At 58.7% G+C, this 56,326-nt stretch carries 52 protein-coding genes and 1 tRNA gene (2 of these 53 only partly in view); 34 read left to right on the forward strand and 19 right to left on the reverse strand.

Annotated elements, in window-relative coordinates; translation table 11 throughout:
- From MARLIPOL_RS11180 to MARLIPOL_RS11195, 4 genes are all read right to left on the reverse strand, one after another.
- Window positions 1-855, reverse strand: the 5' portion of a protein-coding gene (locus MARLIPOL_RS11180) for an AraC family transcriptional regulator (protein WP_012138222.1). The gene continues 213 nt to the left of window position 1, outside the view; the window shows 855 of its 1,068 coding nt (coding positions 1-855); it begins with the start codon at window positions 853-855; the stop codon falls past the left edge of the window.
- A gap of 122 nt (window positions 856-977) precedes the next feature.
- Window positions 978-1,865: an alpha/beta fold hydrolase gene (locus tag MARLIPOL_RS11185; protein ID WP_012138223.1), complete on the reverse strand. Its 888-nt coding sequence runs from the start codon at window positions 1,863-1,865 to the stop codon at window positions 978-980.
- Between the two features lie 109 nt (window positions 1,866-1,974).
- Entirely contained in the window at window positions 1,975-3,741 is a 1,767-nt protein-coding gene (locus MARLIPOL_RS11190; RefSeq protein ID WP_012138224.1) for an ExeM/NucH family extracellular endonuclease, read from the reverse strand.
- Between the two features lie 9 nt (window positions 3,742-3,750).
- Window positions 3,751-4,656, reverse strand: coding sequence for a helix-turn-helix transcriptional regulator (locus MARLIPOL_RS11195; protein WP_012138225.1), 906 nt, complete (start codon window positions 4,654-4,656; stop codon window positions 3,751-3,753).
- Between the two features lie 283 nt (window positions 4,657-4,939).
- Here MARLIPOL_RS11195 and MARLIPOL_RS11200 point away from each other — a divergent pair, with 283 nt between their 5' ends.
- The 7 genes from MARLIPOL_RS11200 (at window position 4,940) to MARLIPOL_RS11230 (ending at window position 12,354) form a co-directional block, all read left to right on the forward strand.
- On the forward strand, window positions 4,940-6,229 hold the full coding sequence (locus tag MARLIPOL_RS11200; protein WP_012138226.1) for an MFS transporter: 1,290 nt from the start codon (window positions 4,940-4,942) through the stop codon (window positions 6,227-6,229).
- A gap of 151 nt (window positions 6,230-6,380) precedes the next feature.
- Window positions 6,381-6,806 carry a MarR family transcriptional regulator gene (locus tag MARLIPOL_RS11205; RefSeq protein ID WP_012138227.1) on the forward strand — a complete coding sequence of 142 codons (426 nt, stop codon included), beginning with the start codon at window positions 6,381-6,383 and terminating at the stop codon, window positions 6,804-6,806.
- Window positions 6,807-6,839: 33 nt separating this feature from the next.
- Window positions 6,840-8,231: a DHA2 family efflux MFS transporter permease subunit gene (locus tag MARLIPOL_RS11210; RefSeq protein WP_036191469.1), complete on the forward strand. Its 1,392-nt coding sequence runs from the start codon at window positions 6,840-6,842 to the stop codon at window positions 8,229-8,231.
- A gap of 23 nt (window positions 8,232-8,254) precedes the next feature.
- A complete protein-coding gene (locus MARLIPOL_RS11215; protein ID WP_012138230.1) occupies window positions 8,255-8,824 on the forward strand; it encodes a TMEM165/GDT1 family protein in 570 nt (189 codons plus the stop codon).
- Window positions 8,825-8,866: 42 nt separating this feature from the next.
- Window positions 8,867-9,916, forward strand: coding sequence for a L,D-transpeptidase family protein (locus MARLIPOL_RS11220; RefSeq protein WP_036191311.1), 1,050 nt, complete (start codon window positions 8,867-8,869; stop codon window positions 9,914-9,916).
- Window positions 9,917-10,077: 161 nt separating this feature from the next.
- Entirely contained in the window at window positions 10,078-11,538 is a 1,461-nt protein-coding gene (locus MARLIPOL_RS11225) for an NfeD family protein (RefSeq protein ID WP_012138232.1), read from the forward strand.
- Window positions 11,539-11,556: 18 nt separating this feature from the next.
- Window positions 11,557-12,354: a slipin family protein gene (locus MARLIPOL_RS11230; RefSeq protein WP_012138233.1), complete on the forward strand. Its 798-nt coding sequence runs from the start codon at window positions 11,557-11,559 to the stop codon at window positions 12,352-12,354.
- A gap of 62 nt (window positions 12,355-12,416) precedes the next feature.
- Here the strand turns inward: MARLIPOL_RS11230 and MARLIPOL_RS11235 are convergent, their stop codons facing one another.
- From MARLIPOL_RS11235 to MARLIPOL_RS11245, 3 genes are all read right to left on the reverse strand, one after another.
- A complete protein-coding gene (locus MARLIPOL_RS11235; protein WP_012138234.1) occupies window positions 12,417-12,695 on the reverse strand; it encodes an Lpp/OprI family alanine-zipper lipoprotein in 279 nt (92 codons plus the stop codon).
- Between the two features lie 223 nt (window positions 12,696-12,918).
- The gene (locus MARLIPOL_RS11240) at window positions 12,919-13,452 is read right to left on the reverse strand and encodes a L,D-transpeptidase family protein (protein ID WP_407638086.1); all 534 of its coding nucleotides are present in this window, start codon (window positions 13,450-13,452) and stop codon (window positions 12,919-12,921) included.
- Window positions 13,453-13,581: 129 nt separating this feature from the next.
- Complete coding sequence (locus MARLIPOL_RS11245) at window positions 13,582-15,315, reverse strand: potassium/proton antiporter (RefSeq protein WP_012138236.1); 1,734 nt, start codon at window positions 15,313-15,315, stop codon at window positions 13,582-13,584.
- Window positions 15,316-15,442: 127 nt separating this feature from the next.
- On the opposite strand from MARLIPOL_RS11245, the gene MARLIPOL_RS11250 reads away from it, so the two are divergent.
- The 14 genes from MARLIPOL_RS11250 (at window position 15,443) to nuoN (ending at window position 30,531) form a co-directional block, all read left to right on the forward strand.
- Window positions 15,443-15,516, forward strand: a tRNA-Gly gene (locus MARLIPOL_RS11250).
- A 117-nt stretch (window positions 15,517-15,633) separates the two neighbouring features.
- Window positions 15,634-16,044, forward strand: a complete 411-nt coding sequence (gene ndhC / locus MARLIPOL_RS11255; protein ID WP_012138237.1) for an NADH-quinone oxidoreductase subunit A — start codon at window positions 15,634-15,636, stop codon at window positions 16,042-16,044.
- 75 nt (window positions 16,045-16,119) lie between these two features.
- On the forward strand, window positions 16,120-16,797 hold the full coding sequence (locus tag MARLIPOL_RS11260; protein ID WP_012138238.1) for a NuoB/complex I 20 kDa subunit family protein: 678 nt from the start codon (window positions 16,120-16,122) through the stop codon (window positions 16,795-16,797).
- A gap of 49 nt (window positions 16,798-16,846) precedes the next feature.
- Window positions 16,847-18,607, forward strand: coding sequence for an NADH-quinone oxidoreductase subunit C/D (gene nuoC, locus MARLIPOL_RS11265; protein WP_012138239.1), 1,761 nt, complete (start codon window positions 16,847-16,849; stop codon window positions 18,605-18,607).
- Window positions 18,607-19,119 (forward strand): NADH-quinone oxidoreductase subunit NuoE, encoded by a 513-nt coding sequence (nuoE, locus tag MARLIPOL_RS11270; protein WP_012138240.1) that lies wholly within the window; start codon window positions 18,607-18,609, stop codon window positions 19,117-19,119. Before nuoC ends, nuoE begins: the two co-directional genes overlap by 1 nt.
- On the forward strand, window positions 19,116-20,486 hold the full coding sequence (nuoF, locus tag MARLIPOL_RS11275; RefSeq protein ID WP_012138241.1) for an NADH-quinone oxidoreductase subunit NuoF: 1,371 nt from the start codon (window positions 19,116-19,118) through the stop codon (window positions 20,484-20,486). The genes nuoE and nuoF overlap by 4 nt, the downstream gene beginning before the upstream one ends.
- Window positions 20,487-20,524: 38 nt before the next feature.
- Window positions 20,525-23,293 carry an NADH-quinone oxidoreductase subunit NuoG gene (nuoG, locus tag MARLIPOL_RS11280; protein ID WP_012138242.1) on the forward strand — a complete coding sequence of 923 codons (2,769 nt, stop codon included), beginning with the start codon at window positions 20,525-20,527 and terminating at the stop codon, window positions 23,291-23,293.
- Window positions 23,290-24,273 carry an NADH-quinone oxidoreductase subunit NuoH gene (gene nuoH, locus MARLIPOL_RS11285; RefSeq protein WP_012138243.1) on the forward strand — a complete coding sequence of 328 codons (984 nt, stop codon included), beginning with the start codon at window positions 23,290-23,292 and terminating at the stop codon, window positions 24,271-24,273. Before nuoG ends, nuoH begins: the two co-directional genes overlap by 4 nt.
- Before the next feature lie 13 nt (window positions 24,274-24,286).
- Complete coding sequence (gene nuoI, locus MARLIPOL_RS11290; RefSeq protein WP_012138244.1) at window positions 24,287-24,856, forward strand: NADH-quinone oxidoreductase subunit NuoI; 570 nt, start codon at window positions 24,287-24,289, stop codon at window positions 24,854-24,856.
- 18 nt (window positions 24,857-24,874) lie between these two features.
- Window positions 24,875-25,387 (forward strand): NADH-quinone oxidoreductase subunit J, encoded by a 513-nt coding sequence (nuoJ, locus tag MARLIPOL_RS11295; RefSeq protein WP_012138245.1) that lies wholly within the window; start codon window positions 24,875-24,877, stop codon window positions 25,385-25,387.
- Window positions 25,387-25,695 carry an NADH-quinone oxidoreductase subunit NuoK gene (gene nuoK / locus MARLIPOL_RS11300; RefSeq protein ID WP_012138246.1) on the forward strand — a complete coding sequence of 103 codons (309 nt, stop codon included), beginning with the start codon at window positions 25,387-25,389 and terminating at the stop codon, window positions 25,693-25,695. Before nuoJ ends, nuoK begins: the two co-directional genes overlap by 1 nt.
- Window positions 25,692-27,566 carry an NADH-quinone oxidoreductase subunit L gene (nuoL, locus tag MARLIPOL_RS11305; protein WP_012138247.1) on the forward strand — a complete coding sequence of 625 codons (1,875 nt, stop codon included), beginning with the start codon at window positions 25,692-25,694 and terminating at the stop codon, window positions 27,564-27,566. Before nuoK ends, nuoL begins: the two co-directional genes overlap by 4 nt.
- Complete coding sequence (gene nuoM, locus MARLIPOL_RS11310; RefSeq protein ID WP_012138248.1) at window positions 27,563-29,092, forward strand: NADH-quinone oxidoreductase subunit M; 1,530 nt, start codon at window positions 27,563-27,565, stop codon at window positions 29,090-29,092. The genes nuoL and nuoM overlap by 4 nt, the downstream gene beginning before the upstream one ends.
- Window positions 29,089-30,531, forward strand: coding sequence for an NADH-quinone oxidoreductase subunit NuoN (gene nuoN, locus MARLIPOL_RS11315; RefSeq protein ID WP_228677618.1), 1,443 nt, complete (start codon window positions 29,089-29,091; stop codon window positions 30,529-30,531). The genes nuoM and nuoN overlap by 4 nt, the downstream gene beginning before the upstream one ends.
- Window position 30,532: 1 nt before the next feature.
- Here nuoN and MARLIPOL_RS11320 read toward each other — a convergent pair whose 3' ends face one another.
- Both MARLIPOL_RS11320 and MARLIPOL_RS11325 read right to left on the reverse strand, forming a co-directional pair.
- Entirely contained in the window at window positions 30,533-31,843 is a 1,311-nt protein-coding gene (locus MARLIPOL_RS11320; protein WP_012138250.1) for an NAD(P)/FAD-dependent oxidoreductase, read from the reverse strand.
- A 179-nt stretch (window positions 31,844-32,022) separates the two neighbouring features.
- Window positions 32,023-34,131: a NosR/NirI family protein gene (locus MARLIPOL_RS11325; RefSeq protein WP_012138251.1), complete on the reverse strand. Its 2,109-nt coding sequence runs from the start codon at window positions 34,129-34,131 to the stop codon at window positions 32,023-32,025.
- A 107-nt stretch (window positions 34,132-34,238) separates the two neighbouring features.
- Between MARLIPOL_RS11325 and MARLIPOL_RS11330 the strand changes: the two genes are divergently transcribed.
- Window positions 34,239-34,799, forward strand: a complete 561-nt coding sequence (locus MARLIPOL_RS11330) for an LOG family protein (protein ID WP_012138253.1) — start codon at window positions 34,239-34,241, stop codon at window positions 34,797-34,799.
- 9 nt (window positions 34,800-34,808) lie between these two features.
- Here the strand turns inward: MARLIPOL_RS11330 and MARLIPOL_RS11335 are convergent, their stop codons facing one another.
- On the reverse strand, window positions 34,809-35,549 hold the full coding sequence (locus MARLIPOL_RS11335) for a spermidine synthase (protein ID WP_012138254.1): 741 nt from the start codon (window positions 35,547-35,549) through the stop codon (window positions 34,809-34,811).
- A gap of 150 nt (window positions 35,550-35,699) precedes the next feature.
- On the opposite strand from MARLIPOL_RS11335, the gene MARLIPOL_RS11340 reads away from it, so the two are divergent.
- The 3 genes from MARLIPOL_RS11340 (at window position 35,700) to MARLIPOL_RS11350 (ending at window position 38,315) form a co-directional block, all read left to right on the forward strand.
- On the forward strand, window positions 35,700-36,323 hold the full coding sequence (locus MARLIPOL_RS11340; RefSeq protein ID WP_012138255.1) for a YbhB/YbcL family Raf kinase inhibitor-like protein: 624 nt from the start codon (window positions 35,700-35,702) through the stop codon (window positions 36,321-36,323).
- Window positions 36,324-36,455: 132 nt separating this feature from the next.
- Window positions 36,456-37,307 carry a UDP-2,3-diacylglucosamine diphosphatase gene (locus MARLIPOL_RS11345; protein WP_012138256.1) on the forward strand — a complete coding sequence of 284 codons (852 nt, stop codon included), beginning with the start codon at window positions 36,456-36,458 and terminating at the stop codon, window positions 37,305-37,307.
- A gap of 75 nt (window positions 37,308-37,382) precedes the next feature.
- Entirely contained in the window at window positions 37,383-38,315 is a 933-nt protein-coding gene (locus tag MARLIPOL_RS11350) for a sucrase ferredoxin (RefSeq protein ID WP_012138258.1), read from the forward strand.
- On the opposite strand, the gene MARLIPOL_RS11355 is transcribed toward MARLIPOL_RS11350, so the two are convergent.
- The 4 genes from MARLIPOL_RS11355 to MARLIPOL_RS11370 are packed head-to-tail and all read right to left on the reverse strand — an operon-like array spanning window position 38,305 to window position 41,742.
- Window positions 38,305-39,513 carry an ADP-ribosylglycohydrolase family protein gene (locus tag MARLIPOL_RS11355; RefSeq protein WP_012138259.1) on the reverse strand — a complete coding sequence of 403 codons (1,209 nt, stop codon included), beginning with the start codon at window positions 39,511-39,513 and terminating at the stop codon, window positions 38,305-38,307. The two genes, MARLIPOL_RS11350 and MARLIPOL_RS11355, sit on opposite strands and share 11 nt — an antisense overlap.
- A 30-nt stretch (window positions 39,514-39,543) precedes the next feature.
- On the reverse strand, window positions 39,544-40,290 hold the full coding sequence (locus tag MARLIPOL_RS11360) for an amino acid ABC transporter ATP-binding protein (protein ID WP_012138260.1): 747 nt from the start codon (window positions 40,288-40,290) through the stop codon (window positions 39,544-39,546).
- Window positions 40,287-40,961 (reverse strand): amino acid ABC transporter permease, encoded by a 675-nt coding sequence (locus MARLIPOL_RS11365; RefSeq protein ID WP_012138261.1) that lies wholly within the window; start codon window positions 40,959-40,961, stop codon window positions 40,287-40,289. The genes MARLIPOL_RS11360 and MARLIPOL_RS11365 overlap by 4 nt, the downstream gene beginning before the upstream one ends.
- A 25-nt stretch (window positions 40,962-40,986) precedes the next feature.
- A complete protein-coding gene (locus tag MARLIPOL_RS11370; RefSeq protein WP_012138262.1) occupies window positions 40,987-41,742 on the reverse strand; it encodes an amino acid ABC transporter substrate-binding protein in 756 nt (251 codons plus the stop codon).
- Between the two features lie 134 nt (window positions 41,743-41,876).
- Here MARLIPOL_RS11370 and MARLIPOL_RS11375 point away from each other — a divergent pair, with 134 nt between their 5' ends.
- The gene (locus tag MARLIPOL_RS11375) at window positions 41,877-42,941 is read left to right on the forward strand and encodes a methyltransferase domain-containing protein (protein ID WP_012138264.1); all 1,065 of its coding nucleotides are present in this window, start codon (window positions 41,877-41,879) and stop codon (window positions 42,939-42,941) included.
- Here MARLIPOL_RS11375 and MARLIPOL_RS18415 read toward each other — a convergent pair.
- Entirely contained in the window at window positions 42,938-43,279 is a 342-nt protein-coding gene (locus MARLIPOL_RS18415; RefSeq protein WP_082446163.1) for a DUF255 domain-containing protein, read from the reverse strand. The two genes, MARLIPOL_RS11375 and MARLIPOL_RS18415, sit on opposite strands and share 4 nt — an antisense overlap.
- Here MARLIPOL_RS18415 and MARLIPOL_RS11380 point away from each other — a divergent pair.
- The 4 genes from MARLIPOL_RS11380 (at window position 43,216) to MARLIPOL_RS11395 (ending at window position 47,270) form a co-directional block, all read left to right on the forward strand.
- Window positions 43,216-45,639 (forward strand): ATP-grasp domain-containing protein, encoded by a 2,424-nt coding sequence (locus MARLIPOL_RS11380; protein WP_012138265.1) that lies wholly within the window; start codon window positions 43,216-43,218, stop codon window positions 45,637-45,639. The two genes, MARLIPOL_RS18415 and MARLIPOL_RS11380, sit on opposite strands and share 64 nt — an antisense overlap.
- A 58-nt stretch (window positions 45,640-45,697) precedes the next feature.
- Complete coding sequence (locus MARLIPOL_RS11385; protein ID WP_012138266.1) at window positions 45,698-45,895, forward strand: hypothetical protein; 198 nt, start codon at window positions 45,698-45,700, stop codon at window positions 45,893-45,895.
- Between the two features lie 136 nt (window positions 45,896-46,031).
- A complete protein-coding gene (locus tag MARLIPOL_RS11390) occupies window positions 46,032-46,589 on the forward strand; it encodes a DinB family protein (RefSeq protein WP_012138267.1) in 558 nt (185 codons plus the stop codon).
- 42 nt (window positions 46,590-46,631) lie between these two features.
- Window positions 46,632-47,270 carry a c-type cytochrome gene (locus tag MARLIPOL_RS11395; protein ID WP_012138268.1) on the forward strand — a complete coding sequence of 213 codons (639 nt, stop codon included), beginning with the start codon at window positions 46,632-46,634 and terminating at the stop codon, window positions 47,268-47,270.
- Window positions 47,271-47,314: 44 nt separating this feature from the next.
- Here the strand turns inward: MARLIPOL_RS11395 and MARLIPOL_RS11400 are convergent, their stop codons facing one another.
- Window positions 47,315-48,634 (reverse strand): DsbA family protein, encoded by a 1,320-nt coding sequence (locus tag MARLIPOL_RS11400; RefSeq protein WP_012138269.1) that lies wholly within the window; start codon window positions 48,632-48,634, stop codon window positions 47,315-47,317.
- 126 nt (window positions 48,635-48,760) lie between these two features.
- Here MARLIPOL_RS11400 and MARLIPOL_RS11405 point away from each other — a divergent pair, with 126 nt between their 5' ends.
- Complete coding sequence (locus tag MARLIPOL_RS11405) at window positions 48,761-50,911, forward strand: putative bifunctional diguanylate cyclase/phosphodiesterase (RefSeq protein ID WP_012138270.1); 2,151 nt, start codon at window positions 48,761-48,763, stop codon at window positions 50,909-50,911.
- Here MARLIPOL_RS11405 and MARLIPOL_RS11410 read toward each other — a convergent pair.
- Window positions 50,881-51,636 carry a YiiX/YebB-like N1pC/P60 family cysteine hydrolase gene (locus MARLIPOL_RS11410; protein ID WP_012138271.1) on the reverse strand — a complete coding sequence of 252 codons (756 nt, stop codon included), beginning with the start codon at window positions 51,634-51,636 and terminating at the stop codon, window positions 50,881-50,883. The genes MARLIPOL_RS11405 and MARLIPOL_RS11410 overlap by 31 nt on opposite strands.
- Before the next feature lie 233 nt (window positions 51,637-51,869).
- On the opposite strand from MARLIPOL_RS11410, the gene nrtS reads away from it, so the two are divergent.
- Both nrtS and MARLIPOL_RS11420 read left to right on the forward strand, forming a co-directional pair.
- Window positions 51,870-52,193, forward strand: a complete 324-nt coding sequence (gene nrtS / locus MARLIPOL_RS11415) for a nitrate/nitrite transporter NrtS (protein ID WP_012138272.1) — start codon at window positions 51,870-51,872, stop codon at window positions 52,191-52,193.
- Window positions 52,194-52,272: 79 nt separating this feature from the next.
- Complete coding sequence (locus MARLIPOL_RS11420) at window positions 52,273-53,214, forward strand: DUF3179 domain-containing protein (RefSeq protein ID WP_012138273.1); 942 nt, start codon at window positions 52,273-52,275, stop codon at window positions 53,212-53,214.
- A 2-nt stretch (window positions 53,215-53,216) separates the two neighbouring features.
- On the opposite strand, the gene MARLIPOL_RS11425 is transcribed toward MARLIPOL_RS11420, so the two are convergent.
- Window positions 53,217-53,474, reverse strand: a complete 258-nt coding sequence (locus MARLIPOL_RS11425; RefSeq protein WP_012138274.1) for a zf-HC2 domain-containing protein — start codon at window positions 53,472-53,474, stop codon at window positions 53,217-53,219.
- On the reverse strand, window positions 53,468-54,040 hold the full coding sequence (locus MARLIPOL_RS11430; protein ID WP_051123142.1) for an RNA polymerase sigma factor: 573 nt from the start codon (window positions 54,038-54,040) through the stop codon (window positions 53,468-53,470). The genes MARLIPOL_RS11425 and MARLIPOL_RS11430 overlap by 7 nt, the downstream gene beginning before the upstream one ends.
- A 304-nt stretch (window positions 54,041-54,344) precedes the next feature.
- Between MARLIPOL_RS11430 and MARLIPOL_RS11435 the strand changes: the two genes are divergently transcribed.
- Window positions 54,345-56,326, forward strand: partial view of an FAD-dependent oxidoreductase gene (locus MARLIPOL_RS11435; protein WP_012138277.1) — the 5' portion only. It continues 229 nt past the right edge of the window; the window shows 1,982 of its 2,211 coding nt (coding positions 1-1,982); its start codon is at window positions 54,345-54,347; the stop codon falls past the right edge of the window.

Here is a 56,326-nt window from a genome sequence, read left to right on the forward strand (position 1 = left end):
GTTCTGGAAACTGGCGTTCTCTTCCTGCAAGCGTCGTTTCAGAGTGCGTTCAGAAACGAACAGAGTGGCTGCTACCCTGGCCAGCTTGGGCGGGAATGGGTGACTGGTTTCAATCACACGCCGTACCCGGCAGGCAAATCCGGCATCCTCTGTCAGTTGCTTCAGCGCTTCTTCACATTTGGCACGGGAAGATGCGGAAAGCTGGGCATCACTGAAACGCACTGGAAGTTTCAGATTGGCGCGGGGGATGAGTAAGGCATCCTCCCGGGATTCGTAACGCACCGGAACCTGGATGTGCTGGCGAAAGCGATGGAAATAGCCCGGTTCCGGTCCGCGGCGGAGTATGGCAGCGCCGGGTACTGGTGAGCCGGTCAGTTGTGTGCCCATGGACACGCAGCCGAACAGCATGGCATCCATAATGAAACCTTGCAGAGGTCCGAGGTCCATGCTGCAGGATACGTTAAACAGGACGTTGTCACCTTCCTCGCGGCGAGACACCTCCAGGTGGGGCGCGCGCAGGGTCAGATAACGGGTCATCAGTTCCAGGGCTTCGTCCAGCGAACGACTGCTCATGACGGCAGTGCCGAGGGCGCCGTGCAAGGGCAACTTCAACTCCCTGGCCAGCATGATGCCCAGGCCGGGTTCGCCACTTTCAATGATGGCCCGGGTAACAAATTCACTGGCCTGGGCCTGGCTGACTCGCAGGTCCGTGGACTTCAGGCGGGCCGGGTCGAGACCGACACGCAGCAGGAGGGCCCTTTCATCAACACCTATGGTGTTGAGGAGCTCTGCCAACAGGTGCAGGTATATGGCCGGCATGCCCAGATCCTGAACAGTCGATACTGAGGCGCGCATGGTTTTTCCTCGTTTTATGCTGTTTTTGTTATGTAAGGGGACGACATTTAGACCCGATTATGACCGCTACCCTGGCCCAGCCCCATGACTTCAGTGACGGGTCAAGAGGCCATACAGGCCAATCAGTGTTGGTGGCGGTGAACGAAATCGGCCAGCGTGGCTGCCGAGCGCCCGGGGTTTTCCAGCATTGGAAGGTGCCCAACGCCTCGGAACATGTGGATTTCGGCGTCCGGCGTGACGGTGCGAAACCAATCCACGCAACAGGTGGGGGTGATGACATCGCGATCGCCCCACTGGACCTGCAGCGGTGGTGTGTCCGTGCCCAGGTAACGGGCCGGTGCCAGCGCATCGGCCAGCATATCGTCGAATATATGTCGCAGCGCATCACTGCGTTGCAGCAGGTCCGGGCCCAGCAGGCCGGTCATTGCGAGACCCATGGCCGTTGGCTTGCCATTACCGACGCTGTTGAACATGCGATAGACACCGGACCAATCCCTGGGGATCAGTATGTCGTCCCGGTCGGATTCGAACGGCGCATCGATATCCACGTCGGCGTGTTCCGGTATGCCGGCACTGTTGAGCAGTGTCACGGAGCGGGGTGCGGGTTCCATGCGGTGAGCGAGAATAGCGGCAATGGCTCCGCCCATGGAGCTGCCGGCGATGTGAATATTGTCGGAGGGAAAGCTCGACAGCCAGTCGCGCAGTCTTAATGCCTGGGCTTCGTAACGGTAGCTGGCATCGGAGCGATAGTCGCTCTCACCCAGGCCGGGAAGGTCAGGCGCCAATATGTGCCAGTCCCGGGGTAGTTTCTGCAACCAGAATGCCCAGTTCTCTTTCATCGCGGCGAAACCGTGGATCAGCAGCACCGTGGGTTTGTCGGGCGCTGGCGTTCCGCGCTCCAGATAGACCATGCGGTGGCCATCAATCATGACTTCCTTTCGTTTTGCCTGAAGCATCCAGCGTTGGCTGGTGCGTGCGAGGGGCCAGAGATTCGGGGCAGGTACTTTCATTGTTGTATTCCGATGTCATGGGATAAAGCCAGTGTACCGTTATGACAAGGATGGACGATGGCCTTGCCGCCAGATACTGGCGGCAGCCGAGCAATTGTGGAGCAGGGGCTCAGAGAGCGAGATCGGTGATCACCGGGTTGTGATCGGAAGAGCGCCAGGGAGAGGTTTCGGGGACTTGTACGGAACCCTGGTAACCCAGAGCCCCTGGTTCATCGGCATTGGCTGGCCAGTTCCACGCGCCGGTGACTCTTGGTGTCAGGGTTTCCGAGGCCAGTGCGTAATCCAGACTACCGTGGCGGCCCTTATAACGATAAGTGGCCTGTTTGCAGCCTGTGGTGTCACAGGGGTGGAAGTGGTGCACCATGCTGGTGTAGCCCGCGTTCCGAAAGATTGTCAGCGGCTCTTCCCGGGTGTAGCTGTTCAGGTCTCCGGTAATGAGTGTGCCGACCAGGCCGCGGGTGCCGGGCAATTCCTCTGCCCATTGCACCAGTGCCCGGGCTGCGTTGGTCCGACGCTGGTTATAACAACCCTGACCATCGCCCTGGTCACGTTCGGGGCCGCTGGCTCCGTGGCAGGCCTTTGATTTCAGGTGAGAAACAATAATACGCACACTGGCCGCCTGGCCCAGTGGCCGAAAGATCTGGGCCAGCGGGCGGCGCCCCAGCCTGTGATATGGACCGGCACTCAGTCTGTCTGCCCGACCCAACAGTTCCACGCGGTCTGAACGATAAAGTAAACCGGTCTGAATGGCGTCATTGCCCGAGGCATCCCTGGAAACCACGTAGCGCCAGTCGGGGCCCAGAGCCCGTGCCAGTGTTGCTATGGCGCTGTTTTCATCATGCCCGTCGTTTTCCAGTTCGGCGACCGCAACGATATCCGGATCGGGGGCGGTCAGCGTTGCCGCCAGGCGGTGGCTCTGCCGTGCGAACTGTTCGGGTGTCTCGGCGCCGCGTGGCGTGGGGAATCCGCCGTTGTGACCATCACCGTTAAAGTAGTTTTCCAGGTTCAGGGTCACCACTCTCAGGGTGGTTTCCTTTGCCCTTTCAGGGGCCTGCGGTCGGAGGTTGTCCGAGTGGAAGCGGGGCCGGGTAATCGGTTGGAGACGCCAGCCGCCAAAACGGTAATCGAGAACGCCGTCCAGTTGGCTGACGGTATCACCGGCACGAACGGTATTATTCGCCGTCAGGGCCGGAGTCGGCCAGGGGGGTGGATCTGGATGCCGAATACCGTGGTTGTCGTCCAGTAATAGCCGGTGTAACCGCTGGCGTTCGTGCAGCTGGGCCGCTTCGGGACCGGGAGGCAGGCTCTCCGTCGGAATGCTCTGTGGCGTGCTGGCCAGGGTCAGCTCACCGTAGCGGGCGAGGTTGTAATTGTCGATGACAGTGAGCGGCGCCACCACGGCAATGCGCATGTTTTCCAGGTGTTCCGGGGCGTGATCGCCGGGCCAGGGCAGACGAATGGTAATGGGGGCCGGCAGCGTGGCTTTGCCACAGTCTTCCAGCAGCTGAATGTTGGTCAGCTCCGTCAGGCCATGGAATTCCTTGACCCTGCCGCTTACCCGTACCCGATGGCCGACCTGGCCGGTTGTTCGGTTGGTGTAGACAAACAGGGCTTCGGACGTGGTCGGGTCGTCATCTGTTTCCGTATCGGCCTGTTGCAGGTAAAAGCCCTTGAAGCCGCCCTGTTGACGGGAATCCAGGGTGATGATGCCCTCAACAGAAATCTGCTGGCCCTTCAGGGGAGATTGGGCCAGCCGTCCCTGGACCTGAGAGATGGCGGTTGCAGGGGTACCACAGCTATCTGCAGCTGCTGCGGCAGGCAGCCATAGCATCAGGGTGGTTAACAGGGCGGTCAGGCAAGCGGTATGAGAGGTCACCCGCCGATTCTAGCAAAGCCCCGCCACCGCTTTCACGGTTTTTTGCTGGTGTAGGGTGCCCCGGCCCACCTGTTCCGCGTTGGCCAGCTCCAGTTGCTGGACCAGGGGGTCCGGGTGGGGCGTGTCCACCGCTACCCCCAGCCGTGACAGTACATAGGGAGCCAGGGCCGCACGGGTGGTCAGTTCCAGGCGGTGATTGGTCATGCCGTAGTCAGTGGCAATGATATCCTGGCGCTCCTTGCTCAGGCGGCTGTCCGGCGTCAGTACCAGAGTCAGTTCGCGATTCCATTCGTCATCCTGGTGAACCGTGCGGCGAGACCGCAGGCGTACCGCTTCCGGCTCGCCCCGGAATCGGCTCAGGGCAAAATCACTGAATTCCCCGGTGGTTTCGCACCAGGCTCGCAGGTGCCAGTTATGGCCAACGCAGACCAGAGTGTGAGGCTCCAGGGTACGCTGACTGATGCCGGGTTGCGCCAGGGAGGCGTAGCCGGCTCTTAGCTGACGCCCGTGCCGGGTTGCCGTGACAACGGCCCGCATGACATCCGGTTGAACCACCCGATGGGGGCCTTGTACAACTGTACTGTCCGGAAGGCTGATGTTCAGTGTCTCAAAGGTATCACTCAGGTGTTCCTGGCGGGCCAACAGATCCAGGTACTCACTGGCGTGGCCAAGAGTGACGACCGGGCTGAAGTTTTCGGCCGGTACATAGCCTTTCAGGTGTCGGTCATAGACCAGGTTGTCGGGAGCGAGCTCCCGCAAATAGGTGTTAATATCCTTGGAGGCCTGCTGCCGCCCAATGCCAAAGCTGTGACAGATGTGGTTGGTTGTCAGCCGTCCTTCCCACAAGGCAATAATTTCAATCAGGCGGTAGCGAAGCAGCAGATCCCACCGGATGGGCCAGTCCGTTTTTTTCATAACAGGCGCTCACGGGTTTAGTGAATAGCTCGGACAATATTACCCGCTCAAAGCAGGCAGTTCTGTTACGTCACCTTAATGTAAAACAATGTCAAAGGCAGCCATGCTGCGTGTTCGGAGGGTATGGTTGGCCATAATGCCAGACTGTGGAACGATTGCGGGAAATGCTTAGTAGCCACAAAGAATGCGTGCTGGTCTAATTCGCACCGGCAAAAAACGGCCCTTGCTGCTATGTTTTGTCACATCCCATGACCCTTCGCCAGCATTGTCCGGAGCTAGCCTGATGACCCGTATGGTCACGTCCCTCTCTGCGTTGATACTCAGTATTATCCTGCTGGTCAGCGGCAACGCGTTTTTGATGACCTTGCTGGGCATCCGGCTGAGTATTGAATCGGTGGCGCCGAACGTTATTGGCTGGGTCCTGGTCTGCTATTCCATCGGTTTTGTGCTTGGCACCCTCTATGTCCAGAGGGTCATTGCCCGTGTCGGCCACATTCGGACTTTTGCCGTGTTCGCCGCTGTGGCTGCAGTGGCATCATTGATGTATCCCATGGCCATTTCCATGATTTTCTGGGCGATCCTGCGGGTATTGTCAGGGTTCAGCATGGCGGGTGTACTGGTGGTGATCGAGAGCTGGTTCAGCAGTCGTGCCACCAATGCCAACCGGGGGGCCCTGTTTGCGGTTTACCAGTTTGTTTTTTACCTGTCTGCCGCCGGTGGCCAGCTGGTGGTGAACATCGGTGATCCGGCGAACTTCATGCCGTTCTCGCTGGCGGCGGTGTTGCTCGTGCTGGCGCTGGTCCCTCTTTCCCTGACCACAATGGAGGCGCCGGTCATTGAGCAGGTTGAACGAATGTCGTTTTTCAAACTTGCGCGGGAATCCTTCAGTGGTGTTGCCGGGGCCCTGATCTGTGGCGTGCTGATCGGCTCGTTCTATGCGCTTGGCCCGGTATACGCGACCCTGGTGGGGCTGGATGTCGCCCGGACGTCCACCTTTATGGCCAGCGCGATCATTGCGGCAATGCTGCTGGCGTGGCCTCTTGGTCGTGTGTGTGACCGCTTTGACCGGCGTCGGGTGATGTGCTGGGTAGCGTTGACCGCCGCAACGTCAGCGGTTCTGGTTGGTGTGCTGGGGGTGGACAAGTTGTGGTTGCTGACGATACTGGTAGGTCTGTTTACCGGTTTGTCGGCCATGGTATATCCGATTGCGGTGGCGATCACCAATGACCGGATGGACAGTCATCGCATTGTGGCTGCCAGTGCGACCCTATTGCTCAGCTACGGCATTGGTAGCGTGATCGGGCCGATTGTCATGGCGGAGCTTGTCAGCGTGTTGGGGCCGAGGGGGTTGTTCCTCGGCAACGCCGGGTTCCTGGTGTTGCTGGCGGTGGTAACCAGTTACCGGATCAGCCATACCGACGATGTGCCTGTGGAGCAACAGGAGCATTTCGTACCGGCAATGCCGGAAACGTCTGTCGTGCTGACCGAAATAGATCCCCGCAACGAGGAGTTCCACGAGTCGCCCGAGGTCGTGGAGATGCAGGAAGAAGAGCAGCTTCGTCAGACCGGCTGAGTTTGCAAGTACCTGTCCTGGCGGGCCTTCCGGGTCCGCCTTTCGGTTTTCCCCAATACTGTTTCGGTATCCACATCTGTTTTCATTTCAATGGTTAGCTTACTATTGTTAGCATTCCATGATTATTAAGCCCCAACCGGAGTCCCCGACCATGAGAGATCAGTTTCCCTTTGCCGTTGCCCGGGTTACCCGTCGCTGGCGTAAGTTGCTGGATGAGCGCCTGAAAGATCTGGGAGTGACTCAGGCTCGCTGGACCACCATGGTCTACCTCAGGGAAGGCGGCGAAGGTTTGACCCAGCGTGAACTGGCCAGCCTGATGGCCATTGAAAACCCGACCCTGGTTCGCTTGCTGGACAGCCTTGAGCAGCAGGGCCTCATTGAACGCCGGCCCTGTCCCAATGATCGCCGTGCCCGGCGCCTGCACCTGACCGATAACGGTCGCGCCTTTATGGAAGATCTGACCGTGCGTGCCGCGAAGCTGCGGGAAGAAATGCTGGAGGGGATTCCCGACAAGGAAATCGAGTGCGCGATCAAAGTATTCCACAAGATCATGGAAAACGCAGAAAAGCAGAAGTAGAAAACACCGACCCTGTTCTGAGGAGTGTTGGCTCTGGGTGATAATACGGTAGAGGAGCTGAAGGCCCGGTATGGTGAGCGCTGGCGCTGGCTGGCGGTGTTCACGGTAATGCTTGGTACCATGGCGACGGTACTGAGTGCCACGGTGGTCAACGTGGCGCTGCACGATATCATGCTGGAGTTCGGTATTCGCCAGGGTCAGGTCCACTGGTTGGCAACCGGCTTCATTGCCGCCATGACCACTACCATGCTGACTTCCAGCTGGCTGCTTGATCACTTCGGTCTCCGCAAGACCCTGGCAACCGCCATGGCCCTGTTCAGCCTGATTTCTCTGGCAGGCGGATTTGCTTCATCGCCGGAACAATTGATCGCCGCCCGTATTGGCCAGGGTGCCATGGCCGGATTGATGCAGCCCATGGGGATGTATCTGGTGTTCCGTATTTTTCCTCAGGAGCGTCGTGGCCAGGCGATGGGAATTTACGGCATGGGCGTCATCCTGGCACCTGCGCTGGGCCCGGTTCTGGGTGGTTTTCTGGTGGATCAGCTGGACTGGCGCTATGTGATGTTTGCACCTGCGCCGGTGACCCTGCTGGGCGTGTTCATGGCCTGGCGCTTTCTGCCGCTGCCGGTGTCGCGGCCTGCTCCCTATCGTTTTGACTTACCCGGATTGTTATTGCTTGGCTCCACCATTGCGGTGTCCCTGGACGCGCTGAATCGGCTGCAAAGTGCGGCCGAAAGTCGCTATTGGCTAATGCTTGAAGGCCTGGTGGCTGTGACGACTTTGTCACTTTTCGTTTGGCGTGAACGCAGGACCAGCCATCCGCTGCTGAATCTCCGTCTTCTGCGCCAGCCGGTATTCCTCTACGCCAATCTTGGCGCGCTCGCTCTAGGGCTGGCGTTGTTTGGTTCCACCTATCTGGTGCCGCTGTTCGTACAAACTGCCCTGAATTTCTCGGCCACCGAGGCGGGGCTACTGATGCTGCCGGCGGGCATTGCCCTGGGCATGACGTTTCCGCTGGCGGGGCGTCTGGCGGATAAACACAGCGCCCGCGCTCTGGTCGTCTTCGGTATGGCGCTGTTTGCGACATCAGCGGTATTGTTCGCGCTGTCAGATCTGGATCTCGCGTTTGGCTGGCTGGCTTTGTGGACCATTCTCGGGCGGGTTGGCCTGGGTTTCATGTTGCCTGCGTTGTCGACTGGTGCCCTGAATCCGCTTGAGGCTCATGAATTGGGGGCGGGCTCCAGTACCATTAACTTTACCCGGCAACTTGGCGGTGCCTATGGTGTGAACATCGTCGCCCTGACCATTGAGTTCGGGGACCACGCCGGGGGTATCCCCACCATCGGAGCCTTTCATTCGGCCTGGTGGCTGGTGGCAGTGTTCGTCGCGGTGGCCGCCGTACCGGTATGGCGAATGCGAGCGTAAATTCAATTTGATCGGAACTTTTCATGGACGCATTTCTATCTTCGACCCTCGCCGTTGCCATCGCCGAAATTGGTGACAAGACCCAGCTGCTTTCTCTTTTCCTGGTGGCCCGCTACGCTCAGCGATTACCCATTATTCTTGGTATTTTTGTCGCCACGGTTCTGAATCATGCGCTTTCGGCCATGCTGGGAGCCTGGGTCGCCGAATGGATACCAGAGACTTGGCTGCCCTGGATTCTGGCCGTAAGCTTTGTCGCCATTGCTCTGTGGTTGCTGATTCCGGACAAGGATGACAGCGACGATTCGAAGTTCCTTGGCATGGGGGCTTTCATGGCCACCACTGTGATGTTCTTTATTGCCGAGATTGGCGACAAGACCCAGGTGGCAACCGTGGTGCTGGCGGCGCGATTCACAGAAACCGTCTGGGTTATTATCGGTACAACCGTCGGGATGCTGTTGGCGAACATTCCGGTTATTATGGCGGGGAAATGGTTAATGGATCGTCTGCCGTTGGCAACGGCCCGTATTGGTGCCAGTGTTCTGTTTGTTGTCCTGGCGATTGCAACGGTCTGGGCGACTCTGGCTTCGGCCTGAGTGTCCGATCAAGCGGATTTCTTTGTGGTGTGGATAATGGTTATGTGGAGTAAACGAGTTCTGGCATTGATGACCGTCGGCCTTGTTCTGTCCTGTGGTGCCTACGGGGCGGAACAGGACAAGACCCGGATCATTGATGCTGCGGAAGCGCCGGATCGCAGCCCGCGGGTGCCGACGTTTGCCATTGATGGGGATATTGCCGGTTCGCTGTCCGTGTTTACGACAAAATATGAGGACACCTTCGCAGCCATTGGGAATGATCTGAGCCTGGGCTATCTGGAACTGGTGAAAGCCAATCCCGGTGTCGACCCCTGGTTGCCGGGCGACGGTACACGCATCACGCTACCCCGTCAGTACGTCCTGCCCGATGTTGAGCGTAAGGGCATTGTCATCAACCTGGCGGAGTACCGGCTTTATTACTTCACCGACCAGGGCGTACAGGTATACCCGGTCGGGGTGGGCACCGATGACAACCCGTCACCGCTGACCGATGCGGAAGTCACCATGCCGCTGGAATCTCCGGCCTGGTACCCGCCAGCCAGTATTCGGGCCGAATACGCAGCCTCTGGTGACTACCTGCCAAGAATGATCCCCGCTGGCCCCGATAATCCGCTTGGCAGCCATGCCCTGATGCTGAGTGAGGAAGGCTACCTGATCCATGGCACCAACAAGCAGTTCGGGGTGGGTATGCAGGTGAGCCATGGGTGCTTCCGCATGTACAACGAGGACATTTCACGCTTCGTTTATCAGGTCAGCAAAGGCACGCCGGTTCGGGTAATCAAGCAGCCCGTGAAGATTGGCCTGTCCGGTGGTGAAGTCTGGCTGGAAGTGCATCGTCCCCATGAAGAATACAGCGATCAGGACCGGGAGTGGTTGTGGCAGGAGGTCACAGCAGCACTGGACAGCTTCCTCCAGCGCCGACCCGAGGTTGAAATCCAGCGGCGCGCAATAGAACTCGCCGTCGATCAGGCGGATGGCATTCCCACTATGGTGGGTGAGCGGGTCCGGGCCCGTCAGCTTGCATCGGATGACACTAACGTGGAAAAGCCGGCGGCCGCCGACAAGGGAAAAGAGCCGCGGCTCTGGTTCTGAGCTGATGAAACAAAAGTGGCCAACCGGAGTCACAACCTTGTATCCGGGCTATATTCATATTGAGATTAATGAGAAAGTGAAAAAGCGAGTATTGGTGATAGCTCAAATATTCTGACCCATCGCGTTGATCCGGGGAGGAGTTAATGAAGACAGGCCGTCCCATGAGATCACTGTCCTCCAGGGGATTCTCCGCATCCCTGATAGTATTCCTGATCGGTACCCTGCTGGCGCTGGGTTCCCTGACCTATTCCGTGTATGCGCAGGATAAAGCCTCCAATACCGCGCTGGTGCTGACTGTTGAAGGTGCCATTGGGCCGGCAACCATGGATTACGTGGTGCGTGGCATAGAGCGTGCGGAATCTGAAGGCGCCGGACTCGTCATTATCCGGATGGACACTCCCGGAGGGTTGATGGAGTCCATGCGCGGAATCATCAAGAAAATCCTTGGCTCATCCGTGCCGGTTGCTACCTATGTCTCGCCCGAAGGGGCCCGGGCGGCGAGTGCTGGCACCTATATTCTCTATGGCAGTCATATTGCTGCCATGGCGCCGGCGACCAATCTGGGTTCCGCGACGCCGGTCCAGATGGGTGGGGTTCCGGGTATGGATGAACCGCCTGCCGAAGAGTCTGAAAAGAAAACCGAGGACGCCAAAGAAACTGATTCAGACAGTGATTCCGCTAAGGAAGCCGGTGAAAATGACAGCAAACGCCGTGGCGGGACGGCCATGGAACGCAAGGTACTGGAAGACGCTGTCAGTTATATCCGTGGCCTGGCGGAACGTCACGGCCGCAATGCCGACTGGGCGGAAGAAGCTGTGCGCGAGGCGGTGAACCTGGGTTCCACAGAGGCCCTGGAAAGGAACGTGGTGGACGTGGTTGCCAGTACCCTGCCCGACCTGCTGAGACAGATAGATGGCCGCACGGTAAGGATGGCAGGTGGGGATATGGCCCTGGCCACGGCAAACCTCGAGCTGGTCCGTGCAGCGCCAGATTGGCGTACTCGCCTATTGTCAGTCCTTACTAATCCCAACGTCGCTTATTTCCTGATGATCATCGGGTTCTACGGCATTATTTTCGAACTCTCTAATCCAGGTGCCATTTTCCCCGGTGTTATCGGCGCTATCTGTCTGATCCTGGCCCTGTTCGCTTTCCAGGTGCTGTCGGTGAACTATGCCGGTCTGGCGTTGATCATGCTGGGGCTGGCCTTCATCGTCGGCGAGGCTTTCATGCCCAGTTTCGGCATATTGGGTATTGGAGGGATTATTGCCTTTGTTATTGGCTCGGTGATTTTAATGGATGGCAGTCATCGGGATATTTCGCTGCCGATGGTTGGTGGAACCGCGGCCGTTGCCGGCGGGTTTATCCTGTGGACGGCCATGCGGTTAATCGGTCTGCGGAAGCGGCATCCGGTCACTGGCCCGGAACAGATTTCCCACGAGCATGCCCTGGCCCTTGATGATTTCGAGTCCAGGGAAGGTCGCTACCAAGGCCACGTTCGCATGAGCAGCGAACGCTGGAACGCCACCAGCAGTTCACCGGTCAAGACCGGTGATGAGCTGAATGTCACGGCAATGGAAGGGCTGACGGTGGTGGTGGAGCCGGAAGATACGACGAAGCAATAAATAAACGAAGGAGGCAGTATGATATTCGGAGATCTGATTCCTTATCTGGCGCCCACCGTGGTGCTGCTTCTGATCCTTGGGTCAGCGATCAAGATCCTGCCTGAATACCAGCGAGGTGTGGTGTTCTTCCTGGGCCGGTTTCAGGGCGTGAAAGGCCCCGGCCTGATCATCGTTATTCCCGGTATCCAACAGATTATCCGCGTGGATCTTCGGGTCATTACCCTGGATGTGCCGAGCCAGGATGTGATTTCCAAGGACAATGTCACCGTGCGGGTAAACGCCGTACTGTATTTCAGGGTGGTGGACCCCGAACGTTCGATCATCCGCGTGGAGGATTTCGCAGCGGCAACCAGTCAGTTGGCCCAGACAACCCTGCGTTCGGTGCTGGGTAAACACGATCTGGACGAGATGTTATCGGAGCGTGACAAACTCAATAACGATATTCAGGAGATCATTGATACGCAGACCGAGGAGTGGGGCATCAAAGTGGCTAACGTGGAAATCAAGCACGTTGATCTGAATGAGTCCATGATCCGCGCCATTGCCCGTCAGGCAGAGGCAGAGCGTGAACGGCGCGCCAAGGTCATCCATGCCGAAGGTGAATTACAGGCATCGAAAAAACTGGTGGAGGCAGCCGAGGTGATGTCAGCGAACTCAGGTGCAATGCAGCTTCGATATCTGCAGACCCTGGCGGATATGAGCACCAGCAATTCATCAACCATAGTATTCCCGCTGCCTATGGACATGATGAAAACGTTTATGGAGAAACAGAAGCAGGGGCTTAACAAACCGAAGGATCCGGACCCCGGGGAATAATCGCAAAATTGCAGACATAAAAAAGGCCGGATTGCTCCGGCCTTTTTTATGACGTATCAGCCTTACTTCTGGCTTGCACGCTCGAGCATACGCTTGGCACGCTCGTTTGCTTCGTCAGCAGCCTGTTGGGCAGCTTTCGCAGCGGCCAGTGCTTCGTCTGCAGTCTGCTGGGCAGAACGTGCAGCGCTGGAAGCGCTGTTGGCGGTGTTCAGGGCATTTTCAGCAGTCTGCTCGGCGGAGCTTGCGTTTGCATTTGCTTCGTCGATGGCTGCCTGGTTAGAAGCACAACCTGCTGTCAGTGCGGTGGCCAGTGCAAACCCTGCGATCGTCAGTTTACGCATATCTTTTCCCCTTATTGGTCGTTTTATTTCCTGTGATCCAGAAGCCAGTCAGATGACATCCTGTCAAACCAGGCCCGATAGGCTTTGACTACCGGAGTCGTTAAACAGTGTAAAACACTCTACGGGGAAATGTTAACTAAGGATACGTAAAAGTTCTGCCCTTATGACAACAACTTAATAAAAAGGAAAGCTGAATCCAGTGATCAAGGGCATTCCGAACGTGTCACGGAAGGATACTGATCGGGGTGCCATCGGATACCAGGCTCCAGATCTCATCCATTTCCTCGTTGGTGACGGCAATGCAGCCGTTGGTCCAGTCCAGGCCGGTGTAGGCAAACGCCATATCCCCCGCCTCGTTTGGCAAGCCGTGAATCATGATGCTGCCACCCGGATCGAGTCCCCAGGCTTGCGCCAGTTCCTTGTCCCGTTCGTTCGGGTAGGAGATATGAATCGATTTGTAGAAGTCACTGCCGGCATTGCGCCAATCCAGCTGATAGTCTCCCTCGGGAGTGCGCTCGTCCCCTTCGTACAGCTTGTGTCCTTCCGGGTTTTCTCCCAGTGAGATACGGTAGCTGCGCACGACTTCCTGGTCATCCATCAGGTACAAACGGCGTTCGCTCTTACGCACGAGTACTTTATTGATGGCCAGGGCCTGATCCAGTGAGGGCTTATCTTCAGGCATCCGTGTTTCCGCACGTGCCAGCATTTCAGTCGCCGATGCACCGGAAAACGGTGCCACAAGGCAAACGGCAAACATGAACAAAAAAAGCGGCATCCGAACAGTCATGGGCATACGTTACTAATGATTAATATTGGTTTGGCACAGTTTATAGCATAGCCGACCGCAAGATTGTTAAGGGGTTTTGTTAACTTTTTTGGTCAGGCATTAACCGAGCCGCCGGTTTTCCGAGCTGTCCATTTTCAGGCCAACCTTGGTGACTCGGTCGGCGTCGGTCGCGCGGGCAACCAGGGTGACGGGGCCGAGAATCACTTTGTCACCGACAACCGGATGGCCCTTGGTGCGTCGTGCGAAACATTCAGCCAGTGACAGTTCGGGAGGAAGCTCATCGAACTCAATACCGTACACCTGCTCTACGTCTCCCAACAACGCGTCGCCATTGAGGACAAAGTCGCCAAAGAAGGCACGTTCGGCCAGGTGCTTGGGTGCCTGGCGGCCACTGAGCGCCTTGCCAAGTTCCGAGAGGTCCGATGGTGTCGCAAACATAGCGATGACATCGCCGCTGAAAATCTCCATTTCAGGGCTTGGCTGGTAACACTCGCGCTTGCGGAACACACCGGCAATCGCCGTATTGGAGGGAAGGCGGAGCTGCCCCAGGGGACGGGGTGTTTTCCAGCTATCACCCCGTAACGGAAACAACATAAGTTCATGGTCACCGGTTGCAGGCACGTCCAGGGGAAGGCGACGGTATGGATCCTCGCCGGCGGGGACTTCCAACCCCAGTTTGCGAGCCAGAGGCGCCATGGTGGTGCCCTGCACGACCAGTGACACCAGAACAATGAAGAACGCGGCGTGGAAGATCAGTTGCGCGTCGGGCAGACCAGCAATAACTGGAAACAGCGCCAGCACGATTGGAACCGCTCCGCGCAGGCCGACCCAGCTGATAAAACCCAGTTCCCGGCGGTTGAAGCCGAAAGGCCAGAGGGTAACCAACACTGTGAGCGGGCGAATCAGGAGTATGAGCGTCAGTGCCAGGATCAAGCCGGCCCCGGCAAGCTGCCAGAGATCGGACGGCGTGACCAGCAAACCGAGAATCAGGAACAGACTGATCTGCGACAACCAGGCCAGACCATCGTGGACCTGGAGTATCATCGGCATCATCCGCACCGGACGGTTACCGATCACCACGCCGGTCAGATAGATGGCCAGGAAACCGCTGCCGCCAATGGCGTTGGTGCCGGAAAACACGGCGATGCCAGCTGCGGCCACCAGCAGAGGATACAGGGACGGAGTCAAACGGATGCGGTTGGCCAGCTGTACCACCACATGACCACCAATCAGCCCGGCGACGGCACCGATGCCGAACTGCTTGATCAGCATGACAAGCGCTGTCCAGCCGCCGTCGTGACTGTTATTGGCAATCATGGTGACCAGCATCAGGGTCAGGAAAATGGCCATCGGGTCGTTGCTGCCGGACTCAATTTCCAGGGTCGCGCTGACCCGTTCATTGAGGTGCAGCCCCCGGCCCTGGAGTAACGAAAACACGGCGGCCGCATCGGTGGAAGAAATGATCGCGCCAATCAGCAGGGCCGTGAGCCAGTGCAGGTCGAAGACCCACCAGGCCACCAGGCCTGCGCCGCCGGCGGTCAGGAACACACCGAAGGTGGCCAGCATCAACGCCGGCCGCAGACCCACACGGAAGGTTTCCGCCCGGGTGCGCATGCCGCCATCCAGCAGGATGACTCCGAGTGCCAGGTTGGCAATCACAAAGGCGAGTTCGAAATTGTCGAAGCTGATGCCGCCAGGCCCGTCTTCTCCCATCATCATCCCGACGATCAGGAAAATCAGCAGTACAGGCATACCGACCCGGCTTGAAAGCGGGCTCAGTACGATGCTGATAACCAGCATCAGGGCGCCAATCAGGGTAAAGGTGGGGTCCATCAAATCTCCGTCCGTCAGTGTGTAAGCATAGCAGGACCGCCCCGTGGCCTGCGACGGAAAAATACCGTCGCAGGGACTTGCCGGGCCGAGGCAAGTCCGCTTATATTGCCGTAGCGGAAGGTATTCTGCGGGTGTAGTTCAATGGTAGAACGGCAGCTTCCCAAGCTGCATACGAGGGTTCGATTCCCTTCACCCGCTCCACTCCACGCATTCCGCACTCACTTATCCGTCCATGTTTGTGCAATCCCGAGGCTGTTGCTAGGTTTTATAAGAAGTGATTAAAAAACAGCCGCTGTCTGCCAGTTGAGAGGGGAGCACATGTTGGAAAACGTGGTGAATGGCATTGCCGAATACTGGGCCACGGGGTTTTTCATCGTTGCGGTGGCTGGTCTTTGCGCCTTTATGGTGGGGGCGTCGAGTGTTCTTGGCGGGCGCAGCCGCGGCATCAGCAAATCCATTCCGTTTGAGTCCGGTATTGTCGGTGCCGGCAGCGCGCGCCAGCGTTTTTCCGTCAAGTTCTATCTGGTTGCCATGTTGTTTGTGATCTTCGATATCGAAGCGGTATTCCTGTTTGCCTGGGCCATTGTCATCCGCGATGTTGGCTGGACCGGGTTCTGGGGTGCTGCCGTGTTCATCTTTATCTTGCTGGCCGGTCTCGTCTATGACAGCCGCACCGGCGCCCTGGACTGGGCCCCGCAATCCGGGCCGGCAGACAAACCCGGCAATTAGCCACGTATCCGCTGAAGCTCCTGGCCTTTTGGGTGCCAGGTCGTGATGGCGGTGTGAATATTAATGGAGGCATCCATGGCCTATACCCTGACCCGGGCTGAGGATCCGACGGAAGGCAACGCCCGTTACCCGGTTGATCGTCGGGAAAAAACCGAGGATCCAGTGAAACAGCAACTCGAGCGCAATGTGTTTACCGGCAAGCTCAGTGAGGTACTCAACTCAGCGGTGAACTGGGGCAGGAAAAACTCTTTATGGCCCTACAACTTTGGGCTGTCCTGTTGCTATGTGGAGATGACCACCGCGTTTACTTCGCCCCACGATATTGCCCGGTTCGGCTCGGAGGTGATCCGGGCGTCGCCCAGGCAGGCAGACTTCATGGTGATCGCCGGCACCTGCTTCATCAAGATGGCTCCGGTTATCCAGCAGCTCTACGACCAGATGCTTGAGCCGAAATGGGTGATTTCCATGGGCTCCTGCGCCAACTCCGGCGGTATGTATGACATCTACTCGGTGGTGCAGGGGGTGGATAAATTCCTGCCGGTTGATGTGTATGTGCCCGGCTGTCCACCCCGTCCTGAGGCCTTTTTGCAGGGTTTGCAGTTGTTGCAGGACTCCATCCAGGAGGAACGCCGGCCATTGTCCTGGGTGGTGGGTGACCAGGGCGTTTACCGGGCTGAGATGCCATCGCAGCGGGAAAAATGGCGGGACCAGCGAATCCAGGCCACGGAATTGAGGAGCCCCGACAAGCTATAAAGCCACTTGCCGTCGTTTACAGCTGATGATCAGGAGTCAAACCACGAGCATGAGCAATAGCGCAGACAATGCCGATGTTGAGTTGGTCGAAGTCCTGCAACGGGACTTTGGCGAGGGTGTGCTGCACTGCCAGCAGACCCGCACCGGCATGCCTGTGCTCTGGGTGTTGCGGGCGGCACTGACCGATATCCTGGGCTATCTGAAGAGCCTGGATGCACCCTACGATCTGCTGTACGACCTGTCAGCGACCGACGAGCGGCTGCGCGACCACCGCCAGGGCCTGCCGGATTCGGATTTCACGGTGTTCTATCAATTGATGTCGATAACCCGGAACCGCGACATCATGCTCAAGGTGGCCCTGAACGATGAGGATCTGAGTCTGCCCACCGCCACCGGGGTGTTTCCGGCCGCCAATTGGTACGAACGGGAAGTGTGGGACATGTTCGGCATCAGCTTTTCCGGCCATCCGCATCTTGAACGCATCCTGATGCCGCCCACCTGGTCGGGACACCCCCTGCGCAAGGATTACCCCGCCCGGGCGACGGAATTCGATCCCTACACTCTGACGGTGGAGGGCCAGCAGACCGAGCAGGAAGCGCTCCAGTTCGTGCCCGAAGCCTGGGGCATGGCCAGAGAGCGGGACGGCGCGGAGTTCATGTTCCTGAACCTGGGGCCCAATCACCCCTCGGCCCACGGTGCCTTCCGTATTGTCCTGCAACTGGACGGTGAGGAGATCATCGATTGCGTGCCGGACATTGGCTACCACCACCGGGGCGCGGAGAAAATGGCCGAGCGTCAGTCCTGGCACAGCTTCATTCCCTACACCGATCGCATCGATTACACCGGCGGGGGGATGAATAACCTGCCCTATGTGCTGGCGGTGGAGAAGCTGGCCGGCATCGAGGTGCCGGACCGGGTGAAAACCATCCGGGTGATGATGGCGGAAATGTTCCGAATTACCAGCCACCTGCTGTTTCTCGGCACCTACCTGCAGGACCTCGGCGCCATGACACCGGTGTTTTTCACCTTCAGCGACCGTCAGCGTGGCTATAAGGTCATTGAGGGGATTACGGGCTTTCGCATGCACCCGGCCTGGTATCGCATTGGCGGGGTGATGCAGGATCTGCCCCAAGGGTGGGAAAAGCTGGTTCAGGAGTTTCTCGACTGGATGCCGGCCCGGCTGAGGGAATACGAGCGGGCCATGATGGAGAACGCTCTGGTCCGGGACAGGACGCGGAACATAGCGGCGTTTGACACGGCCGAAGCCCTGGCCTGGGGAGTCACCGGCCCCAACCTTCGGGCCACGGGATGCAATTTTGATCTGCGCAAACAGCGCCCCTACTCCGGCTATGACAATTTCGAGTTCGAGGTGCCGTTGGGGCACCGGGGCGACGTTTTTGACCGGGGGCAGCTGCGTATTGAAGAAATGCGACAGAGTTTGCGGATTATCCAGCAATGCGTCGACCACATGCCGTCAGGGGACTTCAAGGCGGACCACCCGCTCACCACACCACCACCCCGGGAGCGGATGCTGGAACATATTGAAACCCTGATTACCCATTTCCTGCAGGTGTCCTGGGGGCCGGTGCTCAAACCCCAGGAATCGATGCAGATGGTGGAGGCCACCAAGGGCATCAACAGCTATTACCTGACCAGTGATGGCAACACCATGAGTTACCGGACCCGGATCCGCACGCCCAGTTTCCCGCACCTTCAGCAGATTCCCAGTGTGATGCGCGGCGGCTTTGTGCCGGACCTGATTGCTCACCTGGGCAGTATCGATTTTGTTATGGCCGATGTGGACCGTTGATGATGGAAACGACTCCGACACCACAGACCATCACCACCGACGGCTTCCGGCTGCACCCGGAAGACGAGGCCGCCATGCGCGCCGAGGCCGGCCACTACGAGCAGCCTCAGGCGGCCTGCATTGAGGCCCTGAAGATAGTCCAGCGCCGCCATGGCTGGGTGCCGGATGACGCGATTCCGGCCATTGCCCGGGTATTGGGTGTGGGGCCGGCCAGTGTTGAAGGCGTCGCCACCTTTTACAGCCTGATTTTCCGGCAGCCGGTGGGTCGCCATGTCATCCTGGTGTGCGACAGCAGTTCCTGTTTCCTGACCGGATTTGAGCAGCTCCGTGAGGCCCTGAGCGAGCGTCTCGGCATCGGCTTCGGCGAGACCACGGCCGATGGCCGTTTCACCCTGTTGCCGGTGTGCTGTCTGGGCGCCTGTGACGGCGGGCCAGCCCTGATGATTGATGATGATGTCTACGGCCCGGTTGGGGCCGAGGACCTTGCAGATTTGTTGGAGGGCTATTCGTGAACAGCCAGCGCCAGTCCCCGATCTACAGAAGCCGTCTGCTGCAGCCGGGTGCCGATCGGTCGCCGGACACCCATCCGCTAACCTGGCGGCTTCGGGATGATGGTCAGGTGGTGGGCCTGAAAGAGTACGAATCGAAAGAAGGCTATCAGGCGGTCTCGCAGGTTCTGAATGGGCGGGATCCCGGCGCAGTCATCGCCACCATGAAGGAGGCCAATGTGCGGGGCCGTGGCGGCGCGGGCTTCTCCGCCGGCGTGAAATGGAGCCTCACCCTGCAGGGGGGTGACATGCCCCGCGGGTACATCGTCTGCAATGCCGATGAGATGGAGCCGGGCACCTTCAAGGATCGCCTGCTGATGGAACAGCAGCCCCATCTGTTGATTGAAGGCATGATTCTGGCGGCTTTCGCCAACAATGCCCGATACGGCTACATCTTTCTGCGCGGGGAGTACGTGGAGTCGGCCCGGGTGCTCAGCGCGGCCCTTGCCGAAGCCCGGGAAGCCGGCTGGCTCGGTCCGGACATCGCCGGCAGCGGTTTTGATTTTGACATTGCCCTGCACACCGGGGCCGGGCGCTACATCTGCGGAGAGGAAACCGCCCTGCTTAACTCCCTGGAAGGCCACCGGGCCAATCCGCGGGCCAAGCCTCCGTTCCCCGGCCAGTCCGGGGCCTGGGGTAAGCCAACGGTGGTGAACAACGTGGAAACCCTGTGCAACGTGCCGGCGGTCATGTTGCGGGGTGCCGACTGGTACCAGGAACTGTCCGGGGATCGCAGCGAGGATGGGGGCACCAAACTGTACGGCGCCTCGGGGTTGGTGAACCGGCCCGGTCTCTGGGAGTTGCCCATTGGCACCACCGGTCGGGAGATCCTGGAACTGGCCAGTGGCCTGCGGGACGATCGACAACTCAAGGCCTGGTTGCCCGGGGGTGCCAGTACCGGATTCCTGTTGCCGGAGCACCTGGACCTGCCGCTGGATTTCGACACCGTAGGCAAGGAAGGCAGTCGCCTCGGCACCGGCCTGATCACCGTGGTGACCGAGGACCAGAGCATGGTTTCGTTGATGCGCAACCTGGAGGAGTTCTTTGCCCGGGAGTCCTGCGGCTGGTGCACGCCCTGCCGCGAGGGCCTGCCCTGGACCGTGAAGTTGTTGCTGGCCCTGGAACGTGGTGAAGGCGAGGTTGGTGACATCGAGTTGCTGGACAAGCTGGCGGCAGACTGCGGGCCAGGCCTGACTTTTTGTGCTCACGCCCCGGGTGCGGCCATGCCCCTGGAAACCGCGCTCCGGCATTTCCGGCACGAATTCGAGCAGGGCGTTCACTACCCGAAGGGCAAGGCCCATGCGGATCCAATACCGGTGGGGGAAGTATGAATCGATTACCGACGGGCAACAGGGAGTAAACCGGCGCCATGGCAACCATTCACGTGGACGGCCAGAACTACGAGGTGAGCGGGGCCGACAACCTGCTCCAGGCCTGCCTGTCCCTGGGTCTGGATATTCCCTATTTCTGCTGGCACCCGGCCATGGGCAGTGTCGGCGCCTGCCGCCAGTGCGCCGTGCGCCAGTACAAGGACAGCGAGGACGACAGGGGCATGCTGGTGATGTCCTGCATGACCCCGGCGGCAAACGGCACCCGCATTGATATTGAGGATGAAGAAGCCCGCGCTTTCCGGGCCAGCGTGGTGGAGTGGCTGATGATCAACCACCCCCACGACTGCCCGGTCTGCGAGGAAGGTGGCCACTGCCACCTGCAGGACATGACGGTGATGACCGGCCACGATCGCCGCCGATACCGGTTCCGCAAACGCACCCGGCGCAACCAGTATCTGGGCCCCTTCATCGCCCACGAGATGAACCGGTGTATCACCTGTTACCGCTGTGTGCGCTTCTACAACGACTACGCTGGCGGGACTGACCTGGGTGCCTTCGGGTCCAAGGACAATGTCTACTTCGGACGACACCAGGAAGGCACCCTGGAAAGTCGCTTCGCCGGCAACTTGACCGAAGTCTGCCCGACCGGTGTCTTCACCGATCAGAGCCACTCCGAGCACTACACCCGCAAGTGGGACCTGCAGTTCGCGCCGGGGATCTGCCACCAGTGCGCGGTGGGGTGCAACATAAGCCCGGGCGAACGCTATGGCGAAATCCGGCGGATCGAGAATCGCTACCACGGTGAGGTGAACGGCTATTTCCTGTGTGATCTCGGCCGTTTCGGCTATGGCTATGTGAACCGGCAGGATCGGCCCAGAGTGCCTGAGTTCCGGTCGGGCCTGGAGCGTGAACCGGAGCAGGAGCCGGAGGAACTCGGGGTGGATACGGCCCTGGCCCGGATAACGGAGACCCTGCGCCACGCAGGTCGGGTTATCGGTATTGGCTCGCCCCGTGCCAGCCTTGAAAGCAATCATCAGCTGCGGGAACTGGTGGGTGAAGCCAACTTTTCCATAGGAATCAATGAGAACGAACAGGTCTGCCTCGACCTGATGAATGACCTGGGCCGCAGTTGCGGACTGCCAGCACCCACGTTGCGGGAGGTGGAAGGACACGATGCCGTGCTCCTGCTCGGGGAAGACCCCATGGAGAGCGCGGCGCGGCTTGGCCTTGCTATCCGACAGGCGATCACCGCGCCAACGGCGGAACACGCGGCAAAGCTGGGAATCCCCCAATGGAATGCCGAAGCCATGAAAACCCTGGCCCAGGACCATCGCCAGCCGCTATTTATTGCCTATCCGGCCGAAACCGAGCTGGATGCCCTGGCCCGGAACCGGCTGGCGCTGGCCTCTGACGACATCGCCCGGCTCGGATTTGCGGTAGCGCACGTCATTGATCCGGCAGCCCCTGACGTGCCTGATCTGGACGAAACGCTGCGATCCCGTGCTTCGGAGATTGCCGGCGCGCTGATGGCCGCTGAACGGCCACTGGTGGTCAGCGGCGGTGCCCTGGATTCTCCGGCCATCATTCGGGCCGCCGGCAACATTGCCCGGGCGCTCGCCCGGCGGGCCAGCCAGGGCGGGCTGTTATTCGTTCGCCGGGAGGTGAACAGCACGGGCCTGTCCCTGCTGGGCGGCCAGCCCCTGGAGTGGGCAATGGATCAGTTGGCAGACGGAAGCGCCGATGCGGCGGTTATCCTTGAGAATGACCTTTATCAGCGCCTGCCGGAAACCCGGGTCGATGCAGCCCTGGCCAACGTCCAGACGCTGGTGGTGCTGGACCATCAGCGTACCCGCACGCTGAATCGCGCAAGCTTCTCGCTGCCGGCGGCCAGCTTTGCTGAGGGCGATGGCACCCTGGTGAGCCTGGAAGGACGGGCTCAGCGCTTCTTCCAGGTGTTCGAGCCGGGCTATCTCCGCCCGGAAGCCCGGATCCATGAGAGCTGGCGTTGGCTGCACGGGCTCTCGGCCAAACTGAACGGCGATACGCCGGGGGACATTACCCTCGACCAGGTAACGGCGGCCTGCAGCCAGGCCTGCCCGGACCTCGTGAAGATTCCCGCTGCCGCCCCCGGTGCCGGGTTCCGGATCGAGGGGCTACGGCTGGCCCGTGAGCCCCACCGATACAGTGGCCGGACATCCATGCGGGCAAACCAGAGCGTCAGTGAGCCCCGGGTGCCCCAGGACCCGGACACCGCATTCGCCTTTTCCATGGAGGGCTACAGCAGTTTCCGCCATCCCCACCAGCAGGTGCCGTTTGCCTGGGCGCCAGGCTGGAATTCGCCCCAGGCCTGGAACAAATTCACTGATGAGGTTGGCGGCCATTTGCGCGGGGGTGACCCGGGCATCCGGATACTCGAGCCGTGGCCTGGCCAGTATCGCTATGAGTGTGACATTCCGGCGGCCTTTCAGCCGTCCGACACGGATTACCGGGCCATCGTTCTGCCCCGCCTGTTCGGCGGCGAGGAGACTTCTGACCGGGCGGAGCCCATTCGTCAGCGGATGGAGTCACCGGTGCTGCTGCTTTCGGAAGCCGATGCCACGGCACTGGGTGCCGAGCCGGGTGGGCTGGTTACGGTTACCGGCGAGCATTCCTGCGTCACGCTGCCGGCCCGGGTACAGGTGGACTGGCCCCGGGGGCTGGTGGGTCTGCCGGCCGGCAGCGTTCCGGCGGGTATCGCTAATGGTCCGGTCACGCTCACTGCCGGCCCGGGTTCCACGCCGACACCCGGCGAGGAGGTGCGCCCATGAGCTGGCTGACGCCGGAATGGCAGGCGAATCTCTGGGCCATGTTCCAGGCCCTGGTGATTCTGTTGGGTGCGGTGCTGCTGGGCGCCGCCCTGACCATTGTCGAGCGTCGGCTGCTGGGGCTCTGGCAGGATCGCTACGGCCCCAACCGTGTTGGGCCATTTGGAACTCTCCAGTTGGTGGCCGACATGATCAAGATTTTCTTCAAGGAAGACTGGATTCCGCCGTTTGCGGACCGGCCGCTTTTCCTGCTGGCACCAATAATCGCCTTTGCCTCCCTGCTGCTGTCGTTCATCGTCGTTCCGATAACGCCCGGATGGGGCATTGCGGACCTGCACATCGGGTTGCTGTTTTTCCTGGCAATGGCGGGCATCAACGTCTATGCCGTACTGCTCGGAGGATGGGCCAGTGGCAACAAATACGCGTTGCTGGGCGCCTTGCGCTCGTCGGCCCAGACCATTTCCTACGAGGTGTTCATGGGCCTGTCGCTGATGGGGGTGGTGGCTCTGGCCGGTTCCTTCAACATGCGCGAGATTGTCGCTGCCCAGGAAGGGCTCTGGTTCATCATTCCCCAGTTCTTTGGCTTCGCCACCTTCCTGATTGCCGGCATTGCCGTGACTCACCGCCATCCCTTTGACCAGCCTGAAGCCGAGCAGGAGCTGGCGGATGGGTACCACATTGAATACTCCGGCATGAAGTTTGGCCTGTTCTTTATCGGTGAGTATGTCGGCATGGTGCTGGTGTCCGCCCTCATCGTGACCCTGTTCTTTGGCGGCTGGCATGGCCCCTGGTTACCACCGGCGCTCTGGTTTGCGATCAAAACCGGCTTCTTCCTGGTGCTGTTCATCCTGTTGCGGGCCTCATTGCCGCGACCCCGCTATGACCGGGTGATGAGCTTTGGCTGGAAGATTTGTCTGCCCCTGACCCTGATCAATCTGCTGGTAACCGGCGCGGTGATGCTGCTGGTTGCACCCGAAGGCTGAGGAGGATTCCGTCATGGAGAAAGAAAAGGTCCCGTTCATCAAATCCGTGTTGTGGCTGGTACCGGCGACCTGGACCCAGCTGCGGACCCTCGGAATGGTGTTCATGCACAGCTTCCGCAAGCGGGAGACGGTGAACTACCCGGAAGAGCCGGTCTATATGCCGCCCCGCTACCGGGGCCGGATCGTGTTGACCCGCGATCCCGACGGCGAGGAACGCTGCGTGGCCTGCAACCTTTGCGCGGTGGCCTGCCCGGTAGACTGCATTTCCCTGCAAAAGGGGGAGCAGGAGGACGGCCGCTGGTACCCGGAATTCTTCCGGATCAATTTCTCCCGCTGCATTTTCTGCGGCATGTGTGAGGAAGCTTGTCCCACCTCGGCGATCCAGCTGACCCCGGACTTCGAGATGGGCGAGTACGACCGGCAGGAACTGGTTTACGAGAAAGAGGACCTGCTGATCAACGGGCCGGGCAAGGATCACGACTACCACTTCTACAAGGTGGCGGGCATGGCCATCGGAGGCAAGGATAAGGGCCAGGCCCTGAATGAGGAGGAACCGGTGGACGTGCGGTCTCTGTTGCCATAACCCGGGAGGCGAGAATCCATGGAACTGGCATTTTATCTGAGTGGACTGGTGGCGGTACTGGCCACCGTGGGTGTGATCACCGGCAAGAACCCGGTGCATGCGGTGGTGTACCTGATTGTGTCGCTGATTGCCGTGGCGATGGTGTTTTTTGCGCTGGGTGCGCCGTTTGCCGGCGCGCTGGAAATCATCGTCTATGCCGGTGCCATCATGGTCCTGTTCGTGTTTGTGGTGATGATGCTCAACCTGGGCCCGGACGAAGACAGCGCGGGCTGGCGCCACCCACGCCACTGGGCTGGCCCCACATTACTGGCCACCGTCATGCTGGCGGTATTGGTGACCCTGCTGATACGAGGCGATTTGGTGCAGGCCATTGAGGGCGACCTGCTGACCGCACGGTCGGTTGCCCTCACCCTGTTCGGGCCCTGGCTTATGGTGGTTGAGCTGTCGGGGCTGCTGCTACTGGGGGCGCTGATTGCAGCCTCTCACGTTGGACGTCGTTCAAATCCGTTACGGAACAGGAGTGGTCACTGATGTCGGGCATCCCGGTGGAACACGGTCTGATCCTGGCCGCCATTCTCTTTGTGCTGGGCCTGGCGGGTCTGATGCTGAGGCGGAACATGCTGTTCGTACTGATGAGCCTTGAGGTCATGCTGAATGCGGCGGCCCTTGCCTTTGTGGTGGGTGCCACGGCCTGGCAACAGCCCGAAGGCCAGGCCATGTTTCTGCTGGTGATTACCCTGGCCGCTGCTGAAGCCGCGGTGGGGCTGGCACTGATGATTCAGCTCTTCCAGCGTGCGCGGTCCCTGAACCTGGACCTGACCAGCAGGATGCGCGGATGATGGAGTTGGCCGTTACCCTGTCGTTTACGTTGCCCCTGATCGGTACCCTACTGCTGGCGTTTTCCGGTGGTCGTCTGGGTCCTAGTCTGGCCTCCATGATCGGTGTTGCCAGCATCGGACTGGCGGCGTTGGCGACGGCCTGGGCGATTGCTCTTCATGCCGGCGGCAACGAAACCCTGCGCTTTACCCTCTGGACCTGGATCGAGGCGGGTGCGTTCAGGCCAACCATCGGTCTGGCGGTGGATGGCTTGGCCCTGGTGATGATGGCGGTTATTACCGGCGTCGGTTTTCTCATCCACCTGTTCGCCGCCTGGTACATGGCGGGGGATGCCGGGGTCACCCGCTTCTTTGCCTGGATGAATCTGTTCGTCTTCAGCATGCTGATCCTGGTGCTGGGGGATAACCTTTTGCTGCTGTTCCTGGGCTGGGAAGGTGTAGGCCTGTGCAGTTACCTGCTGATCGGCTACTACTACCAGGACAGCGCCAACGGCCGGGCTGCGTTCAAGGCGTTTGTGGTGACCCGGATCGGGGATGTCTTCCTGGCCTTGGGCCTGTTCCTGATCTTCCGGGATCTAGGAACCCTGGATATTCAGCAGGTGATGGTCCGGGCTTCCGAGGTCTGGTCGGTCGGCGACCCCACCGCCAGCCTGGTTGCGCTGCTGGTGCTTGGCGGGGCCCTGGGTAAATCGGCCCAGCTACCGCTGCATACCTGGTTGCCGGACGCCATGGCGGGCCCGACCCCGGTGTCGGCGCTGATCCACGCGGCCACCATGGTAACCGCCGGGGTCTACCTGATCGCGCGGCTGAACGGCATTTTCCTGCTGGCCCCGGATGTGCTTTGGCTGGTCGGTGTGATTGGTGCGGTCTCGCTGCTGCTGGCGGCGTTTGCTGCTCTTGCCCAGACCGACATCAAGCGGATCCTGGCCTATTCCACCATGAGCCAGATCGGCTACATGTTTCTGGCGCTTGGGGTCGGCGCCTTTGATGCGGCGATTTTCCACCTGGTCACCCACGCCTTCTTCAAGGCGCTGTTGTTCCTGTCGGCCGGCGCCGTGATCATCAGTTGTCACCACGAGCAGGATATGGGGAGACTGGGGGGATTGCGAAAGCGGCTGCCGGTCGCCTATGGCGGTTTCCTGGTGGGCGGCGCGGCCCTGGTGGCGTTGCCGCTGGTGACGGCTGGCTTCTACAGCAAGGATGAAATCCTCTGGCAAGCCGTGGCTGCCGGCCAGCAGGGGCTTTTGCTGGCCGGCCTTCTGGGCGCGTTTCTGACCTGCATTTACACGGTGCGTTTGATTCTCGGGACCTTCCACGGAGACTGTGGCAGCGACAACACCTGTAACGCCGAGCCGGGTACCAACCCGTTGACCCATCACCTGCCTCTGGTGGTGCTGGCGGTTTTATCCACTGCCCTGGGCGCCTGGCTGTATCCGCATCTCGGTAGCCTGTTCCCGGCACCGCCCGGCGCCAGCACCGACGCTGGGCATACCCTGCTCCAGATACTGGCCATCGGCACTGTAATCGCGGGCCTGGCAACGGCAGGCTGGCTGTTTCTGGCCCGGCCCCAGTGGCTGCGGCACCAGGCCGGGCATGGCCTGGGCGCCCTGTTGTGGTCGCTGTGGCACCGGGCCTGGGGCTTTGATGCCCTGTATGACCGGCTTCTGGTCAGGCCCTGGCAGTATCTGGTCCGGATGCTGAGGTTCGATCTGGTGAACATGACGATGAATCTGCCAGCCCTGTTGGCCAAACTCCTCAATGGTGGACTGGTTCGGGCCCAGAACGGCCGGGTCCGCAGCTACGCGACGGCGATGATTCTGGGTGCCTCGGTGATTTTGCTGGCGCTGGTTCTGTTCCCGGAGGGTGTCGCATGATCCTGGTCTGGCTGATTCTGATTCCTTTTCTGGGCGGCCTCTTGTGTTGGCAGGCGGATCGCTGGGGCGAGCAGGCGCCACGGTGGATTGCCCTGGCGACCATGCTGTTTGTGCTGGTGATCAGCCTCTGGCTGTGGGCTACCGGAGACTTTGCTCTGCCCCAGGGGGCTCAGAACCAGTGGCTGCTGGAGTGGCGGACGCCCTGGATCCCCCGCTTCGGCGTTGAGGTGCACCTCGCCATCGATGGCCTGTCGCTGATCCTGGTGGCCCTCACCGGTTTCCTCGGTGCGCTGGCCGTGCTGTGTTCCTGGCGCGAGATCACCCATCGCATTGGTTTTTTTCATCTGAACCTGTTGTGGATTCTGGGTGGTGTCGTGGGGGTCTTCCTCGCGCTTGACCTGTTTCTGTTTTTCCTGTTCTGGGAAATGATGCTGGTGCCCATGTATTTCCTGATTGCGCTCTGGGGCCACAGTGGCTCGCCGGGGCATACCCGCATTCGTGCCGCTACCCGTTTCTTCATCTACACCCAGGCCAGCGGATTATTGATGCTGGTGGCGATCCTGTCGCTGGTGTTTATCCATTTCGGTAACAGCGGCGAATGGACGTTCAGCTATGACGCCCTGCGCCAGGCAGACGTGCCCGAGGCGATGGCGCCCTGGCTGATGCTGGGCTTCTTTGTCGCATTTGCCGTCAAACTGCCGGTGGTGCCCTTCCATGGCTGGCTGCCAGACGCCCATGCCCAGGCCCCGACCGCCGGCAGTGTCGATCTGGCCGGCATCCTGCTGAAAACCGCCGCCTACGGCATGCTGCGCTTCGGGCTGCCGCTGTTCCCTGAGGAGTCACGGGCCTTTGCGCCGGTGGCCATGATGCTGGGCCTGATCGGTATCATCTATGGCGCGGTGCTGGCGTGCGGCCAGCAGGACATCAAGCGGCTGATCGCCTACACCAGTATCTCCCACATGGGCTTTGTGCTGATTGCCATCTACTCCGGCTCGGAACTGGCCATTCAGGGTGCGGTGGTGCTGATGGTGGCCCACGCCTTTTCCTCGGCCGGTCTGTTTATCCTGAGCGGGCAGCTGTATGAACGCATCCATACGCGTGATATGAGCACCATGGGCGGCCTCTGGGGGCGGATACCGGTCTTGCCGGGCTTTACCCTGTGCTTTGTCGCGGCCTCCCTGGGCATGCCCGCCACCGCCAACTTCGTGGGCGAATTCATGATTCTGTTCGGCACTTTCCCGACCGCGCCGGTGGTTGTGGTGATTGCCAGTGCCGGTCTGGTGCTTGCGGCTATCTATTCCCTGATCCTGATGCAGCGGGTGCATTTCGGGCCCGTGTACCGACAGGGCGCGCTGGCGGGACCGGACTGGCGGGAGTACATCATGATGCTGAGCCTGTTGGCACTGGTCATTCTGGTCGGACTGTATCCCCAGCCTCTGCTGGATATCACTGCTGGCCTGTCTGCTTCCATTGCCGAGCTGTTCGCGGAAGGCAGTCTGGGCGTCGTTGCCGGGGAGGTGCGCTGATGCTGACGACCGCGCACCTTGTCACGGTACTGCCCCTGATTATTGTCGCTTCGACGGCGGTGATCGTCATGCTTGGGGTTGCCTGGCAGAGGAATCATGCGGTTACCGCGCTGGTCGCGGCGGCGGGCCTGGTTATTGGTTTGTTGACGCTGCCCCTGACCTTGCCGGCGGCCAGCTCCCCGCCTCTGATGCAGGTGGATGGCTTGGCGGTTATGGCTGGCACGCTGGTCCTGGTCTCGGCGCTGGTGACGGTGATCCTGAGCCATCATTACCTGACCGGCTATATCGGACCGAAGGAAGAGTTTTATCTGCTGCTGTTGTGCGCCACTGCCGGCGCCCTGGCGCTGGTGGCCAGCGACCACCTGGCAATGCTGTTTATCAGCCTGGAGCTTCTGTCCATGCCCCTGTACGGCATGCTGGCTTACAGCTTTCGCGCGGAGCGCTCGTTGGAAGCGGGTATCAAGTATCTGCTGTTGTCAGCGGCGGCAACGGCGTTCCTGCTGTTTGGTATGGCGCTGATCTACACCCGAACCGGTTACCTGGATCTGGCCGCTGTGACCGGAGCACTGGTACAGGCACCGGATGCCTGGATGCTCGCCGGCGCTGCCCTGATCGTGGTGGGGCTGGGTTTCAAGCTGTCCGTGGTGCCCTTCCACCTGTGGACACCCGACGTTTATCAGGGTGGCCCGGCGCCCGCCACCATCTTCCTGGCCACCGTCAGCAAGCTGGCGGTGTTCGTTGTGCTGTTAAGGCTGGTGCTGGCGGCACCGTTCTTCAGCAGTGAGTGGCTGCAGACCCTGATTACGGTGCTGGCCCTGCTGACCATGTTGGGGGGCAATCTTCTGGCCCTGTTCCAGGCCAATCTCAAACGCCTGCTGGGTTATTCCTCCATCGCTCATTTCGGTTATCTGCTGGTGGCGATTGTTGCGGGCAACGCCCTGGCCACGGAAACCACGGGGGTGTACCTGATCACCTACCTGGTTACCACCCTGGCGGCCTTCGGTGTGGTCACCCTGGTCTCAAGTCCGTTTGGCGGCGAAGATGCTGACGGGTTACCGGTTTATCGGGGGCTGTTCTGGCGCAGGCCATACCTGGCAGCGGTGATGACGGTCAGCTTCCTGTCGCTGGCGGGCATTCCGTTAACTGCTGGCTTTATCGGGAAGTTCTACGTGATTGCCCTGGGCGTTGCCGACGGTCGCTGGTGGCTGGTGGGCGGGGTTGTCGCAGGCAGTGCCATTGGCCTGTACTACTACCTGCGAGTGATGGTCACCCTGTACCTGCCGGAACCCGGTATGCGCCGCCGGGATGTCACTAATGACTGGGGCAGTCGCATTGGCGGCCTGACCATGATGGCCCTGGCAGCGGCGATTCTCGTGCTTGGGGTCTACCCCGCCCCGATGATTGACTGGGTCCAAGGACTCAGTGGATTAACGAATTAGACTAGTGCAGTTTAAGCCGCGGATGCATGGCGCGGTTGATCCTGTCCATCAGCCAGATCACGCCGGTCCTCAGGAATCCGTGCAGGGCGACCTGGTGCATGCGGTACAGGGAAACATAGAACAGGCGAGCCACCTTGCCTTCAATGTACATGCTGCGCCCGGACAGATTGCCCATCAGGTTGCCGACGGTGGTGTAGTGACTGAAGTTGATCAATGAACCGTAATCATTGTAGACAAAGGGCACGGCTGCTTTGCCTTCAAGTCGATTACAGAGTGTCTTGAACAGTGCATCCGCCTGCTGGTGTGCGGCCTGGGCCCTTGGCGGCACCGGTCTTTCAGAATCCGGCTGGGGGCAGGCCGCACAATCACCCAGGGCAAAAATGTTGTTGTCACGGGTGGTTTGCAGAGTCTGCTCCACCACCAGCTGATTGCCCCGGTTCACTTCGAGGCCGTCGAGCTCCGCCAGGAAGCCGGGTGCCTTGATACCGGCGGCCCAGATGGTCATCTCAGAAGGCAGTTCGGTGCCGTCCTTCATTACAATGCTTTGCGCGCGCACTTCGCTTACCGGTTGTCCGGTCATCATCTTGACGCTTTGCCGCTCCAGTTCCCGGGTCGCGGCGGCGGAGAGGCGTTCGGGCAATGCCGGCAGAATACGGTCGGCCGCTTCGATGACAGAGATGGATACATCCGATGCCTGCAGATGACTCATACCAAACACCGGTAACTCCCGTGAGGCCAGGCGCAGCTCTGCTGCCAGTTCTACGCCTGTGGCCCCGGCACCGATGATGGTGATCGGCAGTTCGTGGGTCTGACCCTGGTTGGCATCGTGGTTCTTGCGCAGGAACGCATTCAGCAACAGGTTATGGAAACGGCGAGCCTGCATCAGGCTGTCCAGGAACAGGCAGTGCTCCTGGGCTCCGGGGGTGCCGAAATCGTTGGCGGTACTGCCGACAGCCACCACCAGGGTGTCATAACTGATGTGACGCTCCGGAACCACTTCCACGCCTTCCTCATCGTGGAAAGGGGCAATCACCAGCTGTTTGGCGTCACGGTCCAGTCCGCTCATGCAACCGAGCTGGAACTCGTAATGGTGCTTTTGGGCATGGGCGCGGTAGTTGATCTCGTTGGCACTGGCATCGAGAGACCCGGAGGCCACTTCGTGGAGCAGGGGTTTCCAGACATGGGTCAGGCCGGCATCCACCAGGGTAATGCGCGCCCTGCGTTTCCTGCCAAGTTTGTTGCCCAGGCTGGTGACGAGCTCAAGACCGCCGGCACCACCGCCGACGACGACAATGTGATGAAGGTTATCCATGACAATCAGACCTTTAAGTGAAGAAAGCCAAGCGCTCTTTGGACAAAAGCGCTTGGCTGTCCTCACTGGAAACGAATGAAAGATAGGGTGCTAACTCTGACTCGACAATACTAACGCGGAGGGGGTGGCAGGCACAATTGGACCAATGTCCCGCTGTCTCTCAACTCTTGGTAGCCGGCTCAGCCCGCATCCGTGGCCAGTATACTTGCCTGTCTTTCCCGCTTCTTGTTCTGGATCCGCTTGTCCACGCATTGGTCCTCGTCTCGCAGAATCACCACACACTCCAGACACTGGATGCATTCATCGTAATCCACCCGCCCATCCTTGCGGATGGCATTGATACCGCATTCGTTCTTGCAATGCTGGCAAGGGTTGCCGCACAGCTCGACCCGATCCAGCCAGCTGAACAATCGGAACCGGCCCAGCACCGCCAGCCCGGCGGCCAAAGGGCAGAGATACCGACAGTAGAATTTGTGGATAAACATACCGATCACCAGCAGTCCCACCGCATAGACCACAAACGGCCAGTAGCGCACAAACAGCAGGGTAATGCTGGTCTTGAAAGGCTCCACCTCCGCCAGTTGTTCCGCCAGGGTCAGTGAATAGAACGCGGTGCCAACCAGCCCCAGGAGAATGGGATACTTGAGGAGGATGAGCCGGCGGTGCCAGCGTTCCGGCACCCGGACCTGCCTGAACTTCAGCTTTTCGCCCAGCCAGGCGGCCATTTCCTGCAATACACCGAACGGACACAGCCAGCCGCAGAACAGCCCCCGCCCCCAGATGAACAGGGTAATGAAGGTGTAAATCCAGAGAATGAAGATCACCGGGTCCAACAGGAAGACATCCAGTGAGAAGCCGTCCCAGATGGCCAGGAATATGGTGTAAATATTCACCACCGAGAGCTGGCCCTGGGCATAGAATCCGATGAAGAACAGGGTAAAAAACAGGAAACCCCAGCGGAAACGACGCACCAGCCTGGGGTGGCGGCTGAGGGACTTCTGTTTGGCGAAAAAAACCGTAAGAACCGCCAGGCCGATCAACAGAACAGAGATTTGCCACCAGCGTTCCTTCCACAAACCGACCCACACGGGCTCCCGTGTGTCTTCCGGGGACGCGGCGATTTCAACGGTCTCAAACAGGTCGTCGTTGAAGCGGACGGGGATGTCGAAAGTCGTGTGATCCACCATCAGGTGATTGCGCGCGAGGGTGATGTTCAGCTTAAGGTTCGCCTCTGCCCCCGGATTGAACCCGAGGCTGCCGCCGACACGGAACAGGTGGCTGGCGTCGAAGGCTGGTATACCCCCCAGCTGCAGCTGGAGGGTGGGGCCCAGCAGGTTGAGATCCCGCATTTCCACGGCAAGGTTGTTCTGGGTCAGGCCAATGCGATCGGGTGCGCTGCCGGGCACAAAATCTTCTGCGACATGAAGGAAGCTGCCATGGGAAAACACCGCCAACACCTGGGCGCCGCCTTCGTATCTCTTCATGAGTTGCTGATAGCCCTCGTCACCCAGCAGGTTGCGACCAACCATGGGCGCATTGATATAACCAAAGAACAGCTCGCTGAAGGGTTCCCCCTCGGGCGGCTCGATGGCCGTGGGATAATCGGACAACGGGCGACCGATGGCGACTTCAACCGTCTTTGCATCCACCTGCCAATGGCCGATGTAGCCCCGGTCGATCAACTGATGCCAGGACAAGGGCTCATAGAAATCTGGTTTTGCCCGCGTGGGTGCGGCCTGGGCGAAGCCCTCCAGTTTTTGCCGCGCTACCTGCAAAGCGGATGACAGGACGGTGTCGTTCAGAATCAGGACCGATACTGTTGCTTTACTGACACCGTCAAAGTAAACCACGTTGCCGCCCGCATCCCGACCGGAACGGCTGGAGTTCGAGGTGCCAACAATGATCTGTTCCCGCAGTGAGCGGTTCTCGTACTGGTCGGTAAACTGAAACAGGGGCTCTTCACCCAGGCCATGCAGAAAGACCGGTTCATGGTGGTTAAGGACTTTCACGCCGGTAAACCGGCCACGGGTATCGAGTCCGATCAGCAGCTTGATCGGTTTACCGGCAAAACCCTGGAGGCGGGTGAAGTCGGTAGACACATAGGCGTAGCCCAGCAGTTCCTGTAACTGGTACACCGGATACACAGGGAAGTCCGGCAACCTGTCCTTGATGACGGTTGCTGAGGGGAACAGCTCCTGGATCAATGCCCGTCTCTCCCCGGAAAGCTCCGCGTGGGCTGTGGTCAACCAGAACAGACAGGCAATAAGGAGCAAGATGCGCCCGGCCATAGGGGACTCCTGCAGTTCTTGTTATTGAAACTTCCATGCTAGAGTTTTCGGCGGTTGGCTCAATGCGACCTCGGAGCCACCTGCTTGCTACTTTGTGAGGAGATTTGATGAAAATCGCTGTTTATTGCGGTTCCCGGAGCGGAAAGGATCCAGTTTATGCCGATAAGGTCCGCGAGCTGGGCACGTTTTTCGGACACAACGGTGCCGATATCGTATTTGGTGGCGGTCATGTCGGATTGATGGGCGTTGTGGCGGATTCTGTTCTGGCGGCAGGGGGAAAAGTCTACGGTGTGATCCCGGAACACCTGCGCGATCGGGAGCTTGCTCACGGCGAATTGACGGAACTGCATGTGGTGAAGGATATGCACGAGCGTAAGGCGAAAATGGCGGAGTTGGCGGATGGCTTTGTTGCCCTGCCGGGTGGTATTGGCACCCTGGAAGAAATTTTCGAAGCCTGGACCTGGGGCCAACTGGGTTTCCATCAAAAGCCCTGCGCGCTATTCAACGTCAATGGCTTTTATGATCCATTGCTGACGATGGTGTCTGAGATGGAGCGCGCAGGCTTCCTGAAGCAGGAATACATCGACATGCTCATCAAATCGGAGGATCCCGAAACCCTGCTGGACCAGATGCGGCAGTACCAACCTCCCCGGGAAAAGTGGACCTGAACAGCCTGGCTACAGCCGGTTAACCTTGGTCATCAGCTTGCGCCAATCGATGGGCAGGCGTTCTTCCAGTTCCGCCAGTAGCGGATCTTTTGAATGCAGGGCATCGAAAGGGTGTTTGCTGGCGTATATCACGGTGTTGTTGCTCTTGCTTCTGAACATCATCAGCACAGCAAAGTTTTTCTTGAGCTGTCGAAAATAAGGGCCTTCCGGATCCGGTGTGCGGTGATAGTTGAGCACCAGCCAGCCACGGTCGCTCAGCGCCCGGCTGCATTCATCCACAAACTGACGCTGGGCCTGGGCAGGACTCATGCGGTCGGCGTTATAAAGGTCCGCCAGTATCATGTCGGTACTGGCATCTGGCACGGCTGCCAGGGCATTGCGCGCGTCGGCGATAGTGACCGCCAGGCGATCACTGTCCGGCAGGCCGAAAAACTCCAGGGCCACATCCAGCACGGCCTGCCTCAGTTCCACCGCGTGAATACGGCAGTCCGGGTACAGGTGGTGGAATGCGTTCACCATGACCCCGCCGCCGAGGCCCAGAACGGTGACATGTCCGGGGCGGGCAAAGGCCGCAGGCAACATCATCGCACGGTTATATTCGTGTACCGGAAGATGAGGAAAGCGGCGGTCGATCTTGCTTTGTTCAAACACCGAGTTGAAGGTCAGGACCCGGTGTTTGCGGTAGTCGATCACCAGGATACTCCCCAGGGCATCACGGGTGTGGTGGATGATATCGCCTTTGTTGAACATGCGGGATGACTGGCTCTCGGGTGGTTGCGGCGGTGTCTGCTAATCTGGACATAAGGACACCACCATTGTTAAAACCTTTTTATCACAGAACGGACAGTATCCGGATACAGTTACCGAGATAAAGGCTAACCAACAACAGGAGGCAGCACCGTGAAACTAGAGGTTCGAGGCATCGACGAAGGGAAACCCATCCCGGAAAAGTTCGCGTTTGGGGTCTACAGCCAGGAAGATCACATGAGTTTCGGTCCCAACCGCAACCCGGAAATCAGCTGGGAGAACGCCCCGGACGGCACCCGCAGCTTTGTGGTCATGATGTTTGATCCGGATGTACCCAGTGTGGCCGATGATGTGAATCAGGAGGGCAAAACGGTTTCAAAGGACATCCCGAGGGTGGATTTCTTCCACTGGCTACTGGCGGATGTACCCGCCCACATCAACCGGATTCCTGAAGGTGAGGACAGTGATGGCGTCATCCCCAAGGGGAAGGAACCTGGCCCGGGACCGATCGGCATCCGCGGCGTCAACAACTACACCCAGTTCCTGGCCGGCAACCCTGACATGGCGGGTACTTACGCAGGTTATGATGGTCCATGCCCGCCCTGGAACGATGAAATTATTCACCATTACCACTATGAGGTGCATGCCCTGGACGTCGAGAGTCTGGGCCTGGATGGTGAATTCGATGGCAACGATGTGCGTGAAGCCATGGCCGGCCATGTCCTGGCCAGTGCCAGGGTCACCGGGACGTACACACTTAATCCGGATCTGCGTTGATCTGATTCGGGCTGACGGCGTGCTCCGGTTCGCGGGGCACGCGTCTCGAAAACGTCGTCTCATTGTCATGTTCCTGTCACCCACCTTTGTGACAGTGGCCATATCCAGCATGGCTGAAGGGTGGGAGACGAAATGCGGAACTACCGGAGTGTGTTCATTTCAGATGTGCACCTGGGAACGGCGGATTGTCAGGCAGACTATCTGCTGGATTTCCTCAACAATGTCCGTTGCGAGACGCTCTATCTGGTGGGGGATATCGTTGACCTGATTGCGATGCAGCGGCGGGTGCATTTCCCCGATTCCCATCAGGCGGTTATTCACAAATTCATGGAGTTGGCCGCAACCGGTACCCGGGTGGTGTATGTGCCGGGCAATCATGATGAATTTGTCCGTCGCTTCTGTGGCCAGACGATCTCCGGTATCGACATCCGCTACAAGGCCATCCACACCACTGCCGATGGCAGGCGATTTCTGGTCTGCCACGGCGATCAGTTTGATCAGGTGGTGCGCTGCAGTCCGCTGATGTTGCTGGTGGGGGACCGTGCCCACGGACTCCTGCTGCGGTTCAATCGCTGGTTTAACGCCTGGCGGCGGCTCAATGGCAAGCCCTACTGGTCGCTGGCGGCCTGGGTCAAAAGCCGGATCGGCAAGGCACGCACCTTCATTCGTCGTTTCGAACTGGCCGCCCTGACCGCTGCCGAACGAGGTCACTATGACGGCTTCATCTGTGGTCACATCCACTCCGCCGGTTTCCTCAGAAGTGCTGAAGGCCTGTATTGCAATGACGGGGACTGGGTGGAGCACTGTACCGCATTGGTGGAACAGGCCGATGGCGAACTGCAGCTGCTGCACTGGTCGGAGAATCCGTCCATCATTGCCTCGGAACCGAAAACGCCGGCACCGGAAATGAGCGGCGACCAGCGTCCGGTGATCGATGTGTTGCCCGCGGCGTTCGTGGAGCAGGTGAACCGGGTGATGAATTGATCGCTTGTGGTGTATGGGTTTGATCGTGAGAATGAGAGGTAATACTATCAGACCATCTCCCAAAGCGACGCCAATATGCCTTCCAATCGACATGCCGCCAGCCAACGATTTTGTTCTGTTGAAGGCCTGCGGGCTGGTGACCCGCTGGCCGGTACCGGAACCCACGCTGTCAGCAATCTGTTAATCAGCTGGCCTCGTCCAAAATGGTCCCGCAGCCTGCGCCTCGCTCATGATATGGGGGAGGATCTGACCCAGCGGATAGAGCGTCTCGCAGCCAGTGGCCGGCGGGTGAACATGATCGATCAGCGTGGCCGATCGGCCTGTAGCCACAGAATCTATCTGCTGCCGGAAGGTCGATATTTCGATGTGGAGCGAAGCGAGCTTGCTGATTTCCTGGCGGCGGTGGAATCCGGCCGTGATCTGGCCAGCTGGGGTGGTGCGCCAATCAGGGAAACACTGCTGCTTTGCTGTACCCATGGCAAAAAAGACAAGTGCTGCGCCAAGTTTGGCTATGCCGCCTATCGTGAGCTTGCGGCAACGGTCAAGGACCGTCGTTTACCCTTTGACGTCTGGGAGAGCTCCCATCTGGGTGGTTGCCGGTTTTCAGCCAGCGTCATGATCTTCCCCACCATGCGTAAGTACGGTCGCGTCGCGCCGGAACACGTATTGCCCCTCCTTGAGCATGAGGTTGAGGGAGTACCCTATTTGCCCTGCTATCGCGGCAATTCACGACTAAGCCAACCTCAGCAGTGCGCAGAAATTGCGGCACTGGTATGGTTGTCAGAGCGCAAGCTGACAGCAAGTCTTGTGGTCGGTGGCGAATCCATGTCCGGCGATGATGAGGCGTCAGTGCGGGTGGACTGGACGGCGGCTCACACATCCGGAACGCTGATCGTTGAGTGCGGGGTCATCGAGGTGATGCGGGTGGATACCTGTGCCGACTTTGATGAAGGCCCCACGCCGTCCCGTTGCTGGGTGGCGAACAACATAAGGTCGCTTATCGGGTGACAACGTCGTGCACCTTTCGTGCCCATGTGCGGTTCACCAGTGACTCGATATCCCTGAGGATAGCAGGGGCATCGGTTACCCGCGCCAGCCAGCTCAGGGGAATGCCACGTTCACCCCCCACGCCGTGAATGGCCGCCATGGCCGGCCCGATGATCCAGGCCCGGCCACAGGAGTCTCCCCCACACTGGATATTGGCGCGTACCGCTTCGGTAAAGCTGCTGGCCTGACTCAGGATATGAAAGATCACCGGCATGGCTTCATGCAGATAACAGGTGCGGCCATAGGTGTCGCCGGCGCCCATTGCATCCAGAACGGCGCCGGAGCGGGCTTTGTTGAGGCTGTCCGCGTCTGGTGCTTCAGTGGTTGCGACGTCCAGCGCTGATGATATGGGATCTCCCCTGTAAAGATGATCCAGAAGTCGTGCTGCGCATTTTGCCCAGGCTACGGCGTCGTCATTGTGATTGGTCACCCGTACAGCGGCTTCTATGATCGCCATCAGCTTGCCGCTGCCGCAATAACTGGCGACCAGTGGCGGCAGTTTGGAGACAGCTGGTAACTGCATATCATCGGCGCCGCTTTCGGGCAGCAGGAGTTGATCGATGGTCTCAGCCAGATGAACACCGGCATCCTGAATCTCCGGCTCCTGGTAGGTCAGGCTGATGGCCTTGCGGACCGGAGCAGCCAGCTGATCGCCGCTCAGCCGCCGGGTGTAGGGCAAAACCTTCTGTACCAGAATGCGCTTCTGTTTATCGGTCAGGTCGGCCGTGGTGGTTGATAGCGCCTGTTCAATGGCGTTCTGCTCGATGCTGTTCAGGTTGTTCAGGGTCACCCGGGTGGGGTTGTCGATGTAGCCGCGCCAATGACCGCCGGGGCCAAAGAAGGCGCGAAAACGCCGCTGGTAATCGCGGACATCCAGGATGCCCTCGCTGGCCAGCAGGCTGTCGGTCAGCACCTCGGTCGCAGCGCCATAATGACTGACATCACCGATCTGCTTACCCTCGTGGGCGAAATAGCCAAACCCGCCTTTGAAGTAATCGGCTGTCACGGGCAGAAATTCCGGGGACTGGCCGCCAACCTCGATGATGCGTTGGCTATCGTACAGCCAGTGCAGTCCGAGACTTGCGGCATCCGCGACCCATCCCCCGGCAATTGCATTGATCATGCGAGGGACTTGGCCGGCGGGGACATGGTTGGTCATGGAAGAGCCTCCCGATTCGGTGGCTGGCCGTCATACCGGATTCGTGGCCAGAATTTTTTTCAGAAAATCCTTCGTACGGGGATCCTGCGGGTGGTAGAAGATCTCGCTGGGTGGCCCTTGTTCCACAATACGACCGCCGTCGATAAAGATCACCCGGTCGGCCACGTCCCGGGCGAAAGACATTTCATGAGTGACCACCATCATGGTCTGGCGCGCTGAGGCCAGTTGTTTCATCAGCCCCAACACTTCCTCCACCCACTCGGGGTCCAGGGAGGACGTCGGTTCATCAAACAGGATGACTTCCGCGCCGGCGGCCATCGCGCGGCCTATACCGACCCGTTGTTGCTGGCCCCCGGACATGGAGGCGGGATAGGCGTCCGCCTTGTCGGCCAGACCGATCTGTTCCAGTATTTCCCGGGCTCGTTGATACGCTTTTTCCTTTGGCCAGCGGTCCACCACCAGCAGACGTTCGGCGATGTTCTGCAGTGCCGTCTTGTTGGCAAACAATGCGTAGTTCTGGAACACAAACGCTGTCTGCCGGCGCATGGCGAGGATTTCCGACCGGCTGGCCCTGTCCGCCTCTACGCTAAGATCGCCAACGGTAATCGTGCCGGCGGTTGGTTGTTCCAGGAAATTGATACAACGCAACAGGGTGGACTTACCGGTGCCCGAAGGACCGATGATTACCACGATTTCACCCTTCTCAATGGTGAGGTCGATGCCGTCGAGGACCACGGCCTTGCCAAAATGCTTGCTCAGTGACTGCAGTTTGATCATCGGCTATAGGCCTTGTTGAGGCGGATTTCCAGGTAGTGCTGAAGCTTGGACAGCAGCTCCACCACGATCCAGTACATGATGGCGGCGACAATGAATGCCTCGAAGTACAGGAAGCTGCCGGAGGCTTCTTTCTGAGTGGCGCCCATCAGTTCTGTGACCCCCAGGGTGAAGGCCAGGGAGGTGGCCTTGATCATGTCGATGAAGTAGTTCATCAGCGTGGGCAACGCAACCCGGGTGGCCTGGGGCAGCACGATTCGTCGCATCAGCTGGCCATTAGTCATGCCGATCGACAGCGCGGCTTCGGTCTGGCTGCGATCAACACCGACAATGGCAGCGCGGATCGATTCGGCCATGTAGGCGGAAAAATGCATGGTCAGGCCCATGATGGTCGCGGTGATACCGTCGATGACTGTCAGTGCGCTGACCAGTTGGGGCAGCCCGTAATAGAACAGGAACAGTTGAACCAGTAGCGGCGTGCCCCTGAAGAAGGAAATGAATACGATGGTCAGTTGGTTGAGTACCGGGATAGCGAGTACCCGGACGACGGCAAACAGGCAGGCGAGGATCAGGGCCAGTACCATCCCGATCGTCGCCAGTTGCAGGGTAAGGGGCAGATACCTGAGCAGGACAGGTACCAGCCCGAGCATGTAGTCGACGTTCAACACGTCCATAGAAAATCCGCCCCCGATGTGCCCCTCAGGGCTGAGTGATGTCCGTGCCGAACCACTTCTCTGAAATGGAGGTCAGGGTTCCGTTTTCCCGCAGGGTCGCCAGGGCCTGGTTGACCTCGTCCCGCAGGGCCCTTCCGGACTCGGTATCGCGGAACGGATAGGCGTTGGTGATCTGGGAGAACGTAGGGCCCGCGAGTGCCAGTGGCAGCGGTTTCTCCTTGATGATCTGGCTGGCACTGACCCGGTCCATTACGAAGGCGTCAACACGACCGAGGGCCGTATCCCGCTCCAGGTTACTGTCATAGGTCTTGATGTTGATCTCGTCCGCGTAGGGCAGCTCCCGCAGCAGCTCTTCGAAATTCGAGCCCAGGTTCACCGCAACGGTTTTACCCTTCAGGTCTTCCACACCCTGAATTTCGGTGTTGCCTTTCTTGACGACCACCTGGGCGCCATCATAGACGTAGGGATCACTGAAAATATACGCTTTTTGCCGTTCCTCGGTGATGGTGATCTGGTTGGCGACGGTATCGATGCGCCCCGATTCCAGCATGCCAAACAGGCCCGAGAAGTTGGCGGTTTCGTACTTGATGTCACGCCCCATTTCCTTGCCCAGGGCATTCATGATGTCGACATCAAAGCCTTTGAGCTCATCCTGCTCGACAAAGGTAAACGGGAAATACTGGCCGGACATCCCGACTCTTAACGGGTTATCCTGCGCGAGCAAAGCTGTGCTTGCGGACAGGGAGATGATCATTAGCATTGTGGTCAATAGCGTTTTCATAATGCCTCCTTCCGACGTGTATCGTATCTAAAGCATAGACTGGGGTTAAAATTGGGCAATGACACTAAGGAGTTGTGCAGAGGCAAGGCCCCTTGAACACGTTTTCATAACTTGACGACAAAGCGAGGAATACCATGGTCCATGATCAGGTGAAGGACTATTACGGGAAAGTACTGCAGAAATCGGATGACCTGCAAACCAATGCCTGCTGCACTGACGATGCCATGCCCAGTCATCTGAAGCCCATTATTGGCAAGATCCACGATGAAGTGCTTACGAAGTATTACGGCTGTGGTCTGGTGGCACCGGAACAGTTGGAAGGTATGCGAATTCTTGACCTTGGCAGCGGCTCGGGCCGGGACGTATACGCACTGGCGGCCCTGGTCGGGGGATCCGGGGAAGTGGTCGGCGTTGACATGACCGATGAACAGCTGGCGGTGGCCCGTCGTCATGTGGATTACCATGCCGATGTGTTCGGTTTTGCCAAGCCCAATGTCCGTTTCCTCAAGGGCTATATCGAGAAACTGGACGAGCTGGATCTCGAGCCGGGCAGCTTCGACATCATCGTCTCCAACTGTGTGATCAACCTCTCTCCGGACAAGCCGGCGGTAATGCGAGAAGCCTATCGTCTGCTGAAGCCCGGTGGCGAAATGTATTTCTCGGACGTCTACTCGGATCGCCGAATCCCCGAATCACTGGTCAACGACCCGGTACTTTATGGCGAGTGTCTCAGTGGCGCGCTCTACTGGAACGATTTCGAGAATATGGCGAAAGCCGCCGGTTTTGCGGACCCGCGTCTGGTGACAGACAGCCCGATTACCATCAATAACAGCGCCCAAAAGGAGAAAACCGGCCCCATCCGCTTCTTCTCGGCCACCTACCGGCTGTTCAAGCTGGAGGGGCTGGAGCCAGCCTGTGAGGATTACGGCCAGGCGGTGATCTATCGCGGCACCATCGCGCACCACCCGCATCAGTTCGATCTCGACAAGCACCACGCCATTCCGGCGGGGAAGGTGTTCCCGGTGTGTGGCAACACTCTCCGTATGTTGAAGGACACCCGTTTTGCGGAGCATTTTGAGTTTATGGGTGATGGTGCCACTCACTTTGGCATCTTCAAGGATTGCGGTACCGATGTGCCTTTTGGGAATGGTGATGATCAAGGCGATGATGAAGGTGCCAGCCAGGGAGGGTGTTGTTAACGCCCTGACCAGGACTTCGGTCCTTTGCCGGTCATGAAAAAGCCGCCGTTTTCGTGGCCTTCGAACTGCTGTTCCAGTACGTGATTGATTTCCTCATCTTCGAAGGATTCCTCCTCCATGACATAACACCAGTGACAGTTGGAATAGCCCGCACCGAGCAAAAATTGCCAGAGATGTGTAACGCCTTCCGGTCTGATGTGTCGACATAGGAGAGCAACACAAATCAAGGCAAATTCAGGGCGCACAGGTTCACGGTGCAGGAGCGTAATCCGATATGACTCGACACTACTGGATGGGTGGCAAGCGCACCTACGAGCAGGACCGTTTTTTCGAATCATCACTTGATAAAGCCCGCTGGCAGGCCGGGGATGATCCGCAGGAGTGGGATGCCTGTTGGTACACCGGCATGCCGGACCCGGAATACTTCGCGAAAGTCGGGCCTGACCGCAAGATCAACCACATTCCGGGAAACAACGCCCTGACGGTTAAGAGCCGGCTCTATCAGAGCCTGGTTACGCTTCGGGAGCGGGTCGAGGCGCAACAGCGCGGGGCGTCTCATCTGACAGACCGGCTGCAGTTCGTACCCCGGGTTTTCTCCATGCCTGAGGATTACCATGAGTTTCAGCAGGAAGCTTTTGACAACCCGTCCAGCCGCTGGCTGCTCAAGCCCAAGAATGGGGCCCGGGGCAAGGGCATTCAGCTGGTTCAGGATCCGGCGAACATTCCGCTGGATTCTTCATGGATGGTCCAGGAGTACATCGGTAACCCACACACCATGCACGGGCGCAAATACGTACTGCGCCTGTACGTCGCCATCACTTCTGTCACGCCCTTGCGGGTTTATCTCTATCGTCAGGGCTTTGCCAAACTTGCCTCTGAACCCTATGACGAAGAAAACGCAGACAACCCCTACAGCTATCTCACCAACCCGGATATTAATGCGCTGAACCTCGATGCCGAGGTACCGGTGGAGTTTGTTGATCTGGAGCGATATCGGGCCTGGTTGCGGGAGGAAGGTCATGACGATGACGACCTGTTTGCCAAAATTGAAGACCTGGTTTCGCTGACCTGCCTATCCGCTCTGGAGTCCATGCGGGAGAGATCGAGGGCGATCGGCGCAGATACCCGGGGTTGCTACGAATTGCTTGGTATTGATTGCCTGATCGATGACCAGCTCAAACCCTGGATTTGTGAATGCAACCTGAGCCCGTCGCTGGAAGTCTGTGCCGGTCCGGAAAGTGGTGGCGAGATCGAAGAGGATATCAAGGGCTCGCTGGTGGCGGATCTGGTCAGCTTGGTGGGAGTGAATGGCAAGACTGAACCCGATCATGCCGACACCCCCGAGCAACAACTGATTATGGAAACCGGGGAAGAGTTGTCGCGGGCGGGGAATTTCAAGCGCCTGCTGCCTTCGGATACCCCGGCTCGGTACCTGCCTTTTTATGCCCTGCCGCGCCTGGAAGACTGGGTTCTGGCAAAGGCAATCTCCAATGAGCCGCTCACGCAACCGACGCTTAGGCGGCGTTACGCCGAGGACATGATCAGCGATGATTGTGTGTACGTTTATGACACTCGTCTTGGCCATCTCAGCGCCCTGAACGAGACCGGTTCCCTGATCTGGCTGATGGCGACAGACGGCGCCGCGCCGGATGACATAGCGGATGCCCTGAATGACTCGATTGATCCCGGGGCGGCGGGCCAACCCGATATCTGGGCCATTCGCCGGGACGTCTGGAATTCGTTGGCGGACTGGGCCGCCAATCAACTATTGGTGCAAAAAGACCCCTCTGGTGCTTCGATCAGTGCTGTTCCGCGCGCTGTCGAAGCGCGAGTCCCTGGCAAGACTGTGCAATTTTCACGGGTCCTTGAGTGTGGGGCCTTCCGGGTCGAACTCTGCACAGACAGCGAGCCCCTGGTTGACCGGATAGAGCCCCTGCTTACGCCGATGGCGGGCGAATCGCTACAGGGGGCTGAATCCCGATTGGAAATCGTCCGAGATACACCGGGATACACGCTGATTCTTGACGGTAAGGTCGTTCAGTCACGGTTGGCACTTTCCCGGGTGGTACCTGCGGTGATGGTGTGTCTGACCCGACGTGCGGCAGATAACGGCGAGATTGTTCTTGATGCTGGCCTGATTGCCTCCCCGGATGACCCCGACAATGCCGTCCTGGTGGCCAACAGCGACCGGGAGCTGGGTGATCTGCCTGCGCTTGAGATGGCGAGCCGTCTCGACGCCGGGTTCAGTCGTGCCATCAAAATCCCGGAGGATGTGGGCGGACTTTGTTCCGTGCTGGGGCTACCGGCTCAGATGCCCGAGTCGAAAACGAATGCTGCCGGCAAGCCACACGCATCGCCGATTCATCACCTGGCAGACGGCAGCGGCGTGATGCTGCAGGCCGCCTCTTCCGGACTGGCCGGAGAGACGCGCCGGCTTCAGACAGTGCTTATCCCCAGCCACGTCTCCCTGCGGGAGAAGACAGGGATCCGAAGGCTCTCTGTGAGTGAGGTCATGCGCTATCTCATCCCCGGCTGCTGTGGGGCTGACGGGCAGCCTTTGGAATCTGCGGGATTCTCACGGCTGGCGGACTGGCTGGCGGGCATTGATCGATATCTGGTGGATGCCAATCACCCGGAAACCGCAATGGCGAATTTGCCACTGGAACAGGAAACGCAGGGCGTGAGTCACTCTGCCTGAAAAGAATCCGGGCAAATTGCCCGGTGTTAACCACCGAAACGGATAGAGAGGAAAGCATATGTCCAGAGATATCCAGAAAAGACAGTTGTTGAGAAAGCTCGCCAAGGGGATCAGCTACACCGGCCCGATCCTTGCGGTAGTTGTTGGTGCGTCGGCCTTCAGTGCCTCGGCCGCTGACGTCAATGCGGAAACTGAATACCTGATGCTGGCCGCCGGAGAAGCCGAGGCTGAAGGTGAAGGCGAGGCCGAGAGCTAACCCCGGCTGGTTTCACCGGATCAACTGGCAGTGGCCCGGGCAGGGAATAGCTTCCTTGCACCGGGGCCCACCCGCCTGCCCCTGGAAATGACGTTGTCGCGATACGAATCAACCCAGCTGATACGGGTGAATAAAAATGCTGAATTCAAGTTCCGAATCCATCAATTGCGCCGACCTTGTGGCTGAAAATACACACGCGATCAATCAGCTAACGGACTTTCTCGTGGCGTTACCGGCACAGGTGTACCGACAAACCTTCGGGGCGAGGAAGCAGCATGTGATCGGCAAGCACGTACGTCACATCATTGACCATTACATGGCTCTTCTGAGAACTGTGGATGAGCCATCTCCCGAGTCACTTGATTACGAAAACCGACAACGGGAAGAGTCGCTCGAACTGGACCAACATGCGGCCTGTAACAGGCTCCTGGCGATTGTTAGCTCGCTCTGCCAGTTGATGACCGCCAGGCACCGAACGTCGGTCCTGATGCGGCATGTCAGCGATGACCATGATCGTCTGGTATCCACCAGTATTGATCGGGAGCTGGTATTCCTTGCCAGCCACACGGTTCACCACATGGCCATTATTGCCATGCTGGCGGAACAGGAGGGTGTTGAAGTCAGCGAAGAATTCGGGGTTCACCCGTCAACATTGCGGCATTTGCAGCAACTGAATATGGCGAAGAGTGCGTGACCTGATAGGGCCAATAAAGGATAACAACCGGAGGGTGATCAAATGTCGACTGATACAAATCGTAAGGAACTCCTGCGAAAGCTTTCCCGAAATCTGATGGTGTCGGTACCGGTAATGACGGTCGTAGCGATGGCCGGTGCGACGGCGGTATCAGATAACGGATTCAGCTTGATTCCGTCAGCTGAAGCGGCACAGGGAGAAGCCGAAGGTGAAGCCCGGGGCGAGGCTGAGGGAGAAGCAAAAGGCGAAGCTGAGGGCGAAGGAGAAGCCAAGGGAGAAGCGGAAGGCGAGGGAGAAGGTGAAGCAGAAGGCGTCTCCGAAGCCAAGAAGGAAGCCGTACGGCGGCCTGAGGGTTACACGCCTTATCAGGGTGATGCCGGTTCTTTGGCTGAAAAGGGTAAGGTCCTGTTTAACGACACGTCCCTGTCCTCTAACGGGCTGGCGTGCGCTACCTGCCACACCAACGGTGCGGGCTACGCCGATACTTTCTCCAACGACTACCCCCATTTTGTGGCAATGGGAAAATCCGACTTCGGCATGGACATGGTCCATCTCGATGAAATGGTCCAGATCTGCATGGTAGCGCCGATGGCTTCGCAGCCGCTGGATTGGGCGTCAGATCAACTGGCTGCGCTCACCGAGTACATGCGGATTGAGCAGGAAAAGTTCAGAAATAAGTAGGGCGAAACTGCGTTGTTGGTTGGGAACCAACCTTTCGGGTGGAGCTAGTCTCCACCCCTTTTTTTGATCTCGTCTTCGATCAGCCACAAACGGTCCTGGCCCCAACAGCTGACGCTGCCATAATGGAAGCTCGGAACACCCCATAGCCCATGGCTGTACATCGCCTTGCGGTTATTTTCCGCCCATTCGCGCCAACCCTGATCGTTCAGCATGGGGCGGGCCTTGTGCCAGTCCAGCCCCGAGCGTTCGACAATGATTTGAAGGCCGCGATCGGTTTCAGAGCGGATACCCTCTGCGTTGACTGCCCGGGCATAAGTGCGCATGTACTCGACTTCCCGTCCCTCAGCACGGGCGTACTCAAAAAGCGCATAGCATCGTTCAACTCCGGCGCCTAATGGATCGGCAACGAATCCGTAGGGTATGCCCAGTTTGGTTGCTTCGCGTTTGGTGTCCTGAAATATGTACCACTTCTTGTCGTCAGGTACTGCCTGTCCGCGCATAAGCATGGGCAGAACCGGACGTAATTCAAGCGGAAGATTCCAGGCGTTTGCCAGCATAATGGCCCTTTCCAGGCCAAGGTATGAGTATGGGCTGCGGATAGAAAAGAATATTTCCAGCGCGTCGTTCCGGGCGGGGTGCGACTGTTCCAGAGGCTTTGCGTGCTTTCCGAGATCCGTCCAGGTTCGGGTCCAGGTGGCGTCTGTTGGCGGAGAGAAGGTGAGGCCCTCACGAATAAGCAGGTTTTCCAGGTGGTCGAGCCGGTCAATACCCCAGAACCATTCACCCCGGAAATGCAGCATGCTGCCCTGGTAGTGACCAAGAGTGCTCAGTCGCTGCTCATTGATACGCAGTCTCTCCGCCAGATCCGGCTGTGATAATGAAGATTCTCTGGCTGTCTCAATCGCTTCTCCTCTCCAGAGAGCACGCAAGGCATCGCAGGCAGGCGTCAGGTAATCCCCATTGTCTTCCAGGTTCAGTAACTGATCCCGGCAGACGATGAAAGCTTCCTCTGAAGGGTGCTTCGACGGGTTCGGGCCCCCCAGACCATAAAGGGAAGCAACTCTGCTTGCGTCGGTGATTGCCCAGTCCGCCCACATGGCCGGCTCCGGGAACATCTCCTGTGGTTGCTGCCAGACGGTGTGGCATCGAAACCGAATATCGTACCGCTGTTTCAGGTCGGGCAGGGCCTGCAATAAAACGAAACTGAAAGGATCCCGGGGATTGATGAAAACATCGACGACCTTCCCTTCCCTTTTTCGAAGGGCGTTCAGGCGGTACGCCTGCTGACGGAGTCGGCGCGTTGTCGGACTGGAGAGAGTGCGCGCTATCCAGGGCACGATGTCGGCTTTTTCGGGAGCTCTCATGTCAGTTTCTTTTATCGTTATTGTCGGGTGATAACAGGAATGCGGGCTTCTGGCCTGTAACAACCCCAAGGCCGGAGTGTCGATAGTACGTGGGTCGGGTTTAATCTCCAAACGGGGGGGCGTGCGATGAAATCCCAGGGAGGGACTGAATCAGGTGTTGAATTCCGGGACGGTGGCATCTCCCGCCGGCACGATGATGATTGGCATTCCATCCGGGAGTGGGGACCTCAGCTGATTGCCTGTCGCCTTTGCCGGAATGTCACCATGGCGGCGTTTGTTGCCATCCTGGTCATCGAATCTGTCATTCTGATCCCCTCCTATCGTAACTATGAAGAAAACCTCCTGCGTCAGCATGCCACGCTGGCAAGCCAGGCCCTCACCACGTTTCTCGCAACCAAGCCCGGGCCGGTGACCACTGATTCGCTGAATCGGTTGCTTGAAAGTTCCCGAATCACGGGCATTGAACTGATGGTTGGAGAGCGCTGGTTGACCGCTGGTGAGCCAGTGGTTGATCCGGGGGATGCCGCGGGGCGGTTACGGGACATGACTCGTACTGAGAGCAATCGGCTGGATCTGGCCTGGGGTTCAGGGCAGTGGCTGGGGGATTATCCGGTCAGGGCCCGCGTGGATGTGACCGGAGTTTCCGAAGAGCTGACATCATTTGTCTTGCGAATACTGGGACTTTCACTGCTTATCGCCGTCTTCGTGACAGTGGTGACCATGGCCGTTGTGGACCGCATGATGTTGTCCCCGTTATTACGGTTGCGCAGCCGTATCGTCAGAGCCGGTGCGGATGCTGAACATCCGCTTATGTATGTCCGAAAGCCGGAGCGCTGCGACGAATTTGGTGAAGTTGAGGCGACCTTCAATCGCATGCTGAAGCAGAATGCTTCATACCTGAACCGTTTAAAGGCCCTGAATCAGCGTCTGGATCAGCTGTTGGCGGAGCGCACGCGTTCGCTGAGACGGACGGAGCAGGAACTGCACATCCGCAGTCTGTATGACCAGCTGACGGGGCTGGCCAACCGCTCCCTGTTCGAAGAATGTCTGACCCGATATCTGGCAGCGCGGAATGACGCGGACAACGTGCGGTCAGCCCTGATTGTCCTTGGCCTCGATGATTTCCAGGCATTAAACGGCCTGGCCGGGCATGAAACCGGGGATCGGGTGCTGCAGGAGATTGCCCGCAGGCTTTCTAGGTTCAACAGAGAGCCAGGCCACGTGGCTCGCCTGGGCGGTGACGTTTTCGGGCTGTTACTGACGCCTGAACAAGATCCAGAATATGATCAGATGGAAGCGGAGATTGCTGCCGTTATTCGTAGCTGTATGGCTCCGGTGTGCGTCGCAGGTGTGAATTACGAATGCGATGTCAGTGCCGGTGTTGCGGTTACGCCCGTAGATGGTGAGGATGCCGGAACCTTGCTGGGCCATGCCGAGATTGCCATGCACCGGGCAAAGAAATCCACAGATCTCAAGATTCAGTTTTTCGCGTCAGATCTGGGGGAGCAGATTCAGCATCGCCAGGACATGCTCAAGGATCTGCGTGGTGCCCAGGAGAGAAACCAGTTGGCACTCCACTACCAGCCACAGTTTGATCGTGCGGGGCATTGTGTTGGCTATGAAGCGCTTCTACGTTGGTATCACCCGTTCCGCGGTATCGTGTCTCCTGATGAGTTTGTGCCGCTTGCGGAAGAAATCGGATTGATTATTCCTGTCGGGCGGTGGGTCATAGAGCAAGCCATCGTTACCATGAAGCGTTGGGTAGACGACGGCTTCCAGGGCCGGATGGCGGTGAATGTTTCAGCTCGTCAGCTTACGGATCGATCTCTCGTTGAGCATATCGCCAGTGTTCTTGAATTCCACAATCTGGTTCCTGATTATCTGGAATTGGAAATCACTGAAACCGCACTGATGAAGGACGTTTCCCTGGCCCTGGAGATTCTGGAAGGATTTCGCTCGCTGGGAATTCAACTGGCGGTGGATGACTTTGGTACCGGCTATTCGTCCCTTGCCTACCTGAAGGCCTTACCCGTCAAACGCATCAAGATTGATCGCGCATTTGTGACGGGATTACCGGATAACGAGCAGGACGAGGTGTTGTGCCGGACTATGATTTCCATGGCGCACAGCCTGGGATGTCGAGTCATTGCGGAAGGTGTGGAAACCCAGGCGCAGGCGGATTGGCTGATCGCCTCGGGGTGTGATGAGCTTCAAGGCTTTTTGTTGGGCAAGCCGGAGCCGGAATTCTATTGGTCCTCCCAGTCGATGGTCCTGTAGTCAAAGTCGGTTTCAAGGGTGGGTTTGATGATTCGGAAGTAGGGAGAGGCGTCGAAATCCCTGGGTGTGAACAGCGAATGGTGGCGGATGCGGAAGCGCTCCATAACGCAATCCTCACAATCCGGGTCGTCCGCCGGGAGCGTTCTTACAATCGGCAGGATGGGATAGCGCAGTAACTGGAACCCTTCTGCAATAAAGGTTGAGCAGATGGCCCGTGTCGGGTCCCCACTCCCGAACGCCAACAGTTTGTGCCTGTAACGAGTGGGTACCGGAGGCGTCGGGAAAAGATAGCGCGCCAGGTCAAACACGTTCTTCATGTCGTACTGGTGCCCCATGCGACTGATGGCATAATCCGTCAGTTGGCGAATATCATTCCCGCTGAGTCCGAGCGGTCGACAGACCCGAATGTGGGAGTGGCGGTAGAACGACAGTGGAATTGCCCGAATGCCTTCCTGAAGATCCGCTTCAACAAGTACCCGCGATTCGCCGTCGTCCACTTCGCCAAGGCCCGCATCCGGACCGAGGTACAAAGCTGCGTGAGACCAGGTGGACTGGGTAAGATACTTGATCGCGACACTGATGCGCGTATCCCCCTCGACCAGAAGTACGTCTCCCGGTTGCAATGCCCCCTGCAGCGCTTCCCAGGTCGACGTCCTGATGGAGTGACGGGTGATCTGCTTGGACAAGTAGGCAGCAAGGCGCCGCGATAGCCAGTTCAGGAACATCTTTAATCCCGGTTGTTGTTACTGGGTTTCTAGCACAGACAAACAACCGGGGGCACTGTTACAGCTATTCTAAGCTGTCGCTGGAGCCGGCTGCCTGGAGAGCGTCAATGTATCGTAGTCATGGTGAGAGTTTGCAAGAGTTCCCTCAAAGTTTTCAGAATTTGTAACGTTCTGGCATGGGAGGTGTCATTGAGCATGACATTTCGAGCATCCATTGCTACGTGAGGGCGCGCATGTCGTTTTCCCGATTCGCACATTCTGTTCGCCGCTGCAGCGAGGCATGCGAGCTGGCTGTCAGTCATGGCACGCCAAAGCGAGCGGCGAAACTGGCTCTGGTGGTGGGTACCCTGCTTGTTTTGATCAATCAGTGGGAAGCGGTTGTTGGCGAAGCGACCCTGCATTGGCTGAAAGTGTTGCTGACGTATTGTGTCCCCTATCTGGTATCCACCTATACCAGTGTCAGCAAAGACCTTTATCTGTCGAGGCAGTCCCGTATGGCAGAGCAGGAGGTTCACTGGGAAGCGGAGAGGTCACGAATCCAGAAGTCCACGCTGTAACACTCATCATGCCAGGGTGTCTGTATTTTAGTGTCTCCATTGTGTGGCCGTTGTCGACCGGCGTTCTGGAGGAAATCCGATGAAGTTACATAGTCGCGCCGCATGGGTGCTGTGTGCGTTGGTTCTGGTAGCTGCGCGGCCGGCGCTTGCCCAGGAAAAGAACGGGTTTGATCTGAGCAACGCTTTGATACCGGTCGATGAGATTCTCAGTGGCGGGCCGCCTCGTGACGGTATTCCCTCAATCGACAACCCGAAATTTGAGAGCGCAGGTGACTCGTTGCCCTGGCGGGAGGACGATCTGGTCATGACCTATGATCATGGGCAGGCACGGTACGCGTTCCCTGTTGGTATTCTGAACTGGCACGAGATCGTTAATCACGAGTCAGATGGAGAGCCAGTACTCATTACGTTTTGCCCACTATGCGGCACTGGAATGGCCTTTGACCCGGTGGTGAACGGCCGTCACTTGACCTTCGGGGTGTCTGGCCTGCTCTACAACAGTGACCTGCTGATGTACGACCACCAGACCGAGTCGCTCTGGTCACAGATTGAAGGTCGGGCAATAGCCGGCCCGCTGGCGGGTAAGGAGCTGGAGTCGGTCGCCATTCGCCATGAACTTTGGCAGAGCTGGCGGGAGCGGGTAGGATCCAAGGGGCTCGTGCTGTCCACCGACACCGGGCACCGCCGTAATTACCGGAAGTCTCCCTACGGTGACTACGACCATTCCGAGCGCATGTACTTCCCGGTTTCTCACACCAGCCGCAAGTATCACCCCAAGACCTGGGTGCTGGGCTGGACCCACAATGGTGAGAGCAAGGCCTGGCCCTTCCCTGAGCTGGCAAATCATGACGGCGTGCTGGAAGACCGGATCGGGGGGAAGAGCGTTCGTGTTCACTACGACCCGAGCGTACCCTCCGCCGAACTGCGTGACGAGACGGGTGAACTCCTGCCCGCAACCCGGGCTTTCTGGTTTGCCTGGTATACCTTCCATCCGGAAACCGGCGTGTTTGAAGCTGAGTAGTGCTACGTCTGGTCGTCGCCCCGCTCTTTCGCGTCAAGAGCTGCGGCGACACGCTCATCAACATGACGAACGAATTCCTCGTCCACAGTCCCCGAGGTATGTGCCTTCAGAAGTTCCGTACTGGCACGCAGGTTGCCGATGAAAGATCGGCAATTTCCACACATCATCAAATGCATCTTCACGGATAGTTTTCCGGCGGTGCCAAGTTCGCCATCAATGTAATCGCTGGCGATCATGGCTAGATCCCTGCACATCAACATTCGCCCGTCTCCTGGAACGTCTCCACCATGAGAAATATCTTCTGTCGCGCTCGGTGTATAAGCACACGAAGATTAGAGGCACTGACGTCCAGAATGTTACACACATCGTCGGATTTGTGCTGATGGGCTTCGTACAGCATCAGGGCGGATCGCTGGGTTTCAGGCAACGCCGAGAGGTGTTTGTCCAGGCAGTCGCTGAGCGCGCAGTTTTCCATCAGGGTGTCTGCGGACTCATCAAACCGCAGTTTGGGGGGGATTTCCCAGCGGCCGGAGGCATTGAACCGGTTATCCAGATCCGGATCCATGCTATCGGAGAAGTCCAGCGGGACTTCGCGTTTGGCCGATCTGAGCCTGTTTTTGCAGCGATTGGCAACGATGCGGTGAAGCCAGGTTTTGAGTCCCGAGCGGCCCTCGAACGTTTGAATCGCGTCAATGACGGTTACCCAGCAATCCTGAACAATGTCTTCAGCACTTGAGCGATCAAGGTAGAATCGCGCGACGGCGAGCATGCCGGGGGTGTATGCGCGCACCGCCTCGTGGTATGACTGCTGCTCCCCCGACTTCATTCTTGAAATCAGTGTTTTCTCGTCGGGATTGTCCGTGCCAGCCACGCTGTTTCCTTTTGTGAATAAGTATTCAAGAATAGCAGTGAGTTCGTTGATTTTCCGAAAAGTTCCCTGCGACTAGCGACCAATGTCGTGATCAATTTGTTAAACAATTATGAGCACTGGTTGACACATTTCAGGCACTGATCACGTAAAACAGAGTAAAGCCCAAGGGTTGCCATGCAGCCAATGTCAATTTTTCTGTAACACTTTTTCCACTCGCGTGTCTTAGCGGCGCCAGTTTACAGGTAACAAGGATTACTTCATGACATCGAAAAAATGGATGCTGGTCGCATTGATCGCGGCGGTGGTCATCGGGTTTATCGTCAGCGGCGGTGATGAGCTGCTGACGTTGCAGAACCTCAAGGATAACCAGCAGCTCCTGGAAAACTGGATTGAGCGGAACCTGGTGGGTGCGGTGCTTGGTTTTGTTGCAATCTATGTGGTGGTTACGGCGTTGTCGCTACCCGGAGCTGCCATCATGACACTGGCTGGAGGGGCTTTTTTTGGCAATATCTACGGTCTGGCTGCAGTGTCTGTTGCTTCTACCATCGGTGCTTCCCTCGCCTTTCTTGTCGCCCGTTTTCTGATCCGGGACACGTTGCGTAAACGTTACAGGGAGACCGTCGCCAGGATGGATCGCGGTATTAAAAAGGACGGCGCCTTTTACCTGGCGACACTGCGGCTGGTGCCGGTGTTTCCGTTCTTCCTGATCAACCTCGCCATGGGGCTGACCGCGATGAAACTGCGCACCTATGCGCTGGTGAGCTGGGCGGCGATGCTACCGGGCACGTTTGTGTTCGTGAACGCCGGCACCCAGTTGAGTCAGATCCAGTCCACCGGGGATATCCTGTCGGCTGAGCTCCTGTTGTCCTTTGCCTTGTTGGGGCTGTTCCCGCTGATCGCAAAATTTGTTGTGGGCTTCATCCGCCGTCGTCGGGTGTACGCCGGCTGGAAAAGGCCCGAATCGTTTGATTATAACCTGCTGGTGATTGGTGGCGGTTCCGCTGGTCTGGTATCCGCCTACATTGCCGCCGCCGTGAAAGCCAAGGTAGCCCTGATCGAAACACACAAAATGGGCGGCGACTGCCTGAACACCGGGTGCGTGCCCTCCAAGGCATTGATTCGCAGCGCCAAGGCGGCAGATACCCTTCGACATGCCAATCGTTACGGGCTGGAATCGGTGCCGGTGAAGGGCTCATTCAGGAACATCATGAATCGAGTGCAGGAGGTGGTTGCCAAGGTGGAACCCCACGACTCCCCCGAGCGCTATCGAAAACTGGGGGTGGATTGCATCTTTGGCGAGGCCAGCTTCGTATCTCCCTGGGAGCTGGAAGTAAAGCACAACGACGGTCGGACCGAACGGCTGACAGCACGGAGTATCGTGGTCGCCACGGGTGGCAAGCCGGCCATGCCACCGATACCGGGGCTTGAGGATATGAACCCGCTGAATTCGGACAACCTGTGGCAATTGCAGGAACAGCCGGAGCGTTTGCTGGTGCTGGGCGGCGGCCCCATTGGCTCTGAGTTGGCCCATGCCTTTGCCCGGCTGGGAAGCAAGGTGATTCAGGTGGAGATGGCGGATCGGCTGCTGATGAAGGAAGACGTCGAGGTCTCCGAGCTGATCCGTAAACAGTTCGAGCGGGATGGGATCGACCTGAGGCTGAGCCACGCCGCAAAAGAGTTTGCGGTCGAGGACGGGGAGAAAGTGGCGTACTGCGAGCATCAGGGCGAACGCATCCGGATTGCCTTTGATGAGGTGCTGGTGGCTGTCGGTCGCACGGCCAATACCAAAGGCCTGGGCCTCAGTAACATCGGCGTCGAGACCCTGCCCAATGGCACCGTGCCGGTAGAGGAAGACATGAGCCTGCGCTTCCCCAATGTATTTGCTTGTGGTGATGTGGCTGGCCCTTATCAGTTTACCCATGCGGCAGCCCATCAGGCCTGGTACGCGGCGGTGAACGGCCTGTTCGGCCAGTTCAGGCGTTTCAGGGTGGATTACCGGGTCATGCCCTGGGTCACCTTCACCTCACCGGAAGTGGCCCGGGTCGGGCTCAGCGAGGCCGAGGCGAAGGAGCAAGGGATAGCCTACGAGGTTACCCGCTATGAGTTGGACGATCTGGACCGTGCCATTACCGAAAGCGAGGATTATGGCTTCATCAAGGTACTGACACCGCCGGGCAAGGACAAGATCCTGGGGGCGGTGGTGGTTGGTTCCCACGCTGGGGAAATCCTCGCCGAATTCAC

Source organism: Marinobacter lipolyticus SM19 (assembly GCF_000397065.2).
GTDB classification, from domain to species: Bacteria; Pseudomonadota; Gammaproteobacteria; order Pseudomonadales; family Oleiphilaceae; genus Marinobacter; species Marinobacter lipolyticus.

What these genes read in the sequence shown, in the direction of transcription:
- MARLIPOL_RS11350 (WP_012138258.1), top strand. Translation starts at nt 37,383, where the DNA reads ATGCCTTCCAATCGACATGCCGCCAGCCAACGATTTTGTTCTGTTGAA.
- MARLIPOL_RS11260 (WP_012138238.1), top strand. Translation starts at nt 16,120, where the DNA reads ATGGCCTATACCCTGACCCGGGCTGAGGATCCGACGGAAGGCAACGCC.
- MARLIPOL_RS11360 (WP_012138260.1), bottom strand. Translation starts at nt 40,290, where the DNA reads ATGATCAAACTGCAGTCACTGAGCAAGCATTTTGGCAAGGCCGTGGTC.
- MARLIPOL_RS11240 (WP_407638086.1), bottom strand. Translation starts at nt 13,452, where the DNA reads ATGTTTGCCGTTTGCCTTGTGGCACCGTTTTCCGGTGCATCGGCGACT.
- nuoH (WP_012138243.1), top strand. Translation starts at nt 23,290, where the DNA reads ATGAGCTGGCTGACGCCGGAATGGCAGGCGAATCTCTGGGCCATGTTC.
- MARLIPOL_RS11390 (WP_012138267.1), top strand. Translation starts at nt 46,032, where the DNA reads ATGCTGAATTCAAGTTCCGAATCCATCAATTGCGCCGACCTTGTGGCT.
- nuoC (WP_012138239.1), top strand. Translation starts at nt 16,847, where the DNA reads ATGAGCAATAGCGCAGACAATGCCGATGTTGAGTTGGTCGAAGTCCTG.
- nuoL (WP_012138247.1), top strand. Translation starts at nt 25,692, where the DNA reads ATGATGGAGTTGGCCGTTACCCTGTCGTTTACGTTGCCCCTGATCGGT.
- nuoE (WP_012138240.1), top strand. Translation starts at nt 18,607, where the DNA reads ATGATGGAAACGACTCCGACACCACAGACCATCACCACCGACGGCTTC.
- nuoG (WP_012138242.1), top strand. Translation starts at nt 20,525, where the DNA reads ATGGCAACCATTCACGTGGACGGCCAGAACTACGAGGTGAGCGGGGCC.
- MARLIPOL_RS11220 (WP_036191311.1), top strand. Translation starts at nt 8,867, where the DNA reads ATGTGGAGTAAACGAGTTCTGGCATTGATGACCGTCGGCCTTGTTCTG.
- MARLIPOL_RS11330 (WP_012138253.1), top strand. Translation starts at nt 34,239, where the DNA reads ATGAAAATCGCTGTTTATTGCGGTTCCCGGAGCGGAAAGGATCCAGTT.
- MARLIPOL_RS11400 (WP_012138269.1), bottom strand. Translation starts at nt 48,634, where the DNA reads ATGAGAGCTCCCGAAAAAGCCGACATCGTGCCCTGGATAGCGCGCACT.
- nuoJ (WP_012138245.1), top strand. Translation starts at nt 24,875, where the DNA reads ATGGAACTGGCATTTTATCTGAGTGGACTGGTGGCGGTACTGGCCACC.
- MARLIPOL_RS11430 (WP_051123142.1), bottom strand. Translation starts at nt 54,040, where the DNA reads ATGAAGTCGGGGGAGCAGCAGTCATACCACGAGGCGGTGCGCGCATAC.
- MARLIPOL_RS11230 (WP_012138233.1), top strand. Translation starts at nt 11,557, where the DNA reads ATGATATTCGGAGATCTGATTCCTTATCTGGCGCCCACCGTGGTGCTG.
- MARLIPOL_RS11185 (WP_012138223.1), bottom strand. Translation starts at nt 1,865, where the DNA reads ATGAAAGTACCTGCCCCGAATCTCTGGCCCCTCGCACGCACCAGCCAA.
- nuoM (WP_012138248.1), top strand. Translation starts at nt 27,563, where the DNA reads ATGATCCTGGTCTGGCTGATTCTGATTCCTTTTCTGGGCGGCCTCTTG.
- MARLIPOL_RS11345 (WP_012138256.1), top strand. Translation starts at nt 36,456, where the DNA reads ATGCGGAACTACCGGAGTGTGTTCATTTCAGATGTGCACCTGGGAACG.
- MARLIPOL_RS11325 (WP_012138251.1), bottom strand. Translation starts at nt 34,131, where the DNA reads ATGGCCGGGCGCATCTTGCTCCTTATTGCCTGTCTGTTCTGGTTGACC.
- MARLIPOL_RS11225 (WP_012138232.1), top strand. Translation starts at nt 10,078, where the DNA reads ATGAGATCACTGTCCTCCAGGGGATTCTCCGCATCCCTGATAGTATTC.
- MARLIPOL_RS11405 (WP_012138270.1), top strand. Translation starts at nt 48,761, where the DNA reads ATGAAATCCCAGGGAGGGACTGAATCAGGTGTTGAATTCCGGGACGGT.
- MARLIPOL_RS11425 (WP_012138274.1), bottom strand. Translation starts at nt 53,474, where the DNA reads ATGTTGATGTGCAGGGATCTAGCCATGATCGCCAGCGATTACATTGAT.
- MARLIPOL_RS11205 (WP_012138227.1), top strand. Translation starts at nt 6,381, where the DNA reads ATGAGAGATCAGTTTCCCTTTGCCGTTGCCCGGGTTACCCGTCGCTGG.
- MARLIPOL_RS11365 (WP_012138261.1), bottom strand. Translation starts at nt 40,961, where the DNA reads ATGGACGTGTTGAACGTCGACTACATGCTCGGGCTGGTACCTGTCCTG.
- MARLIPOL_RS11355 (WP_012138259.1), bottom strand. Translation starts at nt 39,513, where the DNA reads ATGACCAACCATGTCCCCGCCGGCCAAGTCCCTCGCATGATCAATGCA.
- MARLIPOL_RS11385 (WP_012138266.1), top strand. Translation starts at nt 45,698, where the DNA reads ATGTCCAGAGATATCCAGAAAAGACAGTTGTTGAGAAAGCTCGCCAAG.
- MARLIPOL_RS11245 (WP_012138236.1), bottom strand. Translation starts at nt 15,315, where the DNA reads ATGGACCCCACCTTTACCCTGATTGGCGCCCTGATGCTGGTTATCAGC.
- MARLIPOL_RS11370 (WP_012138262.1), bottom strand. Translation starts at nt 41,742, where the DNA reads ATGAAAACGCTATTGACCACAATGCTAATGATCATCTCCCTGTCCGCA.
- MARLIPOL_RS11195 (WP_012138225.1), bottom strand. Translation starts at nt 4,656, where the DNA reads ATGAAAAAAACGGACTGGCCCATCCGGTGGGATCTGCTGCTTCGCTAC.
- MARLIPOL_RS11235 (WP_012138234.1), bottom strand. Translation starts at nt 12,695, where the DNA reads ATGCGTAAACTGACGATCGCAGGGTTTGCACTGGCCACCGCACTGACA.
- MARLIPOL_RS11395 (WP_012138268.1), top strand. Translation starts at nt 46,632, where the DNA reads ATGTCGACTGATACAAATCGTAAGGAACTCCTGCGAAAGCTTTCCCGA.
- MARLIPOL_RS11375 (WP_012138264.1), top strand. Translation starts at nt 41,877, where the DNA reads ATGGTCCATGATCAGGTGAAGGACTATTACGGGAAAGTACTGCAGAAA.
- MARLIPOL_RS18415 (WP_082446163.1), bottom strand. Translation starts at nt 43,279, where the DNA reads ATGATTCGAAAAAACGGTCCTGCTCGTAGGTGCGCTTGCCACCCATCC.
- ndhC (WP_012138237.1), top strand. Translation starts at nt 15,634, where the DNA reads ATGTTGGAAAACGTGGTGAATGGCATTGCCGAATACTGGGCCACGGGG.
- nrtS (WP_012138272.1), top strand. Translation starts at nt 51,870, where the DNA reads ATGTCGTTTTCCCGATTCGCACATTCTGTTCGCCGCTGCAGCGAGGCA.
- MARLIPOL_RS11320 (WP_012138250.1), bottom strand. Translation starts at nt 31,843, where the DNA reads ATGGATAACCTTCATCACATTGTCGTCGTCGGCGGTGGTGCCGGCGGT.
- MARLIPOL_RS11410 (WP_012138271.1), bottom strand. Translation starts at nt 51,636, where the DNA reads ATGTTCCTGAACTGGCTATCGCGGCGCCTTGCTGCCTACTTGTCCAAG.
- nuoK (WP_012138246.1), top strand. Translation starts at nt 25,387, where the DNA reads ATGTCGGGCATCCCGGTGGAACACGGTCTGATCCTGGCCGCCATTCTC.
- MARLIPOL_RS11215 (WP_012138230.1), top strand. Translation starts at nt 8,255, where the DNA reads ATGGACGCATTTCTATCTTCGACCCTCGCCGTTGCCATCGCCGAAATT.
- MARLIPOL_RS11335 (WP_012138254.1), bottom strand. Translation starts at nt 35,549, where the DNA reads ATGTTCAACAAAGGCGATATCATCCACCACACCCGTGATGCCCTGGGG.
- MARLIPOL_RS11380 (WP_012138265.1), top strand. Translation starts at nt 43,216, where the DNA reads ATGACTCGACACTACTGGATGGGTGGCAAGCGCACCTACGAGCAGGAC.
- MARLIPOL_RS11200 (WP_012138226.1), top strand. Translation starts at nt 4,940, where the DNA reads ATGACCCGTATGGTCACGTCCCTCTCTGCGTTGATACTCAGTATTATC.
- MARLIPOL_RS11420 (WP_012138273.1), top strand. Translation starts at nt 52,273, where the DNA reads ATGAAGTTACATAGTCGCGCCGCATGGGTGCTGTGTGCGTTGGTTCTG.
- nuoI (WP_012138244.1), top strand. Translation starts at nt 24,287, where the DNA reads ATGGAGAAAGAAAAGGTCCCGTTCATCAAATCCGTGTTGTGGCTGGTA.